The organism is Pseudomonas sp. GM60 (assembly GCF_000282415.1).
GTDB classification, from domain to species: domain Bacteria; phylum Pseudomonadota; class Gammaproteobacteria; order Pseudomonadales; family Pseudomonadaceae; genus Aquipseudomonas; species Aquipseudomonas migulae.
In genome coordinates this window covers 1-57,671 of record NZ_AKJI01000038.1, presented here as the reverse complement: position 1 = coordinate 57,671, position 57,671 = coordinate 1, and the positions used below count along the sequence as shown (strand labels likewise).

At 60.4% G+C, this 57,671-nt stretch carries 40 protein-coding genes and 1 pseudogene; 25 read left to right on the top strand and 16 right to left on the bottom strand.

Annotation, left to right across the window (positions count from 1 at the left end):
- Positions 1-74 precede the first annotated feature (74 nt).
- The 6 genes from PMI32_RS19475 to prpD all read left to right on the top strand — a co-directional run bounded on the left by PMI32_RS19475 (position 75) and on the right by prpD (position 8,698).
- On the top strand, positions 75-794 hold the full coding sequence (locus PMI32_RS19475; RefSeq protein WP_177318157.1) for a GntR family transcriptional regulator: 720 nt from the start codon (positions 75-77) through the stop codon (positions 792-794).
- Positions 791-1,681, top strand: coding sequence for a methylisocitrate lyase (gene prpB / locus PMI32_RS19480; RefSeq protein ID WP_008027432.1), 891 nt, complete (start codon positions 791-793; stop codon positions 1,679-1,681). Before PMI32_RS19475 ends, prpB begins: the two co-directional genes overlap by 4 nt.
- 155 nt (positions 1,682-1,836) lie before the next feature.
- Positions 1,837-2,964, top strand: coding sequence for a bifunctional 2-methylcitrate synthase/citrate synthase (gene prpC / locus PMI32_RS19485; RefSeq protein ID WP_008027431.1), 1,128 nt, complete (start codon positions 1,837-1,839; stop codon positions 2,962-2,964).
- A gap of 203 nt (positions 2,965-3,167) precedes the next feature.
- Positions 3,168-5,765: a Fe/S-dependent 2-methylisocitrate dehydratase AcnD gene (gene acnD / locus PMI32_RS19490; protein WP_008027429.1), complete on the top strand. Its 2,598-nt coding sequence runs from the start codon at positions 3,168-3,170 to the stop codon at positions 5,763-5,765.
- Positions 5,766-5,821: 56 nt separating this feature from the next.
- Positions 5,822-7,012 (top strand): 2-methylaconitate cis-trans isomerase PrpF, encoded by a 1,191-nt coding sequence (gene prpF, locus PMI32_RS19495; protein WP_008027427.1) that lies wholly within the window; start codon positions 5,822-5,824, stop codon positions 7,010-7,012.
- A 201-nt stretch (positions 7,013-7,213) separates the two neighbouring features.
- The gene (gene prpD, locus PMI32_RS19500) at positions 7,214-8,698 is read left to right on the top strand and encodes a 2-methylcitrate dehydratase (RefSeq protein WP_008027425.1); all 1,485 of its coding nucleotides are present in this window, start codon (positions 7,214-7,216) and stop codon (positions 8,696-8,698) included.
- 78 nt (positions 8,699-8,776) lie between these two features.
- Here the strand turns inward: prpD and PMI32_RS19505 are convergent, their stop codons facing one another.
- Complete coding sequence (locus PMI32_RS19505) at positions 8,777-9,715, bottom strand: DMT family transporter (protein WP_008027423.1); 939 nt, start codon at positions 9,713-9,715, stop codon at positions 8,777-8,779.
- A gap of 94 nt (positions 9,716-9,809) precedes the next feature.
- Here PMI32_RS19505 and PMI32_RS19510 point away from each other — a divergent pair, with 94 nt between their 5' ends.
- Positions 9,810-11,219, top strand: a complete 1,410-nt coding sequence (locus PMI32_RS19510; protein WP_008027421.1) for an aminotransferase-like domain-containing protein — start codon at positions 9,810-9,812, stop codon at positions 11,217-11,219.
- Positions 11,220-11,315: 96 nt separating this feature from the next.
- On the opposite strand, the gene ppsR is transcribed toward PMI32_RS19510, so the two are convergent.
- Positions 11,316-12,134 carry a posphoenolpyruvate synthetase regulatory kinase/phosphorylase PpsR gene (gene ppsR, locus PMI32_RS19515; RefSeq protein WP_008027418.1) on the bottom strand — a complete coding sequence of 273 codons (819 nt, stop codon included), beginning with the start codon at positions 12,132-12,134 and terminating at the stop codon, positions 11,316-11,318.
- A 174-nt stretch (positions 12,135-12,308) separates the two neighbouring features.
- Here ppsR and ppsA point away from each other — a divergent pair, with 174 nt between their 5' ends.
- The 8 genes from ppsA to PMI32_RS19550 all read left to right on the top strand — a co-directional run bounded on the left by ppsA (position 12,309) and on the right by PMI32_RS19550 (position 20,431).
- Complete coding sequence (gene ppsA / locus PMI32_RS19520) at positions 12,309-14,684, top strand: phosphoenolpyruvate synthase (protein ID WP_008027416.1); 2,376 nt, start codon at positions 12,309-12,311, stop codon at positions 14,682-14,684.
- A gap of 164 nt (positions 14,685-14,848) precedes the next feature.
- Positions 14,849-15,838: an alpha/beta fold hydrolase gene (locus PMI32_RS19525; RefSeq protein WP_032828672.1), complete on the top strand. Its 990-nt coding sequence runs from the start codon at positions 14,849-14,851 to the stop codon at positions 15,836-15,838.
- A 121-nt stretch (positions 15,839-15,959) separates the two neighbouring features.
- Positions 15,960-16,451, top strand: coding sequence for a ribonuclease E activity regulator RraA (gene rraA, locus PMI32_RS19530; RefSeq protein WP_008027412.1), 492 nt, complete (start codon positions 15,960-15,962; stop codon positions 16,449-16,451).
- Positions 16,452-16,477: 26 nt separating this feature from the next.
- Positions 16,478-17,473: a divalent cation transporter CmaX gene (cmaX, locus tag PMI32_RS19535; protein ID WP_008027409.1), complete on the top strand. Its 996-nt coding sequence runs from the start codon at positions 16,478-16,480 to the stop codon at positions 17,471-17,473.
- A gap of 63 nt (positions 17,474-17,536) precedes the next feature.
- Positions 17,537-17,785, top strand: a complete 249-nt coding sequence (locus tag PMI32_RS19540; protein WP_007944521.1) for a hypothetical protein — start codon at positions 17,537-17,539, stop codon at positions 17,783-17,785.
- A gap of 2 nt (positions 17,786-17,787) precedes the next feature.
- The gene (locus PMI32_RS19545) at positions 17,788-18,612 is read left to right on the top strand and encodes a mechanosensitive ion channel family protein (RefSeq protein ID WP_008027407.1); all 825 of its coding nucleotides are present in this window, start codon (positions 17,788-17,790) and stop codon (positions 18,610-18,612) included.
- A gap of 86 nt (positions 18,613-18,698) precedes the next feature.
- Positions 18,699-19,289 (top strand): RNA polymerase sigma factor SigX, encoded by a 591-nt coding sequence (gene sigX, locus PMI32_RS0128760; RefSeq protein ID WP_017337463.1) that lies wholly within the window; start codon positions 18,699-18,701, stop codon positions 19,287-19,289.
- 107 nt (positions 19,290-19,396) lie between these two features.
- Positions 19,397-20,431: an OmpA family protein gene (locus PMI32_RS19550; protein ID WP_008027405.1), complete on the top strand. Its 1,035-nt coding sequence runs from the start codon at positions 19,397-19,399 to the stop codon at positions 20,429-20,431.
- Positions 20,432-20,556: 125 nt separating this feature from the next.
- Here PMI32_RS19550 and cobA read toward each other — a convergent pair whose 3' ends face one another.
- The 7 genes and pseudogenes from cobA to PMI32_RS19585 form a co-directional block, all read right to left on the bottom strand.
- On the bottom strand, positions 20,557-21,327 hold the full coding sequence (cobA, locus tag PMI32_RS19555; RefSeq protein ID WP_008027403.1) for a uroporphyrinogen-III C-methyltransferase: 771 nt from the start codon (positions 21,325-21,327) through the stop codon (positions 20,557-20,559).
- Positions 21,328-21,337: 10 nt separating this feature from the next.
- Complete coding sequence (locus tag PMI32_RS19560) at positions 21,338-24,055, bottom strand: nitrate reductase (RefSeq protein ID WP_008027402.1); 2,718 nt, start codon at positions 24,053-24,055, stop codon at positions 21,338-21,340.
- Positions 24,056-24,075: 20 nt separating this feature from the next.
- A pseudogene (locus PMI32_RS19565) lies at positions 24,076-25,275 on the bottom strand (NAD(P)/FAD-dependent oxidoreductase); the annotation flags it as partial.
- A 422-nt stretch (positions 25,276-25,697) separates the two neighbouring features.
- Positions 25,698-27,368 carry a bifunctional protein-serine/threonine kinase/phosphatase gene (locus PMI32_RS19570; RefSeq protein ID WP_008027397.1) on the bottom strand — a complete coding sequence of 557 codons (1,671 nt, stop codon included), beginning with the start codon at positions 27,366-27,368 and terminating at the stop codon, positions 25,698-25,700.
- A 7-nt stretch (positions 27,369-27,375) separates the two neighbouring features.
- Complete coding sequence (locus PMI32_RS19575; protein ID WP_008027395.1) at positions 27,376-28,587, bottom strand: nitrate/nitrite transporter; 1,212 nt, start codon at positions 28,585-28,587, stop codon at positions 27,376-27,378.
- A gap of 315 nt (positions 28,588-28,902) precedes the next feature.
- Entirely contained in the window at positions 28,903-29,478 is a 576-nt protein-coding gene (locus PMI32_RS19580) for an ANTAR domain-containing response regulator (protein WP_008027390.1), read from the bottom strand.
- 15 nt (positions 29,479-29,493) lie between these two features.
- A complete protein-coding gene (locus tag PMI32_RS19585; protein ID WP_008027389.1) occupies positions 29,494-30,705 on the bottom strand; it encodes a CmpA/NrtA family ABC transporter substrate-binding protein in 1,212 nt (403 codons plus the stop codon).
- Between the two features lie 229 nt (positions 30,706-30,934).
- On the opposite strand from PMI32_RS19585, the gene PMI32_RS19590 reads away from it, so the two are divergent.
- Positions 30,935-31,954, top strand: a complete 1,020-nt coding sequence (locus tag PMI32_RS19590) for a quinone-dependent dihydroorotate dehydrogenase (RefSeq protein WP_032828673.1) — start codon at positions 30,935-30,937, stop codon at positions 31,952-31,954.
- Between the two features lie 240 nt (positions 31,955-32,194).
- Here the strand turns inward: PMI32_RS19590 and rmf are convergent, their stop codons facing one another.
- Positions 32,195-32,410, bottom strand: coding sequence for a ribosome modulation factor (gene rmf / locus PMI32_RS29645; protein ID WP_003223300.1), 216 nt, complete (start codon positions 32,408-32,410; stop codon positions 32,195-32,197).
- A gap of 531 nt (positions 32,411-32,941) precedes the next feature.
- Between rmf and rlmKL the strand changes: the two genes are divergently transcribed.
- Together rlmKL and PMI32_RS19600 are read left to right on the top strand one after the other, a co-directional pair.
- Positions 32,942-35,212 (top strand): bifunctional 23S rRNA (guanine(2069)-N(7))-methyltransferase RlmK/23S rRNA (guanine(2445)-N(2))-methyltransferase RlmL, encoded by a 2,271-nt coding sequence (gene rlmKL / locus PMI32_RS19595; protein ID WP_008027386.1) that lies wholly within the window; start codon positions 32,942-32,944, stop codon positions 35,210-35,212.
- 143 nt (positions 35,213-35,355) lie between these two features.
- Complete coding sequence (locus tag PMI32_RS19600; RefSeq protein ID WP_008027383.1) at positions 35,356-37,746, top strand: sensor domain-containing diguanylate cyclase; 2,391 nt, start codon at positions 35,356-35,358, stop codon at positions 37,744-37,746.
- A gap of 138 nt (positions 37,747-37,884) precedes the next feature.
- Here PMI32_RS19600 and dacB read toward each other — a convergent pair whose 3' ends face one another.
- Entirely contained in the window at positions 37,885-39,345 is a 1,461-nt protein-coding gene (gene dacB, locus PMI32_RS19605) for a D-alanyl-D-alanine carboxypeptidase/D-alanyl-D-alanine endopeptidase (RefSeq protein ID WP_008027381.1), read from the bottom strand.
- A 234-nt stretch (positions 39,346-39,579) separates the two neighbouring features.
- On the opposite strand from dacB, the gene PMI32_RS19610 reads away from it, so the two are divergent.
- Positions 39,580-39,924 carry a YggL family protein gene (locus PMI32_RS19610; RefSeq protein WP_008027379.1) on the top strand — a complete coding sequence of 115 codons (345 nt, stop codon included), beginning with the start codon at positions 39,580-39,582 and terminating at the stop codon, positions 39,922-39,924.
- 183 nt (positions 39,925-40,107) lie between these two features.
- Here PMI32_RS19610 and PMI32_RS19615 read toward each other — a convergent pair whose 3' ends face one another.
- Positions 40,108-41,301 (bottom strand): benzoate/H(+) symporter BenE family transporter, encoded by a 1,194-nt coding sequence (locus PMI32_RS19615; RefSeq protein ID WP_008027377.1) that lies wholly within the window; start codon positions 41,299-41,301, stop codon positions 40,108-40,110.
- 353 nt (positions 41,302-41,654) lie between these two features.
- On the opposite strand from PMI32_RS19615, the gene PMI32_RS19620 reads away from it, so the two are divergent.
- Positions 41,655-42,419, top strand: a complete 765-nt coding sequence (locus tag PMI32_RS19620) for a GntR family transcriptional regulator (protein WP_008027375.1) — start codon at positions 41,655-41,657, stop codon at positions 42,417-42,419.
- 170 nt (positions 42,420-42,589) lie between these two features.
- Here the strand turns inward: PMI32_RS19620 and guaD are convergent, their stop codons facing one another.
- The 4 genes from guaD to xdhA all read right to left on the bottom strand — a co-directional run bounded on the left by guaD (position 42,590) and on the right by xdhA (position 48,734).
- Positions 42,590-43,894 carry a guanine deaminase gene (guaD, locus tag PMI32_RS19625; protein WP_008027372.1) on the bottom strand — a complete coding sequence of 435 codons (1,305 nt, stop codon included), beginning with the start codon at positions 43,892-43,894 and terminating at the stop codon, positions 42,590-42,592.
- An 8-nt stretch (positions 43,895-43,902) separates the two neighbouring features.
- Positions 43,903-44,748 carry a xanthine dehydrogenase accessory protein XdhC gene (xdhC, locus tag PMI32_RS19630; RefSeq protein WP_008027370.1) on the bottom strand — a complete coding sequence of 282 codons (846 nt, stop codon included), beginning with the start codon at positions 44,746-44,748 and terminating at the stop codon, positions 43,903-43,905.
- A 139-nt stretch (positions 44,749-44,887) separates the two neighbouring features.
- Complete coding sequence (gene xdhB, locus PMI32_RS19635; RefSeq protein WP_008027367.1) at positions 44,888-47,287, bottom strand: xanthine dehydrogenase molybdopterin binding subunit; 2,400 nt, start codon at positions 47,285-47,287, stop codon at positions 44,888-44,890.
- Positions 47,280-48,734: a xanthine dehydrogenase small subunit gene (gene xdhA / locus PMI32_RS19640; protein WP_008027365.1), complete on the bottom strand. Its 1,455-nt coding sequence runs from the start codon at positions 48,732-48,734 to the stop codon at positions 47,280-47,282. Before xdhA ends, xdhB begins: the two co-directional genes overlap by 8 nt.
- A gap of 266 nt (positions 48,735-49,000) precedes the next feature.
- On the opposite strand from xdhA, the gene PMI32_RS19645 reads away from it, so the two are divergent.
- The 5 genes from PMI32_RS19645 to PMI32_RS19665 form a co-directional block, all read left to right on the top strand.
- Positions 49,001-49,660 (top strand): GntR family transcriptional regulator, encoded by a 660-nt coding sequence (locus tag PMI32_RS19645; protein ID WP_008027363.1) that lies wholly within the window; start codon positions 49,001-49,003, stop codon positions 49,658-49,660.
- A gap of 2 nt (positions 49,661-49,662) precedes the next feature.
- Positions 49,663-53,151: a chromosome segregation protein SMC gene (gene smc / locus PMI32_RS19650; RefSeq protein WP_008027361.1), complete on the top strand. Its 3,489-nt coding sequence runs from the start codon at positions 49,663-49,665 to the stop codon at positions 53,149-53,151.
- Positions 53,152-53,408: 257 nt separating this feature from the next.
- Positions 53,409-54,263, top strand: coding sequence for a cell division protein ZipA (zipA, locus tag PMI32_RS19655; RefSeq protein ID WP_008027358.1), 855 nt, complete (start codon positions 53,409-53,411; stop codon positions 54,261-54,263).
- 177 nt (positions 54,264-54,440) lie between these two features.
- Positions 54,441-56,798: an NAD-dependent DNA ligase LigA gene (ligA, locus tag PMI32_RS19660; RefSeq protein WP_008027356.1), complete on the top strand. Its 2,358-nt coding sequence runs from the start codon at positions 54,441-54,443 to the stop codon at positions 56,796-56,798.
- Positions 56,799-56,970: 172 nt separating this feature from the next.
- Positions 56,971-57,671: putative zinc-binding metallopeptidase (locus PMI32_RS19665; RefSeq protein ID WP_008027354.1), on the top strand; the 701-nt coding region annotated here is incomplete at its 3' end.

The following is a 57,671-nucleotide window of genomic DNA, read 5'->3' as shown; positions in this document are numbered from 1 at the left end:
CTATTTATCCTTTGACTAATATCCCCGTATTCGCTAGTTTTTGCCGTATCAGCTTTCAAGGTGTCGACAATATGCTGGATCAACTCGATCCCCCAGTCATAGCCCAAGACGATTCGGAAACACTTTCCGAGAACGTCTTCCGGCGCATTCAGGCGGCCATCGTCAAAGGCGAGATCGCCCCGGGCAGCAAAATCTCCGAACCGGAACTGGCGCGCACCTACGGCATCAGCCGCGGCCCGCTGCGCGAAGCGATCCACCGTCTGGAAGGCCAACGCCTGCTGGTTCGCGTGCCGCACGTCGGCGCACGAGTGGTTTCCCTGAGCCATGCCGAGCTGCTGGAACTCTACGAAATCCGCGAATCCCTCGAAGGCATGGCCTGTCGCCTGGCCGCCGAACGCATGACGGTCGAAGAAATCGACGAACTGCGCCGGGTCCTCGAAACCCACGAGCGTGACGCCGCGTTTCAGGCCGGTGTCGGCTACTACCAGCAGGAAGGCGATTTCGACTTCCACTACCGAATCATCCAGGGCAGCGGCAACCGCACCCTGACGCAGATGCTCTGCGGCGAGCTTTATCAACTGGTGCGCATGTACCGCATCCAGTTTTCCACCACGCCCAATCGCCCGCGCCAGGCCTTTGCCGAGCACCACCGGATTCTCGATGCCATCGCCGACCGTGACGGTGAACTGGCCGAGTTGTTGATGCGCCGTCACATCGGCGCCTCCAAACGCAATATCGCCCGTCACTACCAGGACGGCGCTAACCCGACAGCCACTGAACGAGGTGAGTCATGAGTTCCAACAAGAGCACTCCAGGCCAGCGTTTCCGCGATGCGGTCGCCAGCGAACATCCGCTGCAAGTGGTCGGCGCGATCAACGCCAACCACGCGTTGCTGGCCAAGCGCGCCGGTTTCAAGGCTATTTACCTGTCGGGCGGCGGCGTTGCTGCCGGCTCCCTCGGCGTGCCGGACCTGGGCATCACCGGCCTGGACGACGTGCTGACCGACGTGCGCCGCATCACCGACGTCTGCGACCTGCCGTTGCTGGTGGACGTGGACACCGGTTTCGGTTCCTCGGCGTTCAACGTCGCCCGTACCGTGAAGTCGATGATCAAGTTCGGCGCGGCAGCGATTCACATCGAAGACCAGGTCGGCGCCAAGCGCTGCGGTCACCGTCCTAACAAGGAAATCGTTTCGCAGCAGGAAATGGTCGACCGCATCAAGGCGGCGGTTGATGCGCGCACCGATGACAGCTTCGTGATCATGGCCCGCACCGACGCCTTGGCTGTTGAAGGCCTGGAATCCGCACTGGATCGCGCTGCAGCGTGCATCGAGGCCGGCGCCGACATGATCTTCCCGGAAGCCATCACCGAGCTGGAGATGTACAAGCTGTTCGCCAGCCGTGTGAAAGCGCCGATCCTGGCCAACATCACCGAATTCGGCGCGACGCCGCTGTACACCACCGAGCAGTTGGCCGGTGCCGATGTGTCGCTGGTGCTATACCCATTGTCCGCGTTCCGCGCCATGAACAAGGCCGCGGAAAACGTCTACACCGCGATCCGCCGCGACGGTACGCAACAGAACGTGATCGACACCATGCAGACGCGCATGGAGCTTTACGATCGCATCGACTACCACACGTTCGAGCAGAAGCTCGATGCGTTGTTTGCCGCGAAGAAGTAATGAACACCCTGTACCTGTAAATGTAGGAGCGAGCCTGCTCGCGATGGGCGCCAACGATAACGCGAGGCTCCTGACACACCGTGGTGTCAGAACTTGCATCGCGAGCAGGCTCGCTCCTACAGGTTTCCCTAATAAATTCAAGATTGGAGACAGCAATGGCCGAAGCAAAAGTACTCAGTGGCGCCGGGCTCCGTGGCCAGGTTGCCGGGCAAACCGCACTGTCCACCGTGGGCCAGTCGGGCGCAGGCCTGACCTATCGCGGCTACGACGTTCGCGAACTGGCGGCTGACGCCCAATTCGAAGAAGTGGCCTACCTGCTGCTGTACGGCGAACTGCCGACCCAGGCGCAACTCGCCGCTTACGTGAGCAAACTCGGCAAGCTGCGCGACCTGCCACAAGCGCTGAAAGAAGTGCTGGAACGCATCCCCGCCGACGCCCACCCGATGGACGTGATGCGCACCGGTTGCTCGTTCCTGGGCAACATCGAGCCGGAGAAAGACTTCTCCGAGCAGCACGACAAAACCGACCGCCTGCTGGCCGCGTTCCCGGCGATCATGTGCTACTGGTATCGCTTCAGCCACGACGGCAAACGCATCAGTTGCGTGAGCGACGAGCCCTCCATCGGCGGCCACTTCCTGCACCTGCTGCACGACAAGAAACCGAGCGAGCTGCACGTCAAGGTGATGAACGTTTCGCTGATCCTCTACGCGGAACACGAATTCAACGCCTCGACCTTCACCGCACGGGTGTGTGCATCGACTTTGTCCGACCTGTTCTCCTGCATCACCGCCGCCATCGGCTCCCTGCGCGGTCCGCTGCACGGCGGCGCCAACGAAGCGGCGATGGAAATGATCGAGCGCTTCAAATCGCCGGAGGAAGCGATCAAAGGCACCCTCGGCATGCTTGAGCGCAAGGACAAGATCATGGGCTTCGGCCACGCGATCTATAAGGACAACGATCCGCGTAACGAGGTGATCAAGGGTTGGTCGAAAAAGCTCGCTGAAGAGGTAGGTGACACCGTCTTGTTCCCGGTTTCCGAAGCCATCGACAAGACCATGTGGGAGCAGAAGAAACTGTTCCCCAACGCCGATTTCTACCATGCGTCGACGTACCACTTCATGGGCATCCCAACCAAGTTGTTCACACCGATTTTCGTCTGCTCGCGCCTGACCGGCTGGGCGGCGCATGTGTTCGAACAGCGTGCCAACAACCGCATCATCCGCCCGAGCGCCGAATACACCGGCGTCGAACAGCGCAAGTTCGTGCCAATCGAACAACGCTGAATGGTGGGGGCCTGAACCGGGATCTGAAATCAACGCAGATCCCTGTGGGAGTGAGCCTGCTCGCGATAGCGGTGGGTCAATCGGCATCAATGTCGGATATGACTCAGTCATCGCGAGCAGGCTCGCTCCCACAGTGGATTGTGTTCACTTCAGGAACTTTGCCAGGCCCCACCTTTTGAAACTACCGTGACCGAGTCCTGACGATGAACACTGAATTCCGTAAACCGCTGCCCGGCAGCCATCTGGATTATTTCGACGTCCGTGCGGCAGTCGAAGCCATCCAGCCCGGCGCCTACGACACTCTGCCGTACACCTCCCGCGTGCTGGCGGAAAACCTGGTGCGTCGCTGCGACCCGGCCACGCTCACCGAATCCCTGAAGCAATTCATCGAGCGCAAACGCGACCTCGATTTCCCTTGGTTCCCGGCCCGCGTGGTGTGCCACGACATCCTCGGCCAGACCGCATTGGTCGACCTCGCCGGCCTGCGTGACGCCATCGCTTTGCAAGGTGGCGACCCGGCGCAAGTGAACCCGGTGGTGCCGACGCAACTGATCGTCGATCACTCGCTGGCCGTCGAGCGCGGTGGCTTCGATCCACAGGCGTTCGAGAAAAACCGCGCCATCGAAGACCGTCGCAACGAAGACCGTTTCCACTTCATCAACTGGACCAAAAAAGCCTTCAAAAACGTTGACGTGATCCCGCCGGGCAACGGGATCATGCACCAGATCAACCTGGAGAAAATGTCTCCGGTGATTCAGGTGCGTGACGGCGTCGCGTTCCCTGACACCTGCGTCGGCACCGACAGCCACACCCCGCACGTCGATGCGCTGGGCGTGATCGCCATCGGCGTCGGTGGCCTCGAAGCGGAAAGCGTGATGCTCGGCCGCGCATCGTGGATGCGTCTGCCGGAAAGCGTCGGCGTTGAACTGACCGGCAAGCTGCAACCGGGCATCACCGCCACCGACATGGTGCTGGCGCTGACCGAGTTCCTGCGCAAGCAAAAAGTCGTCGGCGCATGGCTGGAATTCTTCGGCGAAGGCGCTTCCGCGCTGACCCTCGGCGACCGCGCAACCATCTCCAACATGGCCCCGGAATACGGCGCCACGGCGGCGATGTTCTACATCGACCAGCAAACCATCGACTACCTGAAACTCACCGGCCGCGAAGACGAGCAGGTGCAGTTGGTCGAGAACTACGCCAAGACCACTGGCCTGTGGGCCGACAGCCTGAAGGGCGCGCAATATGAGCGCGGCTTGACCTTCAACCTGTCCTCGGTGGTGCGCAACATGGCCGGCCCGAGTAACCCGCACGCTCGCGTCGCGGTGTCGGATCTGGCGGCCAAAGGCATTTCCGGCCAGTGGGAAGATGTGCCCGGCCAGATGCCGGACGGCGCGGTGATCATCGCCGCCATCACCAGCTGCACCAACACCAGCAACCCGCGCAACGTGATCGCTGCCGGCCTGCTGGCGCGCAACGCCAACAAGCTCGGGTTGACCCGCAAGCCGTGGGTCAAATCGTCCCTGGCGCCGGGCTCGAAAACCGTGGCCTTGTACCTCGATGAGGCGGGCCTGACGGATGAACTGGAGCAACTCGGTTTCGGCGTCGTGGCTTTCGCTTGCACCACCTGCAACGGCATGTCCGGCGCGCTCGATCCGGTGATCCAGCAAGAGATCATCGACCGCGACCTGTACGCCACGGCCGTGCTCTCCGGCAACCGCAACTTCGATGGCCGGATTCACCCGTATGCCAAGCAAGCATTCCTCGCTTCGCCGCCGTTGGTAGTCGCGTACGCCATCGCCGGCACCATCCGTTTCGACATCGAAAAGGATGTGCTGGGCCTGGATGCGAACGGCAAGGAAATCCGCCTGAAAGACATCTGGCCGAGCGATGAAGAAATCGATGCGGTGGTGAAAGCCTCGGTGAAGCCGGAGCAGTTCCGTCAGGTCTACATCCCGATGTTCGCCATCCACGAAGACACCGGCCCGAAAGTCGCGCCGCTGTACGACTGGCGCGAGATGAGCACCTACATCCGTCGTCCGCCGTACTGGGAAGGTGCGCTGGCCGGTGCGCGTCCGCTCAAGGGTATGCGCCCGCTGGCGGTGCTGCCGGACAACATCACCACCGATCACCTGTCGCCGTCGAACGCGATCATGCTCGACAGCGCCGCCGGCGAATACCTGGCGAAAATGGGCCTGCCGGAAGAGGACTTCAACTCCTACGCCACGCACCGCGGTGACCACCTGACCGCGCAACGCGCAACCTTCGCCAACCCGAAACTGTTCAACGAAATGGTCCAGGAAAACGGCAAGGTCAAGCAGGGTTCGCTGGCCCGCGTCGAGCCGGAAGGCAAGGTCATGCGCATGTGGGAAGCCATCGAAACCTACATGGAACGCAAGCAGCCGCTGATCATCATTGCCGGCGCCGACTACGGTCAGGGTTCGTCCCGTGACTGGGCGGCCAAAGGCGTGCGTCTGGCAGGCGTGGAAGCGATTGCCGCCGAAGGTTTCGAGCGCATCCACCGCACCAACCTGGTGGGCATGGGCGTGTTGCCGCTGGAGTTCAAACCGAGCACCAACCGTCACACCCTGGCCATCGACGGTAGCGAAACCTACGACGTGATCGGTGAGCGTACGCCGCGCGCCGAGCTGACGCTGGTGATCCATCGCAAGAACGGTGAGCGCGTCGAGGTGCCGGTCACCTGCCGTCTCGACACCGCCGAAGAGGTGTCGATCTACGAGGCCGGTGGCGTGCTGCAACGCTTCGCCCAGGACTTCCTCGAAGAATCGGCCGTCGCCGTCTAAAACACGCTGTGCGGGCACGGAGTTTCAGATTCCGTGTCCGCTTTGAAGGAGCACCAATGGCTCACGCACCTCAAATCAAAATCCCCGCCACCTACATGCGTGGCGGCACCAGCAAAGGCGTGTTTTTCAGCCTGAAAGACTTGCCCGAAGCGGCGCAGGTTCCAGGCCCGGCACGCGACGCCTTGTTGTTGCGGGTGATCGGCAGTCCCGACCCGTACGACAAACAAATCGACGGCATGGGCGGCGCGACCTCCAGCACCAGCAAAACCGTGATCCTGTCGAAAAGCATCAAGGCTGATCACGACGTCGATTACCTGTTCGGTCAGGTTTCCATCGACAAGCCTTTCGTCGACTGGAGCGGCAACTGCGGCAACCTGTCCGCAGCGGTCGGTTCGTTCGCCATCAGCAACGGTCTGGTCGACGCCAGCCGCATTCCGCACAACGGTGTGGCGGTGGTGCGCGTGTGGCAGGCCAATATTGGCAAGACCATCATCGCCCACGTGCCGATCACCAACGGTGAAGTGCAGGAAACCGGTGATTTCGAACTCGACGGCGTGACCTTTCCGGCGGCCGAAGTGCAGGTCGAATTCATGGACCCGGCGGCAGAAGAAGAGGGCGGCGGTGGTTCGATGTTTCCTACCGGCAACCTGGTGGATGACCTCGAAGTGCCCGGCGTCGGGACCTTTAAGGCGACCATGATCAATGCCGGCATTCCGACCATCTTCGTCAATGCCGAAGACATCGGTTACACCGGCACCGAGTTGCAGGGCGCCATCAACAGTGATCCGAAAGCACTGGCGATGTTCGAGACCATTCGTGCGTATGGCGCGTTGCGCATGGGGCTGATTTCGAATCTGGATGAAGCGGCCAAACGTCAACACACGCCGAAAGTGGCCTTCGTTGCAAAGCCTGCGGACTACGTGTCTTCCAGCGGTAAAGCGATTTCTGCGGGGGATGTCGACCTGTTGGTGCGCGCGTTATCGATGGGCAAGTTGCACCACGCCATGATGGGCACCGCAGCGGTGGCCATCGGCACTGCGGCGGCGATTTCCGGCACCCTGGTAAACCTTGCTGCGGGCGGCATCGAACGCAACGCCGTACGCTTCGGTCATCCGTCCGGCACGTTGCGCGTAGGCGCTGAAGCCAGCCAGGTGAACGGCGAGTGGATCGTCAAGAAAGCCATCATGAGCCGCAGTGCGCGGGTGCTGATGGAAGGCTTCGTGCGCATACCTGGCGACGCCTTCTGACCCGACACCGAACCAATGTGGGAGCGAGCCTGCTCGCGATGACGGTCTGACATTCAACATTGAAGTCTACTGACGCACCGCTATCGCGAGCAGGCTCGCTCCCACTTTTGATCTTCATTGCCACAATAAGAAAGTAGTGACTGGCTGAGATTTACCTGAACCGAGGTCCCATCAACGAACCACTTTACGAGTGAATCGAACATGAGCACCAACGTCGACCTGAACAACCGCCCCGACTACGACACGGTCCTGCAGGACATTGCCGACTACGTCCTCAACTTCAAAATCGAATCCAGAGAAGCCCTCGACACGGCCCGCAATTGCCTGATGGACACTTTGGGCTGCGGCCTCCTGGCCCTGCGCTTTCCCGAATGCACCAAGCACCTTGGCCCGATCGTCGAAGGCACCGTCGTCCCGTTCGGCGCTCGCGTGCCGGGCACCCGCTACCGTCTCGACCCGGTTAAAGCAGCCTGGGACATCGGCTGCATCGTGCGCTGGCTCGACTACAACGACACCTGGCTCGCCGCCGAATGGGGACATCCCTCCGATAACCTCGGGGGCATTCTTGCGGTGGCCGATCACCTGTCGCAGAAGCGCCTGGCCAATGGCGATGCGCCGCTGACCGTTCGCGCCGTACTCGAAGCGATGATCATGGCCCATGAGATTCAAGGCGTGATTGCGCTGGAAAACTCCTTCAACCGTGTAGGTCTTGATCACGTCATTCTGGTGAAAGTCGCCTCGACCGCCGTCACCGCCAAACTCATGGGCGCCAATCGCGAGCAGATGCTGTCGGCGTTGTCCCATGCTTTCGCCGATGGTCAGGCGTTGTGCACGTATCGGCATGCGCCGAATGCCGGATCGCGCAAATCCTGGGCGGCGGGCGATGCCTCCAGCCGGGGCGTGCGTCTGGCCGACATCGCGATGCGTGGCGAGATGGGCATCCCCGGCGTGTTGACTGCCAAACAGTGGGGCTTCTACGACGTATTGTTCAGTCACAGCAACAACGACCTGGCGCTCAAACCTGAAGGCAAACGTGTGTTCAGTTTCTCCCGCCCGTACGGCAGTTACGTGATGGAAAATGTGCTGTTCAAGATCAGCTTCCCGGCCGAATTCCACGCACAAACCGCCTGCGAAGCCGCCGTCACCTTGCACCCGAAAGTCCGGAATCGCCTGCACGACATCGACAAAATCGTCATCACCACCCATGAGTCGGCGATCCGCATCATTTCCAAGGTCGGCCCGCTGGCCAATGCGGCGGACCGCGATCATTGCCTCCAATACATGGCCGCCGTGCCGTTGGCGTTCGGCAATCTGGTGGCCGAGCAATACGAAGACGAGTTCCACTCGGCGCACCCGATCATCGATGTGCTGCGCGAGAAAATGGTCATCGTCGAAGACCCTCGCTTCACCCGCGAATACCTGGAGGCTGACAAACGCTCGATCGCCAACGCGATTCAGGTGTTTTTCAAGGACGGCTCCAGCACCGAGAACGTGGTGGTGGAATACCCGATCGGCCATCGCCGGCGCCGCACCGACGGCATTCCGTTGCTGGAAGACAAGTTCAAAGCCAACCTGGCGACACGCTTCACCGGCCAGCGCAGTGCCGAGATTTTTGCCTTGTGCAAGGATCAGACAGCGCTTGAAGCCACACCGGTGAACCGCTTCATGGACCTGTTCGTAATCTGATTGCATGCACAGACCTGTAGGAGCCAGGCTTGCCGGCGAAGGCGTCCTTGAATACGCCTTCGCCGGCAAGCCTGGCTCCTACAGGTTCCGTGTCAGCCATTTCTCTAGCGGCAATTTGGTGATCGCAAACCCGGTCAACAAAATCGCCGAATAGATCATCAACTCTCGCGAAAGGCTTTGCCCCTCATACCAAGCGCCGATCACCACCGCGAACACCGGAAAAATGATGAACACAAACGACAAAATGATCGGGCTCAACCGCTTGAGCAGCAAAAAATAAACGATAAACCCACCCACCGACGCCACCAGCCCCAGATAGAGCAGGGCGCCCCAGGAGCGCAGGCTGATACCATCGAACACCGGCGCTTCGACATTCAGCCCCGCGACAAACAGCATCAAGCCCGCAATGCCGATCGGCAGCGTGTTGTAGGTAATCACGCTGATCGCCGAGCCGTGTTTCTTGGTCACCACGTAACACAACGCATGCATCACTGCCGCACAGAGAATCGCCAGCACGCCGAACAGTTCAGCGTGATCCAGGTGCAATCCCTGGCTGCGAACAATCATGAACAGACTGCCGAAGCCGATGGCAATGCCGAGCACTTGTGACGGGTAGATTTTTTCCCGCAGAAACAGCGCGGAAAACAGCAGTATGAACACCGGCATGCAACTGAACAGCAGGGCCGTGAGCCCGGACGAAACATGCATCTCGCCGTAATTGAGCAAGTAATACGGCAGGCTGAAATACGACAGCGTTACGAACAGAAAAAACCAGCGGCTTTCCTTGGGGAACATCAACGGCTCACGACGGATGAGGGCGAAAGCAAGGAACAACGGAAAGGCGATCAGAAACCGCAACCCGGCGGCCGTCAGCGGTGGCACCGTTTCAACCGCAATCTTGATCCCGAGCCATGTCGTTCCCCAGCTCAGGCACACGATCAGAAACAGGATGCTGGTGATCAGCGCGGCTAACCAGGGTTTTCCAGTGCTTGAATTCGCGCTGAGAGCGATGGACATGATCGAGTTCCTTTTTTGTTGTCGGAATTGACCTGCATCTGCAAAAGGTCTATCCCTGATTGAACCTGTTTAAAGCACGCTATTCGGGACTGAAATGAGTGTCAAAGTAAGTATTGCCATGGTGTCAATCCTGCGCGACGGGCTCGTCAACGGACTGGGCGTGAAGTACAAGCGCCTGGCGGACGCCGTGGAAAAAGCGATCGTGGAAGGCGTGATCGAGCCCGGCTGCAAACTGCCGCCGCATCGGCTGTTGGCCGACAGCCTCGGCGTGACCATCGGCACCGTCAGCCGTGCTTACGGCGAACTCGAACGCGTAGGACGGGTGGTCGCTCGCGTAGGAGATGGCACTTACGTGCGTCAGCGCGGGATGGAACGTCAGCGCGATGCTGGTTTTCGCAATGTCAGCGAAGAGCCGCAGGCGTTTTTCGACATGAGCCGTAATCAACCGATTCCGGGGCAGGAAGCACTGTTTTTAAGCCAGAGCTTGCAGGCGTTGGCGCTCGATCCCGATGCCTTGCAGAGCATCAGCGGCTACACCGCCGATGCCGGATCGCTACGCCATCGTGCGGCGGGTGCGCACTGGTTGCGGCACCTGCAATTTGTGCCGGACGCCGAGCAGGTCGTATGCGTGAACGGCGGCCAGCACGGTCTGTTGTGTGCCTTGATGGGGTTGCTCAAGGCGGGCGATACCGTGGTCACGGAACACCTGACTTACCCGGGGCTGATCAGCGTTGCACGCATGCTTGGGATCAAACTGATCGGCGTCGCGATGGATGACGAAGGACTGATGCCGGATGCGCTGGAAGACGTTTGCCGCAACCATCGTGTGTCGGCGCTGTACTGCACGCCGACGATCCAGAATCCTACGGCGGCGGTGATGTCCGTCCTACGGCGTGAGGCGATTGCCGAGGTCTGTCGGCAGCACAATCTGCTGATCTTTGAGGATGAAGCCCACGCGGTGTTGGCTCTGCAGCGACCGTTACCCTTGAGTTATTTCGCCCCGGAGCGCTCGGTGTTGATCGGCAGCCTGAGCAAAGCGGTTTCGGCGGGGTTGCGCGTCGGTTATCTGCATGCGCCGCAACCGTTGATCGGGCGCTTGAGCGCGGCGGTACGCGGAACGTGCTGGATGGCCAGTCCGTTGGCGCTGGAGGTGGCGAGCCTTTGGATCGAAAACGGTAGTGCGGCGCAGTTGCTGGCTCAGCAGATTGTCGAGATCGGCCGGCGCAAGGCGTTGGTCAGTGGGGTGTTGGAGGGCGTGGTGTACAAAACCCATCCCGACAGCCCGCACTTCTGGATCGAAGTGCCCGAGCCATGGCGGGCGTCGCAGATTGCGGCGGAGCTAAAGGAAAACAATTACCTGGTCGCCACCGCCGAGGCGTTTGCGGTCGGGCATGGGGCGGTGCCGCAGTTCATTCGGGCGAGTGTGTGTAATTCGGCGGGGGATGATGGATTGTTGATTCGAGGGTTTGAAGCGTTGATCGGAGCAATAACAGAGACCGTGTAATCGTTCTTCGCGGGCAAGCCTCGCTCCTACAGGGTTCGCGGACATCCTGTAGGAGCGAGGCTTGCCCGCGAAGGCGGCCTGAAGGGCGCTAAAGAGCTACTTGAACCGCCGCTCCACACCTTTCTCCACCAGAATCTTCGCCGAAATCTCTTCCACCGAAAAATGCGTGGAGTTGATGTGCGCAATATTCTCGCGGCGGAACAGATTCTCCACCTCGCGCACTTCAAACTCGCACTGCGCGTAGCTCGAATAGCGGCTGTTGGGCTTGCGCTCGTTGCGGATCGCGGTCAGGCGGTCCGGGTCGATGGTCAGTCCGAACAACTTGTGCTGGTGGGCGCGCAGGGCGTTTGGCAGCGTCAGGCGCTCCATGTCGTCTTCGGTCAGCGGATAGTTGGCCGCGCGGATGCCGAATTGCATCGCCATGTACAGGCACGTCGGCGTCTTACCACAACGCGACACCCCCACTAGGATCAGGTCGGCCTTGTCGTAATAATGCGTGCGCGCACCGTCGTCGTTGTCGAGGGCGAAGTTCACCGCCTCGATGCGTTCCATGTAATTGGAGTTGCCACCGATAGAGTGAGACTTGCCGACAGTGTAGGAAGAATGCTCGGTCAGTTCCTGTTCAAGCGGTGCCAGGAAAGTCGAGAAAATGTCGATCATGAAACCATTGGACGTCGCGAGGATCTCACGAATGTCCTGATTGACGATGGTGTCGAATATGATCGGCCGGAAGCCGTCGGTTTCGGCGGCCTTGTTGATTTGTTGTACCATGGCCCGCGCTTTATCCACGTTGTCGATGTACGGCCGCGTGAATTTGCTGAAGGTAATGTTTTCGAACTGCGCCAGGAGGCTTTGACCCAAGGTTTCGGCGGTAATGCCGGTGCCATCGGAGATAAAGAAAGCAGATCGTTTCATTTGCACCTTGGGCCTTAAGCTAGTGACGAATCTTGGATATGATAGGCGCGGTTTGCCGGCCTCGAGTGGCCCGCATTCTCACTTATTTTCCAGGTCCAGGCCATACAGCCGGCAAATGCTCCTTTCGAGCGCCGGCTTCTGAGCTTTTCCAACACAGTTAGTGGAGAGATCACCTTGGTAGAGTACGTAGTTTCCCTCGATAAGCTCGGCAAACACGATGTTGAGCATGTGGGGGGCAAGAACGCATCCCTGGGCGAGATGATCAGTAACCTTGCAGGTGCCGGTGTATCGGTGCCCGGTGGCTTCGCCACGACAGCTCAGGCTTATCGTGATTTTCTGGAACTGAGCGGCCTGAACGATCAGATCCACGCCGCCCTCGACGCCCTGGACGTCGATGATGTCAACGCCCTGGCCAAGACTGGTGCCCAGATCCGTCAATGGATCATGGAAGCCGAGTTCCCCGAGAAGCTCAACACCGAGATCCGCACCGCGTTCGCCACGCTGTCGGCCGGTAACCCTGACATGGCCGTGGCCGTGCGCTCTTCCGCTACCGCCGAAGACCTGCCGGACGCTTCCTTCGCCGGTCAGCAGGAAACTTTCCTGAACATCCGTGGTGTCGAAAACGTCATTCGCGCCGCCAAAGAGGTGTTCGCTTCGCTGTTCAACGACCGTGCGATTTCCTACCGCGTGCACCAGGGCTTCGACCACAAGCTGGTCGCCCTGTCGGCTGGCGTGCAGCGCATGGTCCGCTCCGAAACCGGCACTGCCGGCGTGATGTTCACCCTCGATACCGAATCGGGCTTCCGTGACGTGGTGTTTATCACCGGCGCCTACGGCCTGGGTGAAACCGTCGTACAAGGCGCGGTGAACCCGGATGAGTTCTACGTCCACAAAGGCACGCTGGCCGCCGGTCGTCCGGCCATTCTGCGTCGCAACCTGGGCAGCAAAGCCATCAAGATGATCTACGGCGAAGTCGCCACGGCCGGCAAGTCGGTCAAGACCATCGACGTCGACAAGGCCGATCGCGCACGTTTCTGCCTGAGCGACGCCGAAGTCAGCGAACTGGCCAAGCAAGCGATGATCATCGAGAAGCACTACCAGTGCCCGATGGACATCGAATGGGCCAAAGACGGCGACGACGGCAAGCTCTACATCGTTCAGGCCCGTCCTGAAACCGTGAAGAGCCGCACCCAGGCCAACGTCATGGAACGTTACCTGTTGAAAGAAACCGGCACCGTGCTGGTTGAAGGTCGCGCCATCGGCCAGCGCATCGGCGCCGGTAAAGTGCGGATCATCAAGGACGTGTCCGAGATGGACAAAGTCCAGCCAGGCGACGTACTGGTTTCCGACATGACCGACCCGGACTGGGAACCGGTCATGAAGCGCGCCAGCGCCATCGTCACCAACCGTGGCGGTCGTACCTGCCACGCGGCGATCATCGCTCGCGAACTGGGCATTCCGGCCGTGGTCGGTTGCGGCAACGCCACCCAACTGCTGAAAGACGGCCAGGGCGTGACTGTTTCCTGCGCGGAAGGCGACACCGGTTACATCTTCGAAGGTGAGCTGGGCTTCGACATCAAGAAGAACTCCGTGGATGCCATGCCGGATCTGCCGTTCAAGATCATGATGAACGTCGGCAACCCGGATCGCGCCTTTGACTTCGCGCAACTGCCGAACGCCGGTGTGGGCCTGGCCCGTCTGGAATTCATCATCAACCGCATGATCGGTGTGCACCCTAAAGCGCTGTTGAACTACGACGGCCTGCCGCAGGAAATCAAGGACAGCGTCGACAAGCGCATTGCCGGTTACAACGATCCGGTCGGCTTCTACGTCGAGAAACTGGTCGAAGGCATCAGCACGCTGGCGGCTGCGTTTTATCCGAAAAAGGTCATCGTGCGTCTGTCGGACTTCAAGTCCAACGAGTACGCGAACCTGATCGGCGGCAAGCTTTACGAGCCGGAAGAAGAAAACCCGATGCTGGGCTTCCGTGGCGCCTCGCGTTACATCAGCGAATCGTTCCGTGACTGCTTCGAGCTCGAGTGCCGCGCCCTCAAGCGTGTGCGCAACGAGATGGGCCTGACCAACGTTGAAATCATGGTGCCGTTCGTCCGTACCCTGGGCGAAGCGAGCCAGGTCGTCGACCTGCTGGCCGAAAACGGTCTGGCCCGTGGCGACAACGGTCTGCGCGTGATCATGATGTGCGAACTGCCGTCCAACGCGATTCTGGCGGAAGAATTCCTTGAGTTCTTCGACGGTTTCTCCATCGGCTCCAACGACCTGACTCAGCTGACGCTGGGCCTGGACCGTGACTCCGGGATCATCGCTCACCTGTTCGACGAGCGTAACCCTGCGGTCAAGAAGCTGCTGGCGAACGCCATTGCTGCGTGCAACAAGGCGGGCAAGTACATCGGTATCTGCGGTCAGGGGCCTTCGGACCACCCTGATCTGGCCAAGTGGCTGATGGAGCAGGGCATCGAAAGCGTTTCGTTGAACCCCGATTCCGTACTGGAAACCTGGTTCTTCCTGGCTGAAGGTCAAGCTTCGGCGTGATGCAGTTGTTGTAGGAGCGAGCTTGCTCGCGATGGACGCTAACGGTGACGCGTTTATCCTGGATAAACGCGGTGTTCTGAAGTCCATCGCGAGCAAGCTCGCTCCTACAGTTGATTACGTAGGGCGGGCTCCTCTGGATGCCGCCCTTTTTTGTGCAAGAGACTATGCAAAGCAGCAGCAACCTATTTCCTGTCGCCCTGATCAGCGCCGAGCGGCGCGGTGATCTGAGCGAAGACGTTTATCGTTTGAAACCCGGCAACAGCCCTGACGGCACCGTGGAACTGGCCGTGACCCGTCTGGGCATGGCGGACGCGCCCGCGCACGGTGGTGTGCCGGTGATTCTGTTGCACGGCAGTTTTTCCAATCGGCGCTTCTGGTTCTCCCCTAAAGGCCTGGGGCTGGGCGCTTATCTGGCGCGTCTGGGATTTGATGTGTGGATCGCGGAAATGCGCGGTCATGGCCTGTCCCAGCGCAACCAGAACTATCGCAAGAACCGCGTCGCCGACTACGCTCGTTACGATCTGCCGGCCATTGGCGCGTTCGTGCGCGAGCAGAGCGGCCAGGTTCCGCACTGGATCGGTCACTCGCTGGGTGGCATTACCCTGGCGGCAGCCTTGGGTGGCGGATACATCGGCGAACCGGTCGTCGCGTCTGCGGCATTCTTCGGTACGCAAGTCAGCCGCACCTATTGGCCGTTGAAAATTCCGCCGGTGGAGTGGAGCGGGCGCTTCATTCTCAAGCGTTTTGCGCAACTTTCGGGGTCAAGACTCAAGCGCGGCCCGGAGGACGAGCCGATTGGCCTGGCCCTGGAAAGCATGCGTTGGTATGGCCTGTTCGGGCGTTTTGGCGATGCCGACAAGGATTGGTGGGCCGGTTTGGCTGACATTCAGAGCCCTGTGTTGGCCGTGAGCGCCGTCAGCGATCATCAGGATCCAGCGTGGGCGTGCCGCAAGTTGTTTGATCAGATCGGTTCAGAGCACAAGCAATTCATCAACCTTGGCCGCGAGCAGGGCTTTGGCGACAATTTCGGTCATGTGGAAATGTTGGTCAGCAAAGCGGCTCAAGCCGAAGTCTGGCCGTTGGTGGCGCGTTGGCTGTCGGACCAGCACACGCCTTTGCTCGGTGAAAAAGCGGATTTGGCCTCGGCAGTCTGAGCCCGATGCTCTATCAAGGGCATTCCGCTCTGATCGGCTTGCGGCTAAGATATGACGCATTGAGCTTTTCTGGTCACTTTGCGACATCCTCGATTGTCTTCCTCTTTACAGGAGTTTCTCGATGAACCATTACATCACGCCTGACCTGTGCGACGCCTATCCGGAACTGGTGCAGGTGCTGGAACCGATGTTCAGCAATTTCGGCGGCCGTGATTCCTTCGGCGGCGAAATCGTGACCATCAAGTGCTTCGAAGACAACTCGCGGGTCAAGGAGCAGGTCGAGCTCAAGGGGAATGGCAAGGTGCTGGTCGTCGATGGTGGCGGTTCCCTGCGTCATGCGTTGCTGGGTGACATGCTGGCGGAGAAAGCCGCGAAAAACGGTTGGGAAGGGCTGGTGATCTACGGGTGCATCCGCGACGTCGATATCATCGCTCAGACCGATCTGGGCGTTCAGGCTCTCGCCAGCCACCCGAGGAAATCCGACAGGCGCGGGCTCGGCGATCTCAACGTTGTGGTGACGTTTGCCGGTGTGACGTTCCGTCCAGGCGAATACATTTATGCGGACAATAATGGCGTGATCATCTCGCCAAGCCCGCTGAAGATGCCTGAATAAGCATTGCACCAACTGAAGGGGTGAGGATGTTCGAGGAAGAAAACGCGCAGTGGGGGCTGGTGCATGCCCTGGTGCTGGATGGTAAAGGCGGCGCGCGTTCGATAGCCCGGACTGAACTCGATGACTTGCAGCTCCAGGCCCATGAAAGCCTGTGGCTGCACTGGGATCGCAGTCACCCGCAAACCCAGACCTGGCTGCGCAAATCCAGCGGTCTGAGCGAGTTCAGCTGTGATCTGCTGCTTGAAGAGAACACCCGTCCGCGTCTCTTACAGCTTTCCGACAGCGAACTGCTGCTATTTTTGCGTGGGGTCAACCTCAACCCCGGGGCCGAGCCGGAAGACATGGTCTCGGTGCGGATCTTCGCCTCGGCACAGCGGGTTATTTCCCTGCGCCTGCGTCCATTGCGCGCCACCGACGAGTTGCTGGTGCAGCTCGCAGAAGGCAAGGGGCCGAAGACCGCCTCCGAACTCATCCTTTATATGGCCCAGTACCTCACCAACAAAGTGCAGGATCTGGTCAGTTGCCTCTCGGAAGTGGTCGATGAGGAAGAAGAAAAACTGGATGCCGACGAACGGTATTCACCCGAGCATGACTCCATTTTGCAGATCCGTCGCAGGGCTGCTGCGTTGAAACGTTTCCTGGCACCGCAGCGGGATATTTTCGGACAACTGACCCGGATAAAACTGCCCTGGTTTGTCGAAGATGACGGCGACTACTGGAACGAATTGAACAACAGCCTGACCCGCTATCTCGAGGAGCTGGAATTGACCCGGGAGCGGGTGGGGCTGGTCCTCGAGGCCGAGGACAGACGTTTGAGCGTGCGTATGAATCGCACGATGTACCGCTTCGGGATCATCACCGGAATCTTTTTGCCGATGAGTTTTCTGACCGGTCTTTTAGGTATCAACGTCGGCGGTATTCCGTTCTCTGCCAGCCCGTATGGCTTCCTGATTGCCTGCCTGATGATGATCTCGGTGGCACTGGGGCAGTGGTGGTTATTCCGACGTTTGCGCTGGGTATGACGATGCGCCATGTGACCCGGGTAAATTTGACCGCGTCTTTCACAGACATCACGAGAGGTGCGTATGCACGATCCGTTTGAACAGTCTTTGCGTGACATGCTGAACGCTTCGCCGTCTACCCGCGACGACGATGCGTGTCTTGGGCGCGTCCTGAAAACCGCCAACCGCCAGGTCGGCGCCGGCGATCTGTTCAGCCTGCTGGGCCGCTGGTTGCCCGCGCTGATGATCGCCTTGAACAACGGATCGGCTCACGTCTCGCCGGTTTCCCGTCACCGTAAACCTACCGTTCGCACTGCTGATAAGGCTGATTGAATATGGAACTTGATCTCTGGACTCAGAGCCTCGTCACTGCAATGACTGCGTTATGGACCAAGGTTGCGAATTTCATTCCGAACCTGTTCGGCGCACTGGTCGTGCTGCTGTTGGGTTTCGTCGTGGCGAAACTTTTGGATACTTTACTGTCCAAGTTGCTCGCCAAGCTCGGTCTCGACCGCTTGATGGGCGGCACCGGTCTGACAAAATTGCTGTCCCGGGCCGGCCTTCAAGTGCCGATTTCGACGCTGATAGGCAAAATTGTCTATTGGTTCGTTTTGCTGATTTTTCTGGTTTCTGCAGCAGAATCGCTTGGACTTGAGCGAGTTTCGGCTACGCTGGACATGCTTGCGCTGTATTTGCCGAAAGTGTTTGGCGCCGCGCTGGTGCTGCTGGTAGGTGTTTTGCTGGCACAACTGGCCAATGGGCTGGTGCGAGGTGCAGCAGAGGGTGTAGGGCTGGATTACGCCGCCGGGCTGGGGCGAATTGCCCAGGGCCTGGTGATTATCATCAGTATTTCGGTCGCAATCAGCCAGTTGGAGGTCAAGACTGACCTGCTCAACCATGTGATTGTGATTGTTTTGATTACCGTTGGTCTGGCGGTAGCGCTGGCCATGGGGTTGGGAAGCCGGGAAATTGCCGGTCAGATTCTTGCGGGAATCTATGTGCGTGAGTTGTATCAGGTTGGGCAACAAGTGCGTGTTGGCGAGGTCGAAGGTCAGATCGAAGAGATCGGCACGGTTAAGACCACATTGCTGACCGATGAGGGTGAGCTAGTCTCTCTCTCTAATCGGATTCTCCTGGAGCAGCATGTGAGTAGCCGCTAACCCGGCAAACCCTGCTAATGTATGCCGCCGCAAAATGCCCTGAAGGGCTGCGGCGGACATTGACCTGACTGTCGGCCAGACTTGTTTTGAATAAAGCTCAATCGCTCTCCACGCGCTACGACCCCCGCGAGCTCTCTGATGAGGAGTTGGTCGCGCGCTCGCATACCGAGCTGTTTCACGTAACGCGCGCCTATGAAGAATTGATGCGCCGTTACCAACGAACATTATTTAACGTTTGTGCGCGGTATCTTGGGAACGATCGCGATGCAGACGATGTCTGTCAGGAAGTGATGTTGAAGGTGTTGTATGGCTTGAAGAACTTCGAAGGTAAATCGAAGTTCAAGACATGGCTATATAGCATCACGTACAACGAGTGCATCACACAGTATCGGAAAGAACGGCGAAAGCGTCGCTTGATGGACGCGTTGAGTCTGGACCCCCTTGAGGAAGCGTCTGAAGAAAAGGCGCCGAAACCCGAGGAGAAGGGCGGGCTTGATCGCTGGCTAGTGTATGTGAACCCGATTGACCGTGAAATTCTGGTGCTACGATTTGTCGCAGAGCTAGAGTTTCAGGAGATCGCAGACATCATGCACATGGGTTTGAGTGCGACAAAAATGCGTTACAAACGCGCTCTAGACAAATTGCGTGAGAAATTTGCAGGCATTGCTGAAACTTAGTTCGGCGCAAATATCTCTTACGTGTAGGCAAGTTCTGATAGACTTGCCGCCGAGTTGTCCCCCGGTTTGCGGGACTGCTTCACAATCACCAGATGGGGATTTAACGGATGAAACTGAAAAACACCTTGGGCTTGGCCATTGGTTCTCTTATTGCGGCCACTTCGTTCGGCGCATTGGCACAAGGCCAAGGCGCAGTTGAAATCGAAGGCTTTGCAAAGAAAGAGTATTACGATAGCCAGCGCGATTTCAAAAACGACGGCAACCTGTTCGGTGGTTCGGTTGGTTACTTCCTGACCGACGACGTTGAACTGCGTCTGGGCTACGACGAAGTGCACAACGTTCGTAGCGAGTCGGGCAAGAACATCAAGGGCTCCAACACTGCCCTGGACGCTCTGTACCACTTCAACAACCCAGGCGACATGCTGCGTCCGTACGTTTCGGCCGGCTTCTCCGATCAGAGCATCGGTCAGAACGATCGCGGTGGTCGTAACGGTTCCACCTTCGCCAACGTTGGCGGCGGTGCCAAGCTGTACTTCACTGACAATTTCTACGCCCGTGCCGGCGTTGAAGCTCAGTACAACATCGACCAAGGTGACACCGAGTGGGCACCAAGCGTCGGTATCGGTGTGAACTTCGGTGGCGGCTCCAAGCCTGCAGCTGCTCCAGTTCCAGCACCAGCTGAAGTCTGCTCCGACAGCGACAACGATGGCGTTTGCGACAACGTTGACAAGTGCCCGGACACCCCAGCCAACGTAACTGTTGACGCTGATGGCTGCCCAGCAGTTGCCGAAGTCGTTCGTGTTGAGCTGGACGTTAAGTTCGATTTCGACAAATCTGTTGTTAAAACCAACAGCTACGGCGACATCAAGAACCTGGCTGACTTCATGAAGCAGTACCCATCCACCACCACTACTGTTGAAGGTCACACTGACAACGTCGGTCCTGACGCTTACAACCAGAAACTGTCTGAGCGTCGTGCAAACGCCGTTAAGCAAGTTCTGACCAACCAGTACGGTGTTGAATCGTCCCGCGTTCAGTCTGTTGGCTACGGCGAATCCCGCCCAGTTGCTGACAACAAAACTGACGCTGGCCGCGCTGTAAACCGTCGCGTAGAAGCGCAGGTTGAAGCTCAAGCTAAGTAATTAGCCCGCAGCTCTGAGAAAAGCCCGGCTTAGGCCGGGCTTTTCTTTGCCTGCGATTTGGGTTTTCGAATCACCGGCCCCCTGTAGGAGCCGGCTTGCCGGCGATGGTCGTCAACGATGACGCTTTAAGCCTGACACGCTGCGGTGATCTCAAGTTCTTCGCCAGCGAGCTGGCTCCTACAGGTTTCGGGGTGTGCCGCCACCGTACCGATCACCAGAATCGCCGGGCTTTTCAGCTCAAAGGCGCAGGCATCTTCCTCCATCGCTGTCAGATCGCTCCGACATTCCCGTTGATGCGGCAGGGAAGCGTTTTCAATCATCGCCACCGGCGTATCCGCCGCCATCCCTCCGGTCAGCAGTTGCTCGCGAATTTCACTGAGCTTCGCCACGCCCATGTACACCACCAGCGTTGTGCCACTTTGCGCCAGGGCTTGCCAATTCAGGCTGCTGCCATCCTGAGTGTGGGCGGTGACCAGCGTCACGCCGCGCGCAACGCCCCGCAGGGTCAACGGAATATCGCATTGCGTCGCACCGGCCAGCCCGGCGGTGATGCCATTGACCAGCTCCACGTCGACCCCGCGTTCGCGCAGCCACTGCGCTTCTTCACCGCCCCGCCCAAAAATGCACGGATCGCCACCCTTGAGCCGCACCACGCATTTACCGTGGCGGGCATAACGCAGCATCAATCGATGAATGAACGCCTGAGGCGTCGAGCGACAGCCACCGCGCTTGCCCACCGGAATGATCCGCGCCTGCGGGCAATGTTCCAGCACGTCGCCATTCACCAGGTCGTCGATCAGCACCACATCCGCTTCGCTCAACGCCCTGACGGCTTTGAGGGTCAGCAATTCCGGGTCACCAGGACCCGCACCCACCAGCCAGACTTTTGCGTTCATAGTGTTTTCCTCACGAGATGACGGCGATCGGCTGCGCCGTGGCGGCCAGCAAACGCTTGATTTCCGGGACGCACGAGCCGCATTGCGTGCCGCAGCCCAATTCCTGTTTCAACCCCTGCAAATCCAGGCCTCGACGGATACCGGCACAGACCGCGCCTTGGCTGACGTTTTTGCAGTTGCACAAGGTTTTAGTGCCGGCAACCGATGTGGTGGCGTTGCCCGGTGGTGCGCTCAGCGGTGCAAGCAGCCAGCGCCGCAGTTGTTCATCGGCGCGACCTTCTTGCCAAAGGTCCTGCAGCCAGTGCTGTGCGAGGGTTTCGCCGGCCAGGCGAATCGCGGTGATCCGGCCGTGCTCGATCCGTACCCGTTTGCCGATGGCGCGCTGTGGGTCGTCGTACGCCAGGACCGGCCCTTCATTGAGCCCAAGGCAGCGGTCGATTTCGCATAACAATTGCGGATCTGGCGCTGTGGCGCTGGCAGCGCGTATGAGCAGCGCAGGGCGTTCACGACCAGTTAGGCTGAGGCTGACGTAGGAAAACGCCTCACAGAGTGGTCGTAGCGTCTCAAAATGTCGTTGAACATCGCCCTCAATCAGTACGAAAAGGTTCCAGGGCAAATGCACGGGGTCGATTCGTACGCCGCTGTGTTTGAGTTCCGGTTGTTTCGACAACGGATCGAATGCCGGTTGGGTGAGCGCATTGACCCCACCCTTCAGGAACCGGTCGCCCCAGTGCATCGGCAGAAACGCCTGGCCCGGATGCACGCTGTCATCGCTGCCGACGGCGACAATCACCGCGCCGCGACGGCTTTTCAAACTGACCAGTTCTCCCGGTTGCAGTCCTTGGCGATGCAATTCATCCGGGTGCAGGCTCAACACGGCCTCGCTGACATGACCGAACAACTGCGCGGCAGTGCCGGTGCGGCTCATGCCGTGCCATTGATCACGCAGGCGGCCGGTGATCAGGGTCAGCGGGAATTGCCCATCGCGTTGTTCCTTGGCGGCAAGGTACGGATCGGCCACGAACCGGGCACGCCCGTTGGCGGTCGGGAAAATTCCGTCCCGATACAGTCGGGCCGTCCCTTCACGGGCGCCGGCGGGAAACGGCCATTGCTGTGGACCGAGACGATCAATCAGCTCATGACTGATACCGGACAAATCCAGATCCCGGTTGCGCGTCAGGAGTTTGTACTCATCGAAGACCTGCGCCGGGGTGTCGAACGCAAACAGACTGGGTTGTCCGGGACGCAGGTGTTTTTCCAGGCGCTGTGCGAAATCCACTGTAATTGCCCAGTCGGAACGCGTTTCTCCGGGAGCGACAATCGCCCGGCGAACGTGGGAAATCCGCCGTTCGGAGTTGGTCACCGTGCCGTCTTTTTCGCCCCAACTGGCAGCAGGCAACAGCAGATCGGCGAACGCGGCGGTTTCGGTGGTGCGAAAGGCTTCCTGCAAAACCACGAACGGGCAGGCTTGCAGCGCCTCGCGCACGGCGCTCTGGTCCGGCATCGATTGCGCGGGGTTCGTGCAGGCAATCCACAGGGCTTTGATGGTTCCGTTACGAACCTGCTCAAACAATTCGATCGCGGTGAGCCCGGTGTTTGCCGGCAGTTGATCCACGCCCCAATAGGCTGCGACTTCTGCGCGATGCTCGGCATTGGCCGCTTCGCGATGGCCTGGCAGCAGGTTCGACAGGCTGCCGGTTTCGCGACCACCCATGGCATTCGGCTGACCGGTCAGAGAGAAAGGTCCTGCGCCGGGACGGCCGATCTGCCCGGTGGCCAGGTGCAGGTTGATCAGCGCACTGTTTTTCGCACTGCCGGCGGTGGACTGGTTCAGTCCCATGCACCACAGCGACAGAAAGCTTGGCGAGGTGCCGACCCACTCGGCGCATTGCTGCAGTTGCTCGACGCTGATCCCGCACAGTTGCGAGACCATCGGCGGCGTGTAATCGCGCACCAGGTTTTTCAGTTCGGCCAGGCCTTCGGTGTGGGCCTCGATGAAGTCGCGGTCGATCCAGTCTTCCCACAGCAGCAGGTACAAAATCCCATGGAACAAGGCGACATCGGTGCCCGGAAGAATCGCCAGATGCAGGTCAGCCAAGTCGCAGGTATCCGTACGACGAGGGTCGATGACGATGACTTTCATCTGTGGTCGGCGGGATTTGGCCTCTTCCAGGCGACGAAACAGGACCGGGTGGGCGTAGGCCATGTTACTGCCGACGATCATCACGCAGTCGCTTGTCTCAAGGTCTTCGTAACTGCATGGCGGTGCGTCGGCACCGAGGCTGCGCTTGTAGCCGACCACTGCCGATGACATGCACAGGCGCGAATTGCTGTCGATGTTGTTGGTGCCGACCAACGCTCGCGCCAGTTTGTTGAAACTGTAGTAGTCCTCGGTCAGCAACTGCCCGGAGATGTAGAACGCCACGCTGTCCGGGCCATGTTCGGCGATGGTTTCGGCGAATACGCTGGCGGCGTGATCGAGGGCGGTGTCCCAGTCGGTGCGGCTGCGGGCCAGGCCTTTGCCCAGGCGCAGTTCCGGGTACAGCGCTCGGGCTGCGAGGTCGCCGGTCAAGTGCAGGGTTGAGCCCTTGCTGCACAGCTTACCGAAGTTGGCCGGGTGGGCCGGATCGCCGCTGACGCCGAGGATGCGCTCGCCGTCATGCTCGATCAGCACGCCGCAGCCGACCCCGCAGTAGCAACAGGTGGAGGCGGTGATCTGGCGGTTCATCAGCTGGCTTCCCGCATGGTTTCACCAAACATCAGGTGATTGCGGATTTCGTCGATATTCCGGTTCTCGCGAATCTGCCGGAAATACCAACCGCCATCGGCCGTGTCGCCGTACAGGCAGGCCCCGACCAGCACGTCGTCCTTGATCACCAGTTTTTTGTAGATCCCGCCGATCGGGTCGGAAAGGGTGATGGTTTCGGTGCCTTCGCCGCCCATGAAATCGCCGGCGGAGAACAGGTCGATGCCGGTGACTTTCAATTTGGTCGAGGTCACCGAGCCTTTGTAGCTGGCGAAGCCAAGCTGTGCGAGATGATTGGCGCAGACCTTGGCCTGTTCGAACAGCGGCGCCACCAGGCCGTAGGCGATGCCGCGATGGCTGGCGCATTCGCCGATGGCGTAAACCCGTGGGTCGTAGGTTTGCAGGGTGTCGTTGACCAGAATCCCACGGTTGCACGGGAGTCCGGAGCGTTCCGCGAGTTCGGTCGCGGGGCGGATGCCGGCGGCCATCACCACCAGGTCGGCGGGGATGCGGTCGCCGTTCTTGAACTCGACCGAGCCGACCCGGCCATTGCCGGCATCGTGCAGGGCCTGGGTTTGCTCGCACAGGCGAAAGTGCAGGCCACGGTCCTCAAGCGCGGTTTGCAGCAAGCGGCCGCTGACGCTGTCGAGTTGCCGTTCCAGCAACCATTCGCCGTTGTGCACCACGGTGACGTGCATGCCGCGCAGCATCAGGCCATTGGCCGCTTCCAGGCCGAGCAGGCCGCCACCGATGACCACCGCGTGCTTGTGGGTTTTTGCGGTGTTGATCATGGCTTGGGTGTCGGCGATGTCGCGGTAGCCGATCACGCCGTGCAACGTGTTGCCCGGGATCGGCAGGATGAACGGGGTCGAGCCGGTGGCAATCAGCAGGCGGTCGTATTCGGCCTCGGTGCCGTCGTCGGCGATGACCCGACGTTTGATCCGGTCGATTTCTACGACTCTGCGGTTGAGCAGCAACTTGATGTTGTTGTCCAGGTACCAGTCCAGGTCGTTGAGCGCGATCTCTTCGAAGGTTTGCTCGCCGGCCAGTACCGGCGACAGCAGGATGCGGTTGTAGTTGGTATGGGGTTCGGCACCGAAGACCGTGATGTCGTACAGCTCGTTGCTCAGCTTGAGCAGCTCTTCCAGGGTGCGAACCCCGGCCATGCCGTTGCCGATCATCACCAGTTTTAGTTTTTTCATCAGGTTCTCCGGGGAGCTCGGCCCCGCCTCGACAGGGCGTTCAGGTCGTGCTCGACAAATTTTGCGCAAACAAAAAAAGGCGTCCCGCTAGTTGCCTAGCGAGGACGCCTTTGTCCTGGTCCCGTTCTCTCGGGAAGCGCATCCTTCGTCGTTGAAGGCTGGGCTTTATGTCTGTTGAGAGAGGTAATGCAGTGGTTGTGCCAAGTTGACCATGGGCCGGTTTTATTGGCTTTGAACGCTTTATCAATTGCTGCGGGTGCACCGTATCGAAGCGTGCTGCCCGATATTGAAGCGTAGGGCGATCAAGTTGTGGCGGTTTGCAGTCCGCCTTCGTCGGAACGCCGCCCGGAGCAAGCCCGCTCCCACAGGGGAACGCATTCCAAATGTGGGAGCGGGCTTGCTCGCGAAAGGCGCGACTCGGTCTAGCCGCGAAACAGCAAAACCAGCAGCACCATATTCACCAGCAGCGCCACCAACGCCAACGTCCGCCAGACCTTCACTGGCTCGCGCTCCAGCAGTGGCCGGGGCCGTACGCTCAAACTGCGTCGTTCACCCTGTTCCAGCACCAATAACCATTCTTCCGCGGTTTCGAATCGCTCCGCCGGGTCCGCCGCCACCGCGCGCTCCAGGCTTTGTGCGATCCACTCGGGCAGGTCCGGGCGGTAGCGACTGGCGCTTACCGGTACACCAAACCGTGGACGCTGGAACGCTTCGATTTCGCCGTAGGGATAATGCCCGGTGAGCAGGAAATACAAGGTCACGCCGGCCGCATACAGATCCTGTTGCGGGCTCGGCACGTCACCGCGGAAAGCTTCCGGCGCAATGTAACTGGGTGTTCCGGGCAGGGTCGAGGCCTGATCTTCAGACAGGCCAGGGCAGTAGGCCAGGCCGAAATCCAGCAGCCGCAGTTCGCCGTCATCCCCCAGCAGCAGATTCTCCGGTTTGATGTCGCGATGCAGAATCTGCCGTCGATGCAACATGCCGACCGCCCGCAGCAAACGTTCCGCCAGATCCTGCCATTGGGCCAGCGGCAGCGTTGTGGTTCGCTCAGCCAGTTGCGCCAAAGTCGAGCCGGAATATTCACGCATCACGTAGTACAAATGCTGACGCTGACTGGCGGCGTGGACTTCAGGGAAATGCCGGCCGGCCACGCGCTTGAGAAACCATTCCTCCGACAGCAAGGCTTGTCCGGCCAGGTGATCGTCGCGCAACGCGCCGGGCAGGGTTTTCAGCAGCCAGGGTTGTTGCTGAGCGTCGCGCACCCGATAGAGCAGCGACTGCTGGCTTTGGCCGAGTATTCCTTCGACGTGCCAGCCCTCAAACGTCTGGCCCGGTTTCAGCGCTGGCGGCAGTGGCCATTGCTGCACATGAATCAACGCATCGCCGATGCTCGTTTCACCGAGGGCGTCGACCCGCACCAATAACGCGCTGGCGTTGTCCTGACTGCCCGCCAGATGCGCCGCATTCACCAGGGTTTGCGCGGCGCTGTGCAGATCCGGTTGATCGCGCAAAATCGCCGCAATCGCGGTGTCGCCCAGCACGGCCCAGATGCCGTCGCTGAGCAGCACGAAATGCTCATTCAGCCGCAGTTCGCCATCGAGAAAATCCAGCACCAGATGCTGATCGAGGCCGAGCGCCCGTTTGAGCACATGCTGCATGCCAGGTTGATCCCAGACGTGGTCCTCCGTGACCCGCTGCAATTGATCGGCGTGCCAGCGATAAACCCTGCAGTCCCCGACATGCGCCAAGGTAAAACGCCTGCCGCGCACGACCAAGGCACTGACCGTGGTCAACAGCGGTTGCCCACCGCCATTGGCCTGCAACCAGCGATTTTGCGCCAGCAGCAAACGATCCAGTGCCTGGGCGACACCCCAGGTTTCCGGGGTGGCGTAGTAGTCCAGCGCCAGCGCCTGCAAGGTCGAACGTGCCGCGAGGCCGCCATCGGCGCACTGGCTGACGCCGTCGGCGATGGCGAACAGGTAACCCTTGCTCGCCGCCAGTGCCGGGGCCGGCGTCACCAGGCGCAGGGCGTCCTGGTTCTCCTCGCGCGGACCGATGGCGCTGGCTTCGGCAAAACTCAGTTGCAGGCTCATTCAGCCCTCACACCCGCGCAGCGGTGACGGCCGCCGAACCCCAAGTGGTTCTCCAGCGACGCTTCACACCGTGCAGACCGAACCAGGCGAGGACGCCGAGGCTGGCGAACAACCACAGCGCCAGTTGATAACTGCCGGTGCTTTGCTTGATCGCGCCCATGCCTGCCGCGAGGGCGAAGCCGCCGATACCACCGGCCATGCCGATCAAACCGGTCATTACACCGATCTCGCGACGAAAACGTTGCGGGACCAATTGGAAAACCGCGCCGTTACCGGCACCCAGGCCGAGCATCGTGCAGACGAAAAGTGCCAGCGCCGCGTAGGAACTCGGCAAGTTGAAACCCACCGCCGCAATGCAGATCGCCGCCACCGTGTACATCGCCAGCAGTGTGCGAATCCCGCCGAAGCGGTCGGCCAGTGCGCCGCCCAGAGGACGCATCAAACTGCCGCCAAACACGCAGGCCGCCGTGTAGTAACCGGCAGTCACCGGGCTCAGGCCGTATTGGTCGTTGAAGTAGCCGGGCAGGGCGCTGGCAAGGCCGATGAAGCCGCCAAAGGTCACGCTGTAGAAAAACATGAACCACCAGCTGTCGCGGTCGCCCAGGGCTTTGAAGTAGTCGGACACCGACTTGGCTTTCGGCCGTTCAGGCGCGTTTTTGGCCAGCCAGGCGAAGACGATGATGGTCAGGATCAGCGGGATCAGCGCGAAGCCGAACACGTTGCTCCAGCCGAACGCGGCGGCCAGCACCGGAGCGATCAGCGCGGCGAGCACGGTGCCCGAGTTACCGGCCCCGGCGATGCCCATGGCCTTGCCTTGATGCTGCGGCGGATACCACTGCGACGCCAGCGGCAGGGCCACGGCGAACGACGCGCCCGCCATGCCGAGGAACAAGCCCAGCAGCAGTGCTTGTTCGTAACTTTGGATGCCGTGCTTCCAGGCGACGAACAGGGCGCAGATGACGATCACCTGGCCGATCAGCCCGGCGGTTTTTGGCGACAGGCGATCGGCCAGCATGCCCATGATAAAGCGCAGTACGGCCCCGGCCAGAATCGGCGTGGCCACCACCAGCCCGCGTTGTTGGGTGGTCAGGTGCAGGTCGGCGGCAATCTGCACCGCCAGAGGGCCGAGCAGATACCAGACCATGAAACTCAGGTCGAAATAGAGGAAGGCCGCGAACAGGGTCGGGGTATGGCCGGATTTCCAGAAGCTTGAATTCATCGCGCACCTCAGCTGTGAGTCGTCTCGAGAAGGAGTCATGAGCTTGCAGGTGGGGGGCCGCAACGGCCGCACCACCGGCCCCGGTCTGTGGGGCCAAAACAAAAAAACGCCGCCACCCGATTCGCCATGGGCAAATGAGGTGAGCGACGTCTTTGTCGTAGGTGGGGCAACCGCCGTTGGTTACCTGTAGTGATTGCTTAGCGAGATTTGTGCCAACAGTCCGAGACCGAGTCGACCCTTTCGCGGGCAAGCCTCGCTCCTACAGTTCGAGCGCAATTCTTCTGTAGGAGCGAGGCTTGCCCGCGAAGGGGTCCTTCAGCCGAGCAACTCACTCATCGCAATGATCTGCTCCGCCACCTGAATCAGCTTCTGCTGCCGGCTCATGGCCTGGCGGCGCATCAGCGTGTAGGCCTCTTCCTCGTTGCAGTCCTTCATCTTCATCAGCAGCCCCTTGGCCAGCTCGATGCGCTTGCGCTCGGCCAGTTGCTGGTCGCGGGCGTGCAGTTGCGCGCGCAGGGCCTGGTCGCTTTCGAAGCGTGCCATGGCCACGTCGAGAATCGGCTGCAAGCGTTGTGCGTGGATGCCTTCGACGATGTAGGCGCTGACCCCGGACTTGATCGCCTGACGCATCACGTCGGGGTCATGTTCGTCGGTAAACATCACAATCGGCCGTGGCTGGTCTCGACTCACCAGCACCACTTGCTCCATCACATCGCGGCTCGGTGACTCGGTATCGATCAAAATCACATCCGGACGCACCGTTTCGACGCGCGCGGGCAGGTCGATGGTCAGGCCGGACTCGTCGATGACCTCGAATCCGGCTTCGGTCAGGGCGGCCTTCAAGCGGCCGACTTTCTTCGCGGTGTCGTTGATCAGCAGGATACGCAGCATGTTCGTAGTCTCCTGTCAGCGGCTGGCGAGTAGGGGCGAGCTGTCGCTCATGGCGTGCAGTTTGAAGCTGCGGGCATATCCGGCCGGGTCCGAGCCGTCCCAGATTTTGCCGTCGATCAACTGGCTGCTGCGCATTTCCCTGGCCGAAGAGTCGACATCAACCGCGCTGGCGGCCTCTCGATACAAGTCTAGTTGCTGGACCTGACGGGCCACGGCGAGGTAGTCCGGGTCGTCGCGCAGCAAACCCCAGCGACGGAACTGGGTCATGAACCACATGCCATCGGACAGATAAGGCTGATTGACCTCGCCAGCGCCATGGAAGCGCAGCGCGTGCAGGTCTTGCCAGCGGTTGCCGAGGCCGTCGGCGTAGTCGCCGAGCAGGCGCGGTTCGATGCAGTCGAGCGGCGCGTCCAGGTATTGGGGGGCGCTCAGCAACTGCGCGGTGCTGCGGCGATTCTCGACGCTTTCTTCAATGAAACGGCTGGCCTCCAGAATCGCCTTCACCAGCGCCCGGGCGGTATTGGGGTATTGCTCGACGAAGGCGCGGGTGCAGCCGAGGACTTTTTCCGGATGATCGGGCCAGATGGTCTGGGTCGTTGCCATGGTGAAGCCGAGATTGTGTTTCACGGCGCTGGCGGACCAGGGCTCACCGACGCAGAAACCGTCGATTCGCCCGGCTTGCAGGTGCGCGACCATTTGCGGCGGCGGCACTACCACACTGTCGACGTCATGCAGCGGATGAATGCCCTGGCTCGCCAGCCAGTAATACAGCCACATGGCGTGGGTGCCGGTCGGAAAAGTCTGGGCGAAGGTGAGTTTTGGGCGAGTTTGGTGCACGTGGCGGTCCAGTGCTTCAGGACCGGTCACGCCCAACGCCTGCAAGCCGTGGGAAAGGTTGATGCTCTGGCCGTTCTGGTTCAGGCCCATGAGCACCGCCATCTCGGTCGGCGCCACGCCGCCGATGCCCAGGTGCACGGCGTAGATCAAACCGTACAGGCTGTGGGCGGCATCGAGTTCGCCGCTGACCAGTTTGTCCCGCAGGTTGGCCCAGGAAGACTGGCGCTTGAGATTCAAGGTCAGGCCGTAGGGCTGGGCGAAGCCCTGAGTGGCGGCGACCACCACCGAGGCGCAATCGCTCAAGGCCATGAAACCGAGGTTGATGTCGGTCTTTTCCGGGGCATCGCTGCCGTTGACCCAGGCCAGAGGGCCCGCTGTGGTTTCATTCATGGCAAAACACCTTCCAAAAAAAACGTCGTCCCAGGCCTTCGCGCAAGCAAAGCCGTGTGACGACGCCATTGTCCTTCCACTCATCCCGTCGTTGGCATGAGTGCTGATGCCTGTGTTGGTGCAAGGCATATGCCATCGCTTGCTGATTTTGTCGCGCGCCTCGCTTGCGACCCCGATGCCCGGCTATAATCGCCGCCTCATTTCGCCGCCATTCGAGTCAACGCCGCCCATGTACACCCTGGCCCGTCAGCTGTTGTTCAAACTTTCCCCGGAAACCTCCCACGATCTGTCCCTGGACCTGATCGGCGCGGGCGGGCGTTTGGGCCTCAACGGCTTGCTGTGCAAGGCGCCGGCAAAAATGCCGGTAAGCGTCATGGGCCTGGACTTCCCGAACCCGGTGGGTCTGGCGGCCGGTCTGGACAAGAATGGCGCGGCCATCGATGGTTTTGCCCAGTTGGGTTTTGGTTTTGTCGAAATCGGCACCATCACGCCGCGTCCACAGCCGGGCAATCCGAAACCACGGATTTTCCGTTTGCCGGAAGCTGAGGCGATCATCAACCGCATGGGTTTCAACAACCTCGGCGTCGATCACCTGCTGGCCCGCGTGGCTGCGGCCAAGTACAAGGGCGTGCTGGGCATCAACATCGGCAAGAACTTCGATACCCCGGTCGAGCGTGCGGTCGTCGATTACCTGATCTGCCTCGACAAGGTCTACGCCCACGCCAGCTATGTGACGGTCAACGTCAGCTCGCCGAACACCCCGGGCCTGCGCAGCCTGCAGTTCGGTGATTCGCTCAAGCAATTGCTGGCTGACCTGGCGACTCGTCGTGCCGAGCTGGCGTTGCGTCACGGTAAACATGTTCCGTTGGCGATCAAGATCGCACCGGACATGACCGACGAAGAAACCGCGCAAGTCGCTCAAGCGCTGATCGAAACCGGGATGGACGCGGTGATCGCCACCAACACCACCCTGAGCCGCGTTGGCGTCGAAGGCATGGAATACGGTGACGAGGCGGGCGGTCTGTCCGGCGCACCGGTTCGTGACAAGAGCACCCACACCGTGAAGGTGCTGGCGGCCGAGTTGGCGGGTCGTTTGCCGATCATCGCCGTGGGCGGCATCACCGAAGGCAAGCATGCCGCCGAGAAAATCGCGGCGGGTGCGAGCCTGGTGCAGCTCTATTCCGGCTTCATCTATAAAGGCCCGGCGCTGATTCGCGAGTCCGTGGACGCCATCGCCGCCCTGCGCTAAACCCCGTACCTGTAGGAGCCGGCTTGCCGGCGATAGCGGTGGGTCAGCGACACATGTATCGCCTGATAGGACGCCATCGCCAGCAAGCCGGCTCCTACAAGGGGAATGTGTTTTGTCAGAATGCAGGCATAAAAAAGGGCCCCTTGAAGGAGCCCCTGGGCCGAAGCCCGCCGCCCGGATGGGGCGTGCGTGGTAAGTCGTTACGTAATCAGGTTGTCGTGTCGGAGTGTGTGCCCTGTGTTAGCCGACGGCGTGAAGTTCGTTGAGTCTATGGATTCCCGCAGTGCCGGTCATACCGTCCCAGTTGTCGCCGCGTCCTTCTCGCCAGCCGTTAATCCAGGCTTGGCGTACTGACGGTAGAGTAAATGGGCAAAGCTCACGGGATTTGCCACCAACGCCATATTGATATCCGCGTAAAAATGCTCTTTCCAACGGATCACGCTTAAGTCTTCTCATAGGGTGTTGCCCTCACTTGTTGACTGTATGTATCGCGTTGACCTCAATCGAGGTCTGGCAGAAATGTCTGCCGTTGGGGGGCTCGCTGCCGGCGTGGCGAGCCAAGGTGTTGACGTCCGTTGTGGCGCCAACCTGTATTGAGTTCTAACCAATGCGTCACATCGAGGGAATGATCGTTTTGTCATAAGGACGTAACCATAAAGATGCTATGGCCATAAGTAACACGATGTTTGTCCCGTGTTTATTAGCCAAAGCCCTGTATGATCGGCCCCCCGCAGGATGATGGGGTTAATCCTTTAGTGAGAATGCCTCGCGTTGGTCTCGGGCATTATTCGACGAAGGGTCGAGTTATGACATTTTGTTGCATCAACTTTTTTATCTGCCCGTGCATCTAAGCTCTTCTAACCTGAGCAGCACGGGTGGGACGGCACACTTTCGTGCCACGCGGGCGCTCTTTTAGAAAAGCGCCTGATTGAAAACCGGGCCGGCAATGCGTTGTCGGTTCACTTAGCCAAAGGCTCTGAAATTCCAATGTCCGATCAATTCGAAATCTTCCTCACTTGCCCCAAAGGCCTCGAAGGCCTGCTCATCGAGGAAGCCGTCGGGCTTGGCCTTGAAGAAGCGCGTGAGCACACCTCTGCCGTGCGCGGCATGGCAACCATGGAAACCGCTTATCGCCTGTGCCTGTGGTCGCGTCTGGCGAACCGGGTTCTGCTGGTGCTCAAGCGTTTCCCGATGAAGGACGCCGAAGACCTGTATCACGGCGTGCTCGATATCGAGTGGCAAGACCACATGCTCAACGACGGCACCCTGGCCGTCGAGTTCAGCGGTCACGGTTCGGGCATCGATAACACGCACTTCGGCGCCCTGAAAGTCAAAGACGCCATCGTCGACAAACTGCGTACCCCGCAGGGCGACCGTCCGTCCATCGACAAACTCAACCCGGACCTGCGCATTCACCTGCGCCTGGACCGTGGCGAAGCGATCCTGTCCCTCGACCTCTCCGGCCACAGCCTGCACCAGCGTGGCTATCGCCTGCAGCAAGGCGCGGCGCCGCTGAAGGAAAACCTCGCGGCCGCCATCCTGATCCGTTCCGGCTGGCCGCGCATTGCCGCCGACGGCGGCGCGCTGGCTGACCCGATGTGCGGTGTCGGTACGTTCCTCGTCGAAGCGGCGATGATCGCCGCCGATATGGCACCGAACCTGCGTCGCGAGCAGTGGGGCTTCACTGCGTGGCTTGGCCACGTGCCGGCGCTGTGGAAAAAGCTTCACGAAGAAGCCACCGAGCGCGCTGCGGCCGGTCTGGCCAAACCACCGCTGTGGATTCGTGGCTACGAAGCCGACCCGCGCCTGATTCAACCGGGCCGCAACAACGTCGAGCGTGCCGGCCTGAGCGAGTGGATCAAGATCTACCAGGGCGAAGTCGGCACGTTCGAGCCGCGTCCGGACCAGAACCAGAAAGGCCTGGTGATCTGCAACCCACCGTACGGCGAGCGTCTGGGCGACGAGGCGAGCTTGCTCTACCTCTACCAGAACCTCGGCGAGCGTCTGCGTCAGGCCTGTCTGAACTGGGAAGCGGCGGTGTTCACCGGCGCGCCGGACCTGGGCAAGCGCATGGGTATCCGCAGCCACAAACAGTATTCGTTCTGGAACGGCGCGTTGCCGTGCAAGCTGTTGCTGATCAAGGTCACGCCGGATCAGTTCGTCACCGGCGAGCGTCGCACCCCGGAACAGCGTCAGGTCGAGCGCGAACAGGCGGAATACGATCAGGCACCGAACGAGCCGCAGGAACGCCAGTACAACAAAAACGGTAACCCGATCAAACCGGCCGCGGCACCCGCTCCGGTGATCGAGCAACCGCGTTTGAGCGAAGGCGGGCAAATGTTTGCCAACCGCCTGCAAAAGAACCTCAAGGCGCTGGGCAAGTGGGTCAAGCGTGAAGGCATCGACTGCTATCGCGTCTACGATGCCGACATGCCGGAATACTCGATGGCCATCGACCTGTATCAGGATTGGGTTCACGTCCAGGAATACGCCGCGCCGAAATCCATCGACCCGGAAAAAGCCTCGGCGCGCATGTTCGATGCTCTGGCAGCCATTCCACAGGCGTTGAACATCGACAAGAACCGCGTAGTGGTCAAGCGTCGCGAGCGTCAGAGCGGCACCAAGCAGTACGAACGCCAGGCGGCGCAAGGCAAGTTCGTCGAGGTCAACGAAGGCGGCGTGAAGCTGCTGGTCAACCTCACCGACTACCTCGACACCGGGCTGTTCCTCGACCACCGGCCAATGCGCATGCGCATCCAGAAAGAGGCGGCCGGCAAACGCTTCCTCAATCTGTATTGCTACACCGCGACGGCCAGCGTCCACGCAGCCAAGGGCGGCGCGCGCAGCACCACCAGCGTCGACTTGTCGAAAACCTACCTCGACTGGGCGCGTCGCAACCTGTCGCTGAACGGTTTCTCCGACAAGAACCGTCTGGAGCAGAGCGACGTGATGGTCTGGCTGGATGCCTGCCGTGACGAGTTTGACCTGATCTTCATCGACCCGCCGACCTTCTCCAACTCCAAGCGCATGGAAGGGATCTTCGACGTGCAGCGCGATCAGGTGCAGTTGATCGACCTGGCCATGGCGCGACTGGCGCCGGGTGGCGTGTTGTACTTCTCCAACAACTTCCGCAAGTTCGCGCTCGAGGAAAACCTCACCGAGCGTTACGCGGTCGAGGAGATCACGACCCAGACCATCGATCCGGACTTCGCCCGCAACGGCAAGATCCACCGGGCCTGGAAAATCACTGCGCGTTGACAGTTTTTTGCATTGGATCCACAGAGCCTTGATTTTTAAAGGCTCTTGGCTTCTTTCAGTGCTGGTCAAATTGATGGCTAATAGCTATAACTCATCGCATGGCCAATGGGCTTTTCCGGCACCTGGCGTTTTGAGTTGCCTCTATGTCGTTGCACGCCGTGCGCCCAAAGATCCTGGGTTTTATCAGTGAAGACGTCTCGGCCTGGCTGGTCGCGCTGTTTGTATTGGTCGTCGGCGGGGTTCTCACCGGGTTGCTCGCCTGGTCGACCCTGAATCTGTTTCACCAACAATTGCGGCAACGTTTCCAACTGCTGGCCAGTGAACGTTACAGCCGTATCGAAGAACGTTTCGAAGATCAGGAGCAGCGCCTCGATGGCCTGCGCCGATTCTTTGTCAATTCCGATTCGGTTGCCCGCGAGGAATTCGACGGTTACACCCAACCTTTGCTGCACCGGACTCAGGCCTATTCGTTCGCCCTGCGGGTCAGTCGTGCCGAGCGGGCGGAGTTTGAGCGTCGGGTGCGGAAAGAGGGGGTACCCGATTTCAACATTCGTGAGCTCAATGCCGACGGTCAGCTGCAATTGGCGGCGGAGCGCGATGAGTATGTCGCGGTGCTGTACAGCCAGACCCAGAGCAAGCTCGGCTCACCGTTGGGCTACGATCTGGCCGCGCAGCCCCTGCGCCGTGCCACCCTGGACCGGGCGGACCAGCATGGCCGGATGGCGGTGTCGCAGCCGATGCATCTTGTCGCTATCGAGCCGGCTTATGCACGGGGCGTGTTGCTGGTGGCGCCGGTCATGCCACGCAGCAGTCCAGACACGAAACCTTACGGTTATGTGATGGCGGTGATCAGCATGCGGCAGTTGCTGGCCGATGGCTTGCCGGAAGCGGGCCGCGATTATCTGTCAGTGCGAATCCTCGACCTGTCCATCGAAGAACAGCACGAAGTGCTTTACGAATCGCCCAACGGCCCTGCCGTCAGTGAGTTGTCCGCGACCCGGCTGCTGCGGCTGGCCGACCATGACTATCAGGTCGACATCCAGCCCAGCGAGGCCTTCCTGCAAGCCAACCACTCTTCGGTCAGCAGCCTGGTGGTGCTGGGTGGTTTGCTCAGTCTGCTGCTCAGCTCGCTGCTTTATGTGTTGGTCAGTCAGCGTCAACGCGCGCTGAAAATGGTCGAGCAGCGGACCCAGGAGTTGCGCGCCCGAGAGCAGGAGCTGCGCGGCACCCATGGTCAACTGCGTGGCGTATTGAATGCCGCGACCCAGGTGGCAATCATCGCCACCGACCTGCGCGGCGTCATCAGCACGTTCAACGCTGGGGCGGAGCAGATGCTCGGCTACTCAAGCGTGGAAGTGGTGGGGCACATGACCCTGGAAAACCTGCACCTGCCCCGGGAGCTTGCTGCGCGTTCGGCCGAATTGAGTGCACGTTATGGCAAACCGATTCCGACCTGCCAGGCGATGTTGGTCGAGGGCGGCGAGGAGGGCGGTCACGAGGCGCGGGAGTGGACGCTGGTGCGTGGCGATGGCAGCCAGTTGACGGTGAACATGCTGGCGACCCCGGTGCTCGACGAGCAAGGTTTGTGGGTCGGGCACCTGGCTATCTGCATCGACGTCACCGAGCGCAAACGGGTGTACGAAGCGCTCGCCGCACGGGATTTGCTCTTGAAGAAACTCAGTGCCCATGTGCCCGGCGGGATTTACCAGTTCAAGATGGAATTCGACGGGCGCTTCAGTGTGATCTACGCCAGCGACGGCATCCGCGATATCTACGAGCTCGAGCCAGATGTCTTGTTGCTCAATGCCGAGGCGATTTTCACCCGGATTCACCCCCAGGACACCACCCGGGTCCGCGCTTCGATCCGGGCGTCGGCGGACACGCTCAGCCCGTGGCGCGAAGAGTACCGCGTGCAGTTGCCAACGCGGGGGGTGCGCTGGGTCCGTGGCGAAGCGACCCCGGAAGAACTGCCCGGCGGCGGCGTGCTCTGGCATGGCTATATCTCGGACATCTCCGACCTCAAGCGCGTCGAAGAAGAGCTGCGGGCGCTGTCGATCACCGACTCGCTGACCGGGATCCACAACCGTCGCTACTTCCAGGAGCGCCTGACCACCGAGATGGTTCGTGTGGAGCGCGGTGGCGGCGAGTTGTCGGTGATCATGCTCGACATCGACCATTTCAAACGCATCAATGACCAGCATGGCCACGCCGTGGGCGATCGGGTGTTGCAGGCGGTGTGCGAGCGCATCGGCAATCGCCTGCGTCGCACCGATGTGTTTTGTCGCCTGGGCGGTGAAGAGTTCATGGTGCTCTGCCCGGACATCGATGGCGAACAAGCCTATGGGCTGGCGCTGGAGCTGTGGCAGGGCTTGCGCAGTTCACCGATCGACGACGTCGGGATCGTCACGGCGAGTTTCGGCATTGCCAGTTGGCGTGTCGACGAAGGCGCGGATGCGCTGTTGCTGCGGGCGGACTCGGGGGTGTATGCGGCGAAACAGGCGGGACGGGATCGGGTTCAGGGCGAGTTGAATTAGCTGCTGGCTGCACGCATACCCCTGTAGGAGCGAGCCTGCTCGCGAAAAACGTCAACGATAACGCGTGTTGTCTGAATGAACGCGGTGTCTGGAAGTTTTTCGCGAGCAGGCTCGCTCCTACAGGGGATCTGCGGTGTTTTACAGAACCGAAGCCGTATCCGGCAGTTTCGGCTGGCGATACAAGTCCAACAGCACCTGATCCAGCACCGACGATGCGCCAAACGGGGCCTTGTCGTTGAGGATCGCCACCACCGCCCAAGTGTTGCCATTGACGTCGCGGCTGAAGCCGGAGATCGCGCGCACGGTGTTCAGGGTGCCGGTCTTGACGTGGGCTTCGCCGCGCATCGCGGTGGTCTTCAGGCGTTTGCGCATGGTGCCGTCGGTGCCGGCAATCGGCATCGAACTGATGAACTCGGCAGCGTACGGGCTATGCCACGCGGCTTGCAGCATCGCCGCCATTTCACGGGCGCTCACGCGTTCTGCGCGGGACAGGCCGGAACCGTTTTCCATCACCAGGTGCGGCGCGGTAATGCCTTTCTTCGCCAGCCACTGACGCACCACGCGCTGGGCCGCTTTGGCGTCATCGGCGTCGGCGTCGGTGCGGAACTTCTGGCCCAGGCTCAGGAACAGCTGCTGCGCCATGGTGTTGTTGCTGTATTTATTGATGTCGCGGATGACTTCCGCCAGGTCCGGCGAGAAGGCACGAGCCAGGACCTTGGCGTCTTTCGGCGTGGCCGCCAGAACGTCCCTGCCCTGAATGCTGCCGCCCAGTTCCTTCCAGATCGCCCGGACGGCACCGGCGGTGTACGTCGCGTGGTCGAGCAGCGACAGGTAAGTCTGCGAGCTGCAGCCTTCGCCCAACTGCCCGCCGACGGTCACGGTGACGCTGCCGTCGGCCTGGGTCACCGGGTTGTAACGCACGCCACCGGTGCATTGCTTGCCGTTGACAGCCTTGACCTGGTTTTCGATGCGGATGCTGGCAATCGGCGGCTCTACCGAGATCAGCACACGGCCGTTGTCGTTGCGCGCGACGAAGCGCAGGGCCTTGAGGTTGACCAGCAGCGAATCGGGTTTGACCAGGAACGGTTTGTTCTCGTCATTGCCATCATCGTTGAACTCCGGCAGTTGCGGTTGCACGAAGAAGCCACGATCCAGCACCAGGTCGCCGGTGACTTGCGTCACGCCGTTGGCCCGCAGGTCGCGCATCAGCAGCCAGAGTTTTTCCATGTTCAGCTTCGGATCGCCGCCACCCTTGAGGTAGAGGTTGCCGTTGAGAATGCCGCCGCTGAGGGTGCCGTCGGTGTAGAACTCGGTTTTCCACTGGTGGTTCGGGCCGAGCATTTCCAGCGCTGCATAGGTGGTCACCAGTTTCATGGTGGACGCCGGGTTGACCGAGACGTCAGCGTTGAAAATGGTCGGGGTGCCAGGGCCGTTGAGCGGGATCATCACCAGCGACAGGGCGTTGTCCTGCAGCTTGCTGGCCTTGAGGGCTTTTTCGACGTTGGGCGACAGCGCGGTGTTGATGGTGGCGGCGGAAACGGGGAGGGCCAGCGGGAGAAGAAGACTGGCCAGCAGCAGTGGACGCAAAGATTTGATCATCTGAAATAAAACCCTACAGCCGAGGGGAAAAAAGACGAGGGCATGAAGATAATTTCCCTCAGTGGTCATGAAAGTGTCGGCATTATGCCCCAAGGTGTAGCGGCTTGTGCCGTGCCCGCGCCTTCTAATCCGCTATTTTTTTACCGGCGGTAACGCGTTGCGCCCAGAGAGTCGGGCAATTGGCGGCTTAAACTGCTAAAGTGCCGCCCGTTATTACTTATGAGGATTGTTCCAATGGCGACTAACCGTTCCCAGCGTCTGCGCAAAAAACTGTGCGTCGATGAATTTCAAGAGCTGGGTTTCGAACTGAACCTGGATTTCAAAGAAGATTTGGCTGATGAAGCCATTGATGCTTTCCTCGACGCGTTCCTGAAAGAAGCCATGGAAGCCAACGGTCTGGGCTATGTTGGCGGCGACGACTTCGGTCTGGTTTGCCTGCAGAAACGTGGCTCGGTGTCCGAAGAGCAGCGTGCAGCTGTTGAAGCCTGGCTCAAAGGCCGCAGCGAACTGACTGAAGTCACCGTCAGCCCGCTGATCGACGTCTGGTACCCGGAAAAGCCGATCAATCCGGTAGCTTGATGTCATAAAAAACGGCGACCCAAGGGTCGCCGTTTTTTATGCCTGTCAGAAACCACCGCCCGCTCCCCCTGTGGGAGCGAGCCTGCTCGCGATGGACTTCAGAGCACCACGGGGTATCAGATTCCCCGCGTAATCGTTAACGTCCATCGCGAGCAGGCTCGCTCCTACAGGGGACGGTGTGTATCAATCAGCCTTGCGCCAATTCAGAATCACCAGCGTCAACACCCCCGCCACAATCCCCCAGAACGCCGAACCCACGGAAAACAGCGTCAACCCCGACGCCGTGACCATAAAGGTGATCAGCGCCGCTTCGCGTTCCTTCACTTCGGCCATGGCAATGCTCAAGCCATTGATGATCGAGCCGAACAACGCCAGCGCCGCAATCGACAGCACCAGTTCTTTGGGCAGCGCGGCAAACAGCGCCGCCAGCGTCGCGCCGAACACCCCGGCAATCCCGTAGAAAACTCCGCACCACACGGCGGCCGTGTAACGCTTGTTGCGGTCTTCGTGGGCATGCGGCCCGGTGCAGATCGCCGCGCTGATGGCGGCCAGGTTGATCCCGTGGGAACCGAACGGCGCCAGCAGCAGCGAGGCGATGCCCGTCGTAGTAATCAGCGGCGAGGCCGGCACGGTGTAACCGTCGGCGCGCAGCACCGCAATGCCCGGCATGTTCTGCGAGGTCATCGCCACCACAAACAGCGGAATGCCGATGCTGATGGTCGCGGCCAGGGAGAAGTGCGGCGTGGTCCAGACCGGCGTCGCCACTTCCAGGTGAAACGCGCTGAAATCCAGCAGCCCCATGAACCCTGACAGCGCTGTACCGATCAGCAGCGCAGCGAGTACCGCGTAGCGCGGCGACAGGCGCTTGACCACCAGGTAGGTGAAAAACATCCCCAGCACCAGCGCGGTGCGATGTTGGGCGGCGACAAAAATTTCGCTGCCGATCTTGAACAGAATCCCGGCCAGCAACGCGGCGGCCAATGAGGCTGGAATCTTCTTCACCAGGCGTTCGAAGCTGCCGGTCAAGCCACAGATGGTGACCAGCACCGCGCAGGTCATGTAGGCGCCAATGGCTTCGCCGTAACTCACACCGCCCAGGCTGGTGATCAGCAACGCCGCACCGGGTGTCGACCACGCGATGGTGATCGGCGTGCGATAACGCAGGGACAGGCCAATCGAACACACCGCCATGCCAATGGAAATCGCCCAGATCCACGACGAAATCTGCCCGCTGGTCAGGCCTGCCGCTTGCCCGGCCTGGAACATCAGCACCAGGGAGCTGGTGTAGCCGGTCATCATCGCGATGAACCCGGCGACGATGGCGGAAGGGGACGTGTCCGCCAATGGGCGGAGCTGCGTGTGCGTGGCGTCGTTCATGACAACGGTGTTCCTTAATACGTACGAAAATACCCAAAGCAACACAATCCCCAATGTAGGAGCCAGCTTGCTGGCGATGGTGTTTCAGACACATTGATGTTGACTGATACACCATCGCCAGCAAGCTGGCTCCTACAAGGGGATCGCATTGGGCTGCGGATTCTGCGGATAAGCCTAAACTCAAACGTAAGCAATCGTTGCGATACAGCAAAGGCGACAAACAGCCGTACAGTCGTGTTGCCACCATCCATTGTGTACAATCGCGGTGTTTTTTACGCGATACTTGCCAGCGACCCACTGTGCCGTATTACAGTCACGGTCAATTCGCCGCAGTTCTCCCGACTCGAGTGCCCATGAACGAACAGTTGCAACCCCTCAAGAAACAACCGCGAGCAGGCAAAGCCGGCCGCAGCGGTACCCAGGACGATATTGTCTACGCGCATATCTTCGAGGCCATCCTCGAACAGCGCCTGGCGCCCGGCACCAAGTTGAGCGAAGAAGCGCTGGGGGAAATTTTCGGGGTCAGTCGCACCATCATTCGCCGCGCGCTGTCGCGCCTGGCCCATGAAGGCGTCGTGCTGTTGCGGCCGAATCGCGGCGCGGTGGTTGCCAGCCCGAGTGTCGAGGAAGCGCGCCAGGTGTTCCTCGCCCGGCGTCTGGTCGAGCGCGCGATCACTGAACTGGCCGTGCAGCACGCCACCGCCGAGCAAATCGCCGAGTTGCGGCAGATGGTCAACGACGAGCGCGACAGCTTTTCCCGTGGCGATCGCGGTGCCGGCATTCGTCTGTCGGGCGAATTCCACCTGAAACTGGCCGAAGCAGCGAAGAATGCACCGCTGATCAGCTTCCAGCGCAGCCTGGTGTCCCAGACTTCGTTGATCATCGCGCAGTACGAAAGCGGCAACCGTTCGCACTGTTCCTATGACGAACACACCCAACTGATCGACGCGATCGAAGCGCGCAACGGTGAGCTGGCGGTGAACCTGATGATGCATCACATGGACCACATCGACAGCAAACTCAACCTCGACGAAGAAAGCGCGTCGGATGATTTGCATGCGGTGTTCTCGCATTTGTTGCAGACCAAGAAGCCAGGGCGTTCGCCGGCGAAAATCTAACGCCGTCCCCTGTAGGAGCGAGCTTGCTCGCGATGATCGTTAACGATTGCGCGGGGTATCTGAAACCCCGCGGCGCCCTTGAGTCCATCGCGAGCAGGCTCGCTCCTACAGGGCATAAAAAATCCCCCGGAATCTGATGATCGCGGGGGATTTTTTATGCCCGAAAAACCTTAGCGCTGATGCACCTGATTCCCCGCCGCATACGTCTGCAACACCGTCCGGTCATCCCCCAGCGTCATCAACACAAACAACGTCTCGGCAATGTTGTTCGCCTGCTTCAAGCGGTAGCTCAGCAACGGCGTGGCGTTGTAATCCAGCACCAGGAAGTCCGCGTCGGTGCCCGGTTGCAGTGTGCCGATCTTGTCCTCAAGCCTCAGTGCCCGTGCGCCGCCCAGCGTCGCCAGGTACAACGATTTGAACGGGCTCAGTCGCGCCCCTTGCAGTTGCATGACCTTGTACGCCTCGTTCAACGTTTGCAGCAGCGAGAAACTGGTGCCGCCGCCCACATCGGTGCCGATGCCGACATTGAGTTTGTGCTTCTCGGCCATCGGCAGGTTGAACAGGCCGCTGCCGAGGAAGAAGTTCGAGGTCGGGCAGAACGAGATGGCCGAGCCGGTTTCTGCCAATCGCGCGCATTCGTCATCGCACAGGTGCACGCCGTGGGCGAAGACCGAGCGCTCGCCGAGCAACTGGTAGTGATCGTAGACGTCCAGGTAGCCTTTACGCTCCGGGAACAGTTCCTTGACCCACTCGATTTCCTTGAGGTTTTCGCTGATGTGGGTCTGCATGTACAGGTCCGGATATTCACTCAGCAACTGGCCGGCGAGGGTGAGCTGTTCCGGGGTGCTGGTCGGGGCGAAACGCGGCGTCACGGCGTAGTGCAAGCGACCCTTGCCGTGCCAGCGCTCGATCAACGCCTTGCTTTCGACATAGCTGGATTCGGCGGTGTCGGTCAGGTAGTCCGGCGCGTTGCGGTCCATCATCACCTTGCCGGCGATCATCCGCAGGTCCAGCTGTTCAGCCGCTTCGAAGAACGAGTTCACCGATTGCGGGTGCACGCTGCCGAATACCAGCGCGGTGGTGGTGCCGTTGCGCAGCAGTTCCTTGATGAAAATGTCTGCGACTTCGTCGGCGTGAGTCTTGTCGGCGAACTGGCTTTCACACGGGAAGGTGTAGGTGTTGAGCCAGTCCAGCAACTGCTCGCCGTAGGCACCGACCATGCCGGTTTGCGGCAAGTGGATGTGGGTGTCGATGAAACCGGGGGTGATCAGCGCGTCCTGATAATGAGTGATCTCGATATCGGCGGGCAGGGTTGGCAGCAATTCGCTGGCGTGACCGAGCGCGCTGATCTGGCCGTTATCGACCACCAGCAAACCGTCTTCGAAATACTCGTACGAGGCTTCGATACCCACTTCAGCGGGGTCGGCGATGCTGTGCAGGATGGCGGCGCGGTAGGCTTTGCGAGTCAGAGGCATGGGCGTTCTCAATTAGAGGCTTGGCTGCGGCGTGAAGCAGGCAGCAGTTTGGCAATCGACGATCCGGCACTGGCGGTGTGCTGGCCGAAATTCGCGTTATAGGTGGCGATGATTTCGCCGGCGATGGAGATGGCGATTTCCACAGGCAATTTGCCTTTGACTTCGCCGATGCCCATCGGGCAGCGCATGCGTTGCAGCACGCTGCTGTCAAAACCACGGTCGCGCAGGCGGTGTTCGAACTTCACCCGTTTGGTTTTCGAACCGATCAGGCCGAAGTAGGCGAAGTCGTTGCGCTTGAGGATCGCGGCGGTGAGTTCGAGGTCGAGCTGATGATTGTGGGTCATGACGATGCAGTAGCTGCCGGCGGGCAGGTCGTCGATTTCATCCACCGGCTCTTCGGCGACGATTTTGCGCACGCCGTGGGGGATCTGTTCAGGGAATTCATCTTCCCGCGAGTCGATCCAGCGCACCCGGCAGGGCAGGCTGGCGAGCAGCGGCACCAGTGCTCGACCGACATGGCCGGCGCCGAACACGGCGATCTGCGCCTGGACCTGGCCCATCGGTTCGAACAGCAACACGGTCACTCCGCCGCAGCACTGGCCGAGGCTGGCGCCGAGGCTGAAGCGCTCCAGGTGCGTGTCCTGTTTGCCACTGGCGAGCATCTCGCGGCCGATCTGCATGGCCTTGTATTCCAGATGCCCGCCACCGATGGTGTCGAAGGTCTGGCTGGCGCTGATGACCATTTTCGAACCGGCATTGCGCGGCGTCGAGCCGAGCTCTTCGATGATGGTCACCAACACGCAGGGTTCACCGCGGTTTTGCAGGTCGGCGAGGGCGTCGATCCAGTTGTACATGTTTCACCTCGACATCTGTGTTGTCTGTTCGGGCCTCATCGCTGGCAAGCCAGCTCCTACAGGGTTCGCGTCGTACACTAAATCGCGATCCACCACCGATCTGTAGGAGCCAGCTTGCTGGCGATCCAGGCGCCTCGGTCTAGAGCGGAGCCAACTCGGTTTCGGTTTCAACGGCCTTCGCCGCCTTCAACTGCCGCATCTGCTCACAGCCCCACAACACCCGCTCCGGCGTCGCCGGCGCATCGATTTTCGGTTGATGTTTGTAATCACCCAGGCTCGCCACAGCGTCCTTGATCGCACACCACGACGCGATGCCGAGCATGAACGGCGGCTCACCCACAGCCTTGGAATGGAACACCGTGTCTTCCGGGTTCTTGCGGTTTTCCACCAGCTTCACCCGCAGGTCCAGCGGCATGTCGGCGACCGCCGGAATCTTGTAGCTCGCCGGGCCGTTGGTCATCAGTTTGCCCTTGGCATTCCAGACCAGCTCTTCCATGGTCAGCCAGCCCATGCCCTGGATGAAACCGCCCTCGACCTGACCGATGTCGATGGCCGGGTTCAGCGAGGCGCCGACGTCGTGGAGGATGTCAGTGCGCAGCATTTTGTACTCGCCGGTCAGCGTATCGACGATCACTTCACAGCACGCCGCGCCGAACGCGTAGTAGTAGAACGGCCGACCACGGGCCTGGCTGCGGTCGTAGAAGATTTTCGGGGTCTTGTAGAAGCCGGTGCTCGACAGCGAGACCTGAGCGAAATACGCCTGTTGGATCAGCGCTTCGAACGTCAGGATGTGATCGCGAACCCGTACGTGGCCGTTGTGGAATTCCACGTCTTCTTCGCTGACCTTGTACTGGCGCGCAGCAAATTCAACCAGGCGTTTCTTGATGATTTCCGCCGCGTTTTGCGCAGCTTTACCGTTCAGGTCAGCACCGCTGGAGGCGGCGGTCGGCGAGGTGTTCGGCACCTTGTCGGTGTTGGTCGCGGTGATCTGCACGCGGTCCATTTCCACCTGGAACACTTCGGCCACGACCTGCGCGACTTTGGTGTTCAAGCCCTGGCCCATTTCCGTGCCGCCATGGTTCAGGTGGATGCTGCCGTCGGTGTAGACGTGCACCAGCGCACCGGCCTGGTTGAGGAAACTGGCGGTGAAGGAAATACCGAATTTCACCGGGGTCAGCGCCAGGCCTTTTTTCAGGATCGGGCTGTTGGCGTTGTAGCGGCGAATCGCTTCGCGGCGCTCGGCGTACTGGCTGCTTTCTTCCAGTTCGGCGGTCATTTCCTCGAGCATGTTGTGCTCGACGGTCTGGTAGTAATGGGTGACGTTGCGCTCGGTCTTGCCGTAGTAGTTGGCCTTGCGCACCGCCAGCGGGTCGAGGGCCAGATGCCGGGCAATCGCGTCCATGACTTCTTCGATGGCGACCATGCCTTGCGGGCCGCCGAAGCCACGGTAAGCGGTGTTCGATGCGGTGTTGGTCTTGCAGCGGTGACCGTTGATGGTTGCATCGCCGAGGTAGTACGAGTTGTCGGCGTGGAACATCGCACGGTCGACAATCGAGTTCGACAGGTCCGGCGAGCAGCCGCAGTTACCCGCCAGTTCCAGCTGGATGCCGTGCAGGCGCCCGCTGTCGTCAAAGCCCACGTCGTACTCGACATAGAACGGGTGACGCTTGCCGGTCATCAGCATGTCTTCGACACGCGGCAAGCGCATTTTGGTCGGTTGGCCGGTCAGGTGCGCAATCACCGCGCACAGGCACGCCGGGCTCGCTGCCTGGGTTTCCTTACCACCAAAACCACCGCCCATGCGGCGCATGTCGACGACGATTTTGTTCATCGACACGTCCAGCACTTCCGCCACCAGTTTCTGTACTTCGGTGGGGTTTTGCGTGGAGCAGTAGACGATCATCCCGCCGTCTTCAGTGGGCATCACCGACGAGATCTGTGTTTCGAGGTAGAAGTGCTCCTGGCCGCCAATGTGCAGCGTGCCCTGGATACGATTTTTTGCTGTCGTCAACGCGCCCGCTGAATCACCGCGTTCATGGGTGTGACTGTCCAGCACGAAATGCTTTTTGCGAAAGGCCTCGACCACGTCCAGCACCGGTTCCAGGTCTTCGTATTCGATCATCGCGGCCATGGCAGCTTTGCGTGCGGTCTCCAAGTCACGAGCGGCAACGGCCAGTACCACCTGGCCGACGAACTGCACGGTGTCGATGGCCAGCAACGGATCACCGGGCATCAGCGGGCCGATGTCTTTCAGCCCCGGCACGTCTTCGTGGGTGATGGCGATGCGCACGCCTTCGAAGGCGTAGCAAGGCTTGGTGTCGATGCTGATGATTTTCGCGTGTGCGCGGTCCGACAGCCGTGCGTAAACGTGCAACTGGTTCGGGAATTCCAGACGGTCGTCGATGTACTGCGCTTCACCGGACACATGCTTGGCGGCGCTGTCGTGCTTGACGCTGCGGCCGACGCCGGTGGTCAGGTCCTTGGCGAACAGTTCAGCCAGTTCGGCTTGGGTCTTCTCTACAGCGTGATGATTAGACATAAGCGGTCACCCGAGTCTCGATGTGCGGCGTTTGCAGTTCAATGAAGTATTTGCGCAGCAGGTTTTGTGCACTGAGCAGGCGGTATTCCTTGCTGGCGCGGAAGTCCGAGAGCGGCGTGAAATCTTCGGCCAGTGCAGCGCAGGCGCGTTCGACGGTGGCGTTGTTGAACGGTGAACCGAGTAATACGGCTTCGCAGTTGGCGGCGCGTTTCGGGATGGCAGCCATGCCGCCGAAGGCAACGCGTGCGTCGGCGATCACACCGTTTTCCAGGCGGATGTTGAAGGCGGCGCAAACGGCGGAAATGTCATCGTCCAGACGCTTGGAAACCTTGTACGCACGGAACAGTTGTTCGGCGCTGGCACGCGGCACGATGATCTTCTCGATGAACTCGCTTTCCTGACGCGCGGTGACGCGGTAATCGATGAAGTAGTCTTCCAGGGCCAGGGTGCGGCGGGTTTCGCCCTTGCACAGCACAATCTGCGCGCCCAAGGCGATCAGCAGTGGTGGTGAGTCGCCGATCGGCGAGGCGTTGCCAATGTTGCCGCCGAGGGTGCCCTGGTTGCGGATCTGCAACGAAGCGAAGCGATGCAGCAATTCGCCGAAGTCCGGGTACTCGGCGTTCAAGGCTTCATAGCAGTCGGAGAGGGCGGTGGCGGCGCCGATTTCCAGGCGATCGTCAAAGCGTTCGATACGCTTCATCTCGGCGACGTTGCCGACGTAAATCATCACCGGCAGCGTGCGGTGGAACTGCGTGACTTCCAGCGCCAGGTCCGTGCCGCCAGCCAGCAGCCGGGCCTGTGGATAAGCGTCGTAGAGGTCGGCCAGATCGGCGACGGTCAGCGGCACCAGGCAGCGCTTGTCGCCGCTGTTGAGTTCGCCGATATCGGTCGGCGCGATGGCCTTCAGACGAGCAATGGTCTCGGCTTCGCGAGCGTCGAATTGATCGGGTTGCTTGCCGCAGCAGGATTGCTCGGCGGCTTGCAGAATCGGCCGATAGCCGGTGCAACGGCAGAGGTTGCCGGCCAGTGCTTCGTGCGCTTTATGCGAATCCGGTTGTTCGCTGTTCTTTTGCAGCGCGAACAGCGACATCACGAAACCGGGGGTGCAGAAGCCGCATTGCGAGCCGTGGCATTCGACCATGGCTTTCTGCACGCTGTGCAGTTCGCCTTGGTGCTTGAGGTCTTCGACGCTGATCAGTTGCTTGCCATGCAGCGACGAAACGAACGTCAGGCACGAGTTGAGGCTGCGATAGCGAATGTGTTCGCGGCCATCGTCATCCGATTGCAACTCGCCGACCACCACGGTGCACGCGCCGCAGTCACCGCTGGCGCAGCCTTCTTTGGTGCCGGGTTTGCCCACATGGTCGCGCAGATAATTGAGCACGGTCAGGTTTGGGTCCAGGGCGTGCTCGCTACGGAGTTCCTGGTTAAGTAAAAACTGGATCACGGAAGGCCTCGCAGACTCATTATTGTTGTTAACCGACTTGGACCGAATTTATCAGGTCTGACTTTGCGGTCAATGATTTTCTGACTTAAAGGTCAGGAAATAGCATTTTGTCGATCAACGACTCGTTCCTTCATTATTGACCCTTGCGGGTTAGCCTGCTTTTTGCGGGATTCGTGCCAAAAACCGCCGAGTGGGCACTCCGCCATGACCCCTCATGTGCGCTACACTGCGCCGCTTGTACAGATCGAAGAATTTGAAGGACACCCATGACGTTCAAGGCGCCGGACAGCCTCGCCGAGCAAATTGCTCACCACCTCGCCGAACGCATCATTCGTGGCGAAATGAAGCCCGGGGAGCGCATCCAGGAACAGAAGGTCACGCTGGCCCTCAATGTCAGCCGCGGCTCGGTCCGCGAAGCCTTGCTGATCCTCGAGCGTCGCCACCTGATCGCGATCCTGCCGCGACGCGGCGCGCATGTGACCGAACTCACCGTGCACAAGGTGCAGAGCCTGTGCGCGCTGATGGGCGAGATGTACATCCTGCTCGCCAATGCCGTGGCCACTGGCTGGAAAGTCCAGGCCGACCTGGCGCCGTTCTTGCAAATCCAGCAGCGCCTGACCGCGAGCTACGAGCGTCAGGACATCCATGCCTTCGTCGACGACAGTTTCAATGTGATGCGCGCCACCTACGGGTTTGCCAACAACCCGTACTTGCAGGAAACCGTCGAGAATCTGCAACCGGCCATGAGCCGTGCATATTTCCTCGCCCTGGAGCAGCGCAAGGCCTCGATGAGCGAGTATCTGGAACTGTTCGAACGCTTGCTCGCGGCCGTGATCGCCCGTGACCATGCGCTGATTCGCACCGTGCTGACCGCGTATTGCCAGCGCAGTTGCGATCTGGTGATTGCTGCCCTGACGGACGCTTAAGCGTGCGGCTCAAGTGCATCAAGCTGGCGGGGTTCAAATCCTTCGTCGATCCGACCACGGTGAACTTCCCCAGTAACATGGCGGCGGTGGTCGGGCCCAATGGCTGCGGCAAATCGAACATCATCGACGCCGTGCGCTGGGTGATGGGCGAGAGCTCGGCCAAGAACTTGCGCGGCGAGTCGATGACCGACGTCATCTTCAACGGTTCGACCAGCCGTAAACCGGTGAGCCAGGCCAGCATCGAGCTGGTGTTCGACAACACCGACGGCACCCTGCTGGGCGAATACGCCGCCTATGCGGAAATTTCCATTCGCCGCAAAGTGACCCGCGACAGCCAGACCACCTATTACCTCAACGGCACCAAGTGCCGTCGCCGCGATATCACCGACATCTTCCTCGGTACCGGCCTGGGTCCGCGCAGCTACTCGATCATCGAGCAGGGGATGATCTCCAAGCTGATCGAGTCCAAGCCCGAAGACTTGCGCAACTTCATTGAAGAAGCGGCGGGCATCTCCAAGTACAAGGAGCGCCGGCGCGAGACCGAAAACCGTATTCGCCGCACCCACGAAAACCTGGAGCGCCTGACGGACCTGCGCGAAGAGCTGACGCGTCAGCTTGAACGCCTGCACCGCCAAGCGGAAGCGGCCAAGAAGTATCAGGAATACAAGGGCGAAGAGCGTCAACTCAAGGCCCAACTGTCGGCCCTGCGCTGGCAGGCCTTGAACGAACAGGTCGGTCAACGCGAAGCGATCATTGGCACCCAGGAAGTCACGTTCGAGGCGCTGGTGGCCGAGCAGCGCAACGCCGACGCGAGCATCGAACGCTTTCGCGACGGGCACCATGACCTGTCGGAGCGCTTCAATCTGGTGCAGGGGCGTTTCTATTCGGTCGGTGGCGACATCGCCCGGGTCGAGCAGAGCATCCAGCACGGTCAGCAACGCCTGCGTCAGCTGCAGGATGATCTGAAAGAAGCCGAGCGCGCGCGCCTGGAAACCGAATCTCACCTGGGTCACGACCGCACGTTGCTGCTGACCCTCGGCGAAGAGCTGGACATGCTTACGCCGGAGCAGGAAGTCACTAGCGCCGCCGCTGAAGAAGCTGCCGCGGCGCTGGAAGAATCCGAAACCACCATGCACGGCTGGCAGGAGCAGTGGGACACGTTCAACCTGACCGCCGCCGAGCCGCGTCGCCAGTCCGAAGTCCAGCAGTCACGCATCCAGCAGCTGGAAACCAGCATGGAGCGTTTGGCTGATCGCCAGAAGCGTCTCGGCGAAGAACGCGCCTTGCTTTCGGCGGACCCGGAAGACGCGGCGATCATGGAGCTCAGCGAGCAGTTGGCCGCTTCCGAGGCCACGCTCGAAGACTTGCAGGCCAGTGAAGAAGCGCAGGTCGAGCGACTTGAGCAACTGCGTCAGGAATTGCAGCAAGCGTTGTCGGCGCAGCAACAGGCGCAGGGCGATTTGCAGCGTCTCAACGGGCGTCTCGCTTCGCTTGAAGCCTTGCAGCAAGCCGCGCTCGATCCGGGCACCGGCACCGCTGAATGGCTGCGCGAGCAACACCTGGCGGACCGTCCACGCCTGGCCGAAGGCCTCAAGGTTGAAGCCGGTTGGGAGCTGGCGGTGGAAACCGTGCTCGGCGCCGATCTGCAAGCGGTGCTGGTGGACGATTTCGGCGGTTTCGACCTGGCCGGTTTTGCCCAAGGCGATTTGCGATTGCTCAGCCCCGCCAGCGATGGCGTGCGCGTGCCCGGCAGCTTGCTCGACAAGGTCGAGGCGCAGATCGATCTGTCGTCGTGGCTGGGGCAAGTCAAGCCGGTTGAAAACCTCGAACAGGCCTTGGCGTTGCGCAGTCAGTTGAGCGCCGGTCAGAGCCTGATCAGCCGCGATGGATACTGGGTTGGCCGGCACTTTTTACGGGTGCGCCGCGCCAGCGAAGCGGAAAGTGGCGTGCTGGCTCGCGGTCAGGAAATCCAGCGCTTGAGCGTTGAGCGCGAAGAGCGTGAAGCCACGGTCGAAACCCTCGAAACCCAACTTCAGAATCTGCGGGCACAACAGCGTCAGCAGGAAAACGGTCGCGAACATTTGCGCCGTTTGCTGCAGGACGAAGCGCGTCAGCAAGGCGAATTGAAAGCCCAGTTGTCTGCCGGCAAAGCCAAGGTCGAGCAACTGACCTTGCGCCGTACGCGGCTCGATGAAGAACTCACCGAACTGGCCGAGCAGCGTGCGCTGGAACACGAAAACATCGGCGAAGCACGTCTGCAATTGCAGGAAGCTCTCGACGCCATGGCGCTGGACACCGAGCAGCGTGAGCTGCTGCTGGCCCAGCGCGACAGCCTGCGCGAGCGCCTTGACCGCGTGCGTCAGGAAGCCCGGCAGCACAAGGATCACGCGCATCAACTGGCGGTGCGTCTGGGTTCGCTCAAGGCGCAACACGACTCGACGCGTCAGGCGCTGGAACGGCTGGAAATGCAGTCCGAGCGCCTCACCGAAAAACGCGAACAGCTCAGCCTCAATCTGGAGGAGGGCGAGGCGCCGCTGGAAGAGCTGCGCCTGAAGCTCGAAGAGTTGCTCGACAAGCGCATGACCGTCGACGAAGAACTCAAGACCGCACAGATTGCCCTCGAAGACGCCGACCGCGAATTGCGTGACGCCGAAAAACGCCGCCATCAGGCCGAGCAGCAATCGCAGTTGATTCGTGGCCAGATGGAAACCCAGCGCATGGAATGGCAAGCCCTGACCGTGCGCCGCAAGACCCTGGAAGATCAGTTGCTGGAAGACGGTTACGACCTGCACGGCGTACTCGCCACGCTGACGACCGAAGCCAGCGAAAAGGACGCTGAAGAGGAACTCGAACGCATTGCCGCACGCATTCAGCGCCTCGGCGCGATCAACCTCGCGGCCATCGACGAATATCAGCAACAATCCGAGCGTAAACGTTATCTGGATGCGCAGAACGACGATCTGGTCGAAGCACTGGACACCCTCGAGAACGTGATTCGCAAGATCGACAAGGAAACCCGCAACCGCTTCAAGGATACCTTTGATCAGATCAATGGCGGTTTACAGGCGCTTTTCCCAAAAGTTTTCGGTGGAGGACGCGCGTATTTGGAACTGACGGGCGAAGATCTACTCGATACAGGGGTGACGATCATGGCGCAGCCGCCCGGAAAGAAGAACAGCACCATCCATTTGCTCTCCGGTGGCGAAAAAGCCCTGACCGCACTGGCCCTGGTTTTTGCGATCTTCAAGTTGAATCCGGCGCCGTTCTGCATGCTCGATGAAGTTGACGCGCCGCTGGATGACGCTAACGTTGGACGCTACGCCCGGCTGGTGAAAGAGATGTCGCAGACGGTGCAGTTCATCTATATCACCCACAACAAGATCGCCATGGAAATGGCCGATCAATTGATGGGGGTGACGATGCACGAACCGGGTTGCTCGCGTCTGGTGGCAGTGGATGTCGAGGAGGCGATGGCGATGGTGGATGCCTGAGTCGGCGTCTGTAGGTTGAGTTTTTTTGTCCGTAGGACTTATTTACCTTCCTTGACTTGCTGGCCAATCGACATATTCGCGCAAGCCATTGTGACAGACGGTGTAAAGTTGCCTTTGGTCGTGCTAGTTTAATGTCAATTTTTCGTATACGTGGGCAAAACGCCTGTCAGAACATAGAGTTGGCGCCACGTTTTAAAGCGGTTTGCAAGTTGTAAGCCCCTTATTTTTCAGCATTTTTTATAGAGGCACGGGATTACATGGAAATCGGTCTGCGCGAGTGGCTGATCGTCATCGGCATTATTGTCATTGCCGGTATTCTTTTCGATGGCTGGCGCCGGATGCGCGGCGGCAAGGGAAAACTGAAGTTCCGTCTTGATCGAAGTCTGTCCAATTTGCCGGACGAGGACACCAGCGCCGAGCTGTTGGGCCCGCCGCGCGTTCTGGATACCCACAAAGAACCGCAGCTGGACGAGCACGATCTGCCGTCGGTGAGCATGCCTGCCCGTGAGCCCCGTGAGTCGGGTTCCAAGCGCGGCAAGCGTGGCCATGGCGAACCGTCGCAAGGCGACATGAACCTCAGCCTGGACCTGGACGGCGGCCCGAGCTTCAGCAGCCGTGACGACGATTTCCCGGTTGACGCCAAGTCTTCGCCTTCGGTCAGCGACAAAGAACAACCGCAAGCCGAAGAAGTGCTGGTGATCAGCGTGATCTGCCGCGACGCCGCTGGCTTCAAAGGCCCGGCGCTGTTGCAGAACATCCTCGAAAGCGGTCTGCGCTTCGGTGAGATGGACATTTTCCACCGCCACGAAAGCATGGCTGGCAACGGCGAAGTCCTGTTCTCCATGGCCAATGCGGTCAAGCCGGGCGTCTTCGATCTGGACGACATCGACCACTTCAGCACACCGGCCGTGAGCTTCTTCCTTGGCCTGCCAGGCCCGCGTCATCCGAAGCAGGCCTTCGACGTGATGGTGGCTGCGGCGCGCAAACTGTCCCAGGAGCTGAACGGCGAACTGAAAGACGACCAGCGCAGCGTGCTGACCGCCCAGACGATCGAGCATTACCGTCAGCGCATCGTCGAATTCGAACGCCGCGCCCTGACCCAGAAGCGCTGATATTGGTGGCCTGCGGAAAATCCTGAATTCCCCGCAGGTCTGTGTAGGAGCCGGCTTGCTGGCGATGGCGTACTCGTGATCGCCATCGCCAGCAAGCTGGCTCCTACAATTAAAATCACCGCCGTATTTACAGATTGAGCAGCCTCGGCTGCTCTTTTGCTTTATGAGAGAACACCCATGACCGCCGCCAAAACCCGCATTCTAGAGCTGCGCGCTGAGCTGGATCAGCACAACTATCGCTACCACGTGATGGACGAGCCGAGCATTCCGGACGCCGAATACGACCGGTTGTTCCATGAGCTCAAGGCCCTCGAAACAGCCAACCCTGACCTCATCACCAGCGACTCGCCAACCCAGCGCGTCGGCAGCGCGGCGCTGTCGGCGTTCACCCAGGTGCGTCACGAAGTGCCGATGCTCAGCCTCGGCAACGCCTTCGAAGAAACCGACATGCGCGAGTTCGATCGTCGGGTGACTGAAGGCCTCGATCTGCCAGCCGGCGACTTGTTTGGCGGCGGGGCGGCGGTGGAGTACAGCTGCGAACCGAAGCTCGATGGCCTGGCGGTCAGCCTGCTTTATCAGGACGGTGTGTTGGTGCGCGGCGCAACGCGTGGTGACGGCACCACCGGTGAAGACATCAGTGTCAACGTACGCACCGTGCGTAATATTCCGCTCAAACTGCAAGGCACCGGCTGGCCGGCGACCCTGGAAGTACGCGGCGAAGTGTTCATGTCCAAGGCCGGGTTCGAGCGGCTCAACGCCACGCAACTGGAAGTCGGCGGCAAGACCTTCGCCAACCCGCGCAACGCGGCGGCGGGCAGCTTGCGGCAGCTCGATTCGAAGATCACTGCCAACCGTCCGCTGGAATTCTGCTGCTACGGCATCGGTCAGGTTTCGGCGGAGATTGCCGACACTCACATCGGCAATCTGAAGCAGCTTCAGGCATGGGGCATGCCGATCAGTCGCGAGCTGAAACTGGCACACGGCATCGATGAATGCCTGGATTACTACCGCGACATCGGTGAGCGCCGCAACAGCCTGGCCTATGAAATCGACGGCGTGGTGTTCAAGGTCAACAGCATCGCCTCCCAGCGTGAATTGGGCTTCCGCGCCCGCGAACCGCGCTGGGCGATTGCCCATAAATTCCCGGCGATGGAAGAGCTCACCGAATTGCTCGACGTGGAATTCCAGGTCGGTCGGACCGGTGCCGTAACGCCGGTGGCGCGCTTGAAACCAGTCAAGGTGGCGGGCGTCACCGTGGCCAACGCGACGCTGCACAACATGGACGAAGTGGCGCGTCTGGGGCTGATGATCGGCGACACCGTGATCATTCGCCGCGCGGGCGACGTGATTCCGCAGGTGGTGCAAGTGGTCATGGAGCGCCGCCCGGAAAACGCACGGCCAGTGCAGATTCCTGAACAGTGCCCGGTCTGCGGTTCGCATGTCGAACGCACACAATTGGTCAAGCGCAGCAAGGGTCGCGAGACCATCAGCGAGGGCGCGGTGTATCGCTGCGTCGGTCGCCTGGCCTGCGGCGCGCAACTCAAGCAAGCGATCATTCACTTCGTTTCCCGTCGAGCGATGGACATCGAAGGGTTGGGCGAGAAGAGCGTCGAGCAGTTGGTGGACGAAGGTCTGGTGAGTTCGCCGGCCGACCTGTACGCCCTGACGTTCGAGCAAATCGTCGATCTCGAAGGCTTTGCCGAGCTGTCGAGCAAGAACCTGCTCAGCGCCATCGAAGACAGCAAAAAGCCGGGCCTGGCGCGCTTCATCTACGCCCTCGGCATTCCCGATGTCGGCGAAGAGACCGCCAAGGTGCTGGCACGCTCCCTCGGCTCGCTGGAGCGGGTTCAGCAGGCGTTGCCGCAAGTGCTCACGTACTTGCCGGATGTCGGTCTGGAAGTGGCTCACGAGATTCACAGCTTCTTCGAAGATGCGCATAACCAGCAGGTGATCGCCGAACTGCTCAAGCATGGCTTGCAGATTCAGGATCAGGGCGAGTTGGGCGCCGAGTTTGCGGCGAGCACCACGCTGGGCGGTTTCCTCGACAAGCTGCACATTCCTTCGGTCGGGCCGGGCGGGGCGCAGAAGCTGGCGGAAAAATTCGGTTCGCTGGAAGGTGTGTTTTCTGCTGACTGGCTGGACATGCGCCAGGCCTTGCCAGAGAAACAGGCCAATTCGGTTCGCGAGTTCTTTGCCGTCGCCGAAAATCGTCAGATCGCTGAAGCCGCTGAAAAGCAGCTGCGCGATTTCGGCATGCATTGGCAGAGCGAGAAGAAGGTCGTCGAAGGCTTGCCGTTGGCTGGGCAGACCTGGGTGTTGACCGGCTCGCTGGAATTGATGAGCCGCGATATCGCCAAGGACAAACTGGAAAGCCTCGGCGCCAAAGTGGCCGGTTCGGTGTCGGCCAAAACCCATTGCGTGGTGGCCGGGCCGGGTGCCGGTTCGAAGTTGGCCAAGGCCAATGAGCTGGGGTTGAAGGTGCTGGATGAAGAGGCGTTTGTCGCGTTTTTGAGTACACACGGTATTTCTGTGTGATGCCAATCGCGAGCAGGCTCGCTCCCACATTTGACCGCATTCCTACTGGAAGAACGCGGTTACCTGTAGGAGTGAGCCTGCTCGCGAAGGCGATATTCGCCATCACGCAAAATCCGGGAACGATCGACAACCAATCATGATCTAGTCTTGGCAAGCCCAGGGAGAGATCGCCATGCACCGCTTCTTCGAACAGCTCAGCTCACGCATCGCCGCACCTTTCATCGGCGAAAGCTCGCGCAACAGCAAGGTCTGGCATTGTCGCTGCGGGCAGTCGCTGTTCTTTCGCAACAGCCAGTGCCTGGCCTGTTCGGCGGCCTTGGGCTATCAGCCTGAACAGAGTCGCTTATCGTCGTTACAGCCCGGTTCGCAGGTCGATACCTGGATTCTCGATGCCAACCCCGGCGCGGGTATCTTCCGGCGCTGCGCCAATCTCGACACCCCGGCCGCCTGCAACTGGCTATTGCCGGCCAACGATCACGAAACCTTGTGCATCGCTTGCAGCCTGAATCACACCATTCCTGATTTATCGCTTCCCGAGAATCACGAACGCTGGCGCAAGGTCGAAATCGCCAAGCGTCGGCTTGTTGCGCAACTGGTCAGCCTGGGTTTGCAGGTCATCCCCAAAACCGTGGACGAAGAGAGCGGACTGGCCTTCGATTTCATTGGTGTCGACCTCGAAGGCAAGCCACCGACCACGGGCCATGCCAACGGCCTGATCACCCTCGATATCAAAGAAGCCGACGACGCGCACCGCGAGCAGGTGCGGGTGCAGATGCATGAACCGTATCGCACGTTGCTCGGGCACTTCCGTCATGAGGTCGGGCATTATTATTGGGACCGGCTGATCGCCAGCAGCCAGTGGCTGGGGGCGTT

Excerpts from the sequence above, each read along its gene's own strand:
- prpB (WP_008027432.1), top strand. The coding sequence starts at position 791 with ATGAGTTCCAACAAGAGCACTCCAGGCCAGCGTTTCCGCGATGCGGTC.
- prpC (WP_008027431.1), top strand. The coding sequence starts at position 1,837 with ATGGCCGAAGCAAAAGTACTCAGTGGCGCCGGGCTCCGTGGCCAGGTT.
- acnD (WP_008027429.1), top strand. The coding sequence starts at position 3,168 with ATGAACACTGAATTCCGTAAACCGCTGCCCGGCAGCCATCTGGATTAT.
- prpF (WP_008027427.1), top strand. The coding sequence starts at position 5,822 with ATGGCTCACGCACCTCAAATCAAAATCCCCGCCACCTACATGCGTGGC.
- prpD (WP_008027425.1), top strand. The coding sequence starts at position 7,214 with ATGAGCACCAACGTCGACCTGAACAACCGCCCCGACTACGACACGGTC.
- PMI32_RS19505 (WP_008027423.1), bottom strand. The coding sequence starts at position 9,715 with ATGTCCATCGCTCTCAGCGCGAATTCAAGCACTGGAAAACCCTGGTTA.
- PMI32_RS19510 (WP_008027421.1), top strand. The coding sequence starts at position 9,810 with ATGAGTGTCAAAGTAAGTATTGCCATGGTGTCAATCCTGCGCGACGGG.
- ppsR (WP_008027418.1), bottom strand. The coding sequence starts at position 12,134 with ATGAAACGATCTGCTTTCTTTATCTCCGATGGCACCGGCATTACCGCC.
- PMI32_RS19525 (WP_032828672.1), top strand. The coding sequence starts at position 14,849 with ATGCAAAGCAGCAGCAACCTATTTCCTGTCGCCCTGATCAGCGCCGAG.
- rraA (WP_008027412.1), top strand. The coding sequence starts at position 15,960 with ATGAACCATTACATCACGCCTGACCTGTGCGACGCCTATCCGGAACTG.
- cmaX (WP_008027409.1), top strand. The coding sequence starts at position 16,478 with ATGTTCGAGGAAGAAAACGCGCAGTGGGGGCTGGTGCATGCCCTGGTG.
- PMI32_RS19540 (WP_007944521.1), top strand. The coding sequence starts at position 17,537 with ATGCACGATCCGTTTGAACAGTCTTTGCGTGACATGCTGAACGCTTCG.
- PMI32_RS19545 (WP_008027407.1), top strand. The coding sequence starts at position 17,788 with ATGGAACTTGATCTCTGGACTCAGAGCCTCGTCACTGCAATGACTGCG.
- PMI32_RS19550 (WP_008027405.1), top strand. The coding sequence starts at position 19,397 with ATGAAACTGAAAAACACCTTGGGCTTGGCCATTGGTTCTCTTATTGCG.
- cobA (WP_008027403.1), bottom strand. The coding sequence starts at position 21,327 with ATGAACGCAAAAGTCTGGCTGGTGGGTGCGGGTCCTGGTGACCCGGAA.
- PMI32_RS19560 (WP_008027402.1), bottom strand. The coding sequence starts at position 24,055 with ATGAACCGCCAGATCACCGCCTCCACCTGTTGCTACTGCGGGGTCGGC.
- PMI32_RS19570 (WP_008027397.1), bottom strand. The coding sequence starts at position 27,368 with ATGAGCCTGCAACTGAGTTTTGCCGAAGCCAGCGCCATCGGTCCGCGC.
- PMI32_RS19575 (WP_008027395.1), bottom strand. The coding sequence starts at position 28,587 with ATGAATTCAAGCTTCTGGAAATCCGGCCATACCCCGACCCTGTTCGCG.
- PMI32_RS19580 (WP_008027390.1), bottom strand. The coding sequence starts at position 29,478 with ATGCTGCGTATCCTGCTGATCAACGACACCGCGAAGAAAGTCGGCCGC.
- PMI32_RS19585 (WP_008027389.1), bottom strand. The coding sequence starts at position 30,705 with ATGAATGAAACCACAGCGGGCCCTCTGGCCTGGGTCAACGGCAGCGAT.
- PMI32_RS19590 (WP_032828673.1), top strand. The coding sequence starts at position 30,935 with ATGTACACCCTGGCCCGTCAGCTGTTGTTCAAACTTTCCCCGGAAACC.
- rmf (WP_003223300.1), bottom strand. The coding sequence starts at position 32,410 with ATGAGAAGACTTAAGCGTGATCCGTTGGAAAGAGCATTTTTACGCGGA.
- rlmKL (WP_008027386.1), top strand. The coding sequence starts at position 32,942 with ATGTCCGATCAATTCGAAATCTTCCTCACTTGCCCCAAAGGCCTCGAA.
- PMI32_RS19600 (WP_008027383.1), top strand. The coding sequence starts at position 35,356 with ATGTCGTTGCACGCCGTGCGCCCAAAGATCCTGGGTTTTATCAGTGAA.
- dacB (WP_008027381.1), bottom strand. The coding sequence starts at position 39,345 with ATGATCAAATCTTTGCGTCCACTGCTGCTGGCCAGTCTTCTTCTCCCG.
- PMI32_RS19610 (WP_008027379.1), top strand. The coding sequence starts at position 39,580 with ATGGCGACTAACCGTTCCCAGCGTCTGCGCAAAAAACTGTGCGTCGAT.
- PMI32_RS19615 (WP_008027377.1), bottom strand. The coding sequence starts at position 41,301 with ATGAACGACGCCACGCACACGCAGCTCCGCCCATTGGCGGACACGTCC.
- PMI32_RS19620 (WP_008027375.1), top strand. The coding sequence starts at position 41,655 with ATGAACGAACAGTTGCAACCCCTCAAGAAACAACCGCGAGCAGGCAAA.
- guaD (WP_008027372.1), bottom strand. The coding sequence starts at position 43,894 with ATGCCTCTGACTCGCAAAGCCTACCGCGCCGCCATCCTGCACAGCATC.
- xdhC (WP_008027370.1), bottom strand. The coding sequence starts at position 44,748 with ATGTACAACTGGATCGACGCCCTCGCCGACCTGCAAAACCGCGGTGAA.
- xdhB (WP_008027367.1), bottom strand. The coding sequence starts at position 47,287 with ATGTCTAATCATCACGCTGTAGAGAAGACCCAAGCCGAACTGGCTGAA.
- PMI32_RS19645 (WP_008027363.1), top strand. The coding sequence starts at position 49,001 with ATGACGTTCAAGGCGCCGGACAGCCTCGCCGAGCAAATTGCTCACCAC.
- zipA (WP_008027358.1), top strand. The coding sequence starts at position 53,409 with ATGGAAATCGGTCTGCGCGAGTGGCTGATCGTCATCGGCATTATTGTC.
- ligA (WP_008027356.1), top strand. The coding sequence starts at position 54,441 with ATGACCGCCGCCAAAACCCGCATTCTAGAGCTGCGCGCTGAGCTGGAT.